Annotated in this window: 49 protein-coding genes (1 of these 49 only partly in view); 31 read left to right on the forward strand and 18 right to left on the reverse strand. The window is 70.9% G+C overall.

Annotated elements, in window-relative coordinates; all coding sequences use genetic code 11:
- Positions 1-1,552 (reverse strand): DEAD/DEAH box helicase (locus GXW74_RS18580; protein ID WP_408903881.1); only part of this gene is annotated, 1,552 nt, incomplete at its 3' end.
- 239 nt (positions 1,553-1,791) lie between these two features.
- Between GXW74_RS18580 and GXW74_RS18585 the strand changes: the two genes are divergently transcribed.
- A complete protein-coding gene (locus GXW74_RS18585; RefSeq protein ID WP_211848040.1) occupies positions 1,792-2,490 on the forward strand; it encodes an alpha/beta fold hydrolase in 699 nt (232 codons plus the stop codon).
- Positions 2,491-2,542: 52 nt separating this feature from the next.
- On the opposite strand, the gene GXW74_RS18590 is transcribed toward GXW74_RS18585, so the two are convergent.
- A complete protein-coding gene (locus tag GXW74_RS18590) occupies positions 2,543-3,763 on the reverse strand; it encodes a YeeE/YedE family protein (RefSeq protein ID WP_211848041.1) in 1,221 nt (406 codons plus the stop codon).
- Positions 3,764-3,790: 27 nt separating this feature from the next.
- Entirely contained in the window at positions 3,791-4,744 is a 954-nt protein-coding gene (locus GXW74_RS18595; protein WP_211848042.1) for an ATP-grasp domain-containing protein, read from the reverse strand.
- A 210-nt stretch (positions 4,745-4,954) separates the two neighbouring features.
- Here GXW74_RS18595 and GXW74_RS18600 point away from each other — a divergent pair, with 210 nt between their 5' ends.
- The 6 genes from GXW74_RS18600 (at position 4,955) to parE (ending at position 11,536) form a co-directional block, all read left to right on the forward strand.
- The gene (locus GXW74_RS18600) at positions 4,955-5,344 is read left to right on the forward strand and encodes a PH domain-containing protein (protein ID WP_211848043.1); all 390 of its coding nucleotides are present in this window, start codon (positions 4,955-4,957) and stop codon (positions 5,342-5,344) included.
- A 195-nt stretch (positions 5,345-5,539) separates the two neighbouring features.
- On the forward strand, positions 5,540-7,126 hold the full coding sequence (locus GXW74_RS18605) for an MFS transporter (RefSeq protein ID WP_246523650.1): 1,587 nt from the start codon (positions 5,540-5,542) through the stop codon (positions 7,124-7,126).
- A gap of 61 nt (positions 7,127-7,187) precedes the next feature.
- The gene (dps, locus tag GXW74_RS18610; RefSeq protein ID WP_211848045.1) at positions 7,188-7,685 is read left to right on the forward strand and encodes a DNA starvation/stationary phase protection protein Dps; all 498 of its coding nucleotides are present in this window, start codon (positions 7,188-7,190) and stop codon (positions 7,683-7,685) included.
- A gap of 101 nt (positions 7,686-7,786) precedes the next feature.
- On the forward strand, positions 7,787-8,434 hold the full coding sequence (locus GXW74_RS18615; protein WP_211848046.1) for a putative adhesin: 648 nt from the start codon (positions 7,787-7,789) through the stop codon (positions 8,432-8,434).
- Between the two features lie 89 nt (positions 8,435-8,523).
- The gene (locus GXW74_RS18620; protein WP_211848047.1) at positions 8,524-9,339 is read left to right on the forward strand and encodes an SH3 domain-containing protein; all 816 of its coding nucleotides are present in this window, start codon (positions 8,524-8,526) and stop codon (positions 9,337-9,339) included.
- Between the two features lie 214 nt (positions 9,340-9,553).
- Positions 9,554-11,536 (forward strand): DNA topoisomerase IV subunit B, encoded by a 1,983-nt coding sequence (gene parE / locus GXW74_RS18625; RefSeq protein WP_211848048.1) that lies wholly within the window; start codon positions 9,554-9,556, stop codon positions 11,534-11,536.
- 82 nt (positions 11,537-11,618) lie between these two features.
- Here parE and GXW74_RS18630 read toward each other — a convergent pair whose 3' ends face one another.
- Positions 11,619-12,905 carry an NCS2 family permease gene (locus GXW74_RS18630; RefSeq protein WP_246523652.1) on the reverse strand — a complete coding sequence of 429 codons (1,287 nt, stop codon included), beginning with the start codon at positions 12,903-12,905 and terminating at the stop codon, positions 11,619-11,621.
- Between the two features lie 129 nt (positions 12,906-13,034).
- On the opposite strand from GXW74_RS18630, the gene GXW74_RS18635 reads away from it, so the two are divergent.
- Positions 13,035-14,189 carry an aminotransferase class V-fold PLP-dependent enzyme gene (locus tag GXW74_RS18635; RefSeq protein ID WP_211848049.1) on the forward strand — a complete coding sequence of 385 codons (1,155 nt, stop codon included), beginning with the start codon at positions 13,035-13,037 and terminating at the stop codon, positions 14,187-14,189.
- A 135-nt stretch (positions 14,190-14,324) separates the two neighbouring features.
- Here GXW74_RS18635 and GXW74_RS18640 read toward each other — a convergent pair whose 3' ends face one another.
- The 3 genes from GXW74_RS18640 to GXW74_RS18650 form a co-directional block, all read right to left on the reverse strand.
- Positions 14,325-14,855 carry a DUF6973 domain-containing protein gene (locus GXW74_RS18640; RefSeq protein ID WP_211848050.1) on the reverse strand — a complete coding sequence of 177 codons (531 nt, stop codon included), beginning with the start codon at positions 14,853-14,855 and terminating at the stop codon, positions 14,325-14,327.
- A 213-nt stretch (positions 14,856-15,068) separates the two neighbouring features.
- Positions 15,069-16,511: a type I glutamate--ammonia ligase gene (glnA, locus tag GXW74_RS18645; RefSeq protein WP_211848051.1), complete on the reverse strand. Its 1,443-nt coding sequence runs from the start codon at positions 16,509-16,511 to the stop codon at positions 15,069-15,071.
- A 208-nt stretch (positions 16,512-16,719) separates the two neighbouring features.
- Positions 16,720-17,058 carry a P-II family nitrogen regulator gene (locus tag GXW74_RS18650; RefSeq protein WP_211848052.1) on the reverse strand — a complete coding sequence of 113 codons (339 nt, stop codon included), beginning with the start codon at positions 17,056-17,058 and terminating at the stop codon, positions 16,720-16,722.
- Positions 17,059-17,413: 355 nt separating this feature from the next.
- Between GXW74_RS18650 and GXW74_RS18655 the strand changes: the two genes are divergently transcribed.
- Positions 17,414-18,607: an aminotransferase gene (locus tag GXW74_RS18655; protein WP_211848053.1), complete on the forward strand. Its 1,194-nt coding sequence runs from the start codon at positions 17,414-17,416 to the stop codon at positions 18,605-18,607.
- Between the two features lie 730 nt (positions 18,608-19,337).
- Entirely contained in the window at positions 19,338-19,628 is a 291-nt protein-coding gene (locus GXW74_RS18660; protein WP_211848054.1) for a hypothetical protein, read from the forward strand.
- 169 nt (positions 19,629-19,797) lie between these two features.
- On the opposite strand, the gene GXW74_RS18665 is transcribed toward GXW74_RS18660, so the two are convergent.
- Complete coding sequence (locus GXW74_RS18665) at positions 19,798-20,685, reverse strand: LysR family transcriptional regulator (protein WP_211848055.1); 888 nt, start codon at positions 20,683-20,685, stop codon at positions 19,798-19,800.
- A 108-nt stretch (positions 20,686-20,793) separates the two neighbouring features.
- On the opposite strand from GXW74_RS18665, the gene bla reads away from it, so the two are divergent.
- Entirely contained in the window at positions 20,794-21,675 is an 882-nt protein-coding gene (gene bla / locus GXW74_RS18670; protein WP_211848056.1) for a class A beta-lactamase, read from the forward strand.
- A 116-nt stretch (positions 21,676-21,791) separates the two neighbouring features.
- Here the strand turns inward: bla and GXW74_RS18675 are convergent, their stop codons facing one another.
- Both GXW74_RS18675 and GXW74_RS18680 read right to left on the reverse strand, forming a co-directional pair.
- Entirely contained in the window at positions 21,792-22,037 is a 246-nt protein-coding gene (locus GXW74_RS18675; RefSeq protein WP_211848057.1) for a DUF3297 family protein, read from the reverse strand.
- Between the two features lie 299 nt (positions 22,038-22,336).
- Complete coding sequence (locus GXW74_RS18680) at positions 22,337-23,596, reverse strand: Hsp70 family protein (protein ID WP_211848058.1); 1,260 nt, start codon at positions 23,594-23,596, stop codon at positions 22,337-22,339.
- A gap of 921 nt (positions 23,597-24,517) precedes the next feature.
- On the opposite strand from GXW74_RS18680, the gene GXW74_RS18685 reads away from it, so the two are divergent.
- On the forward strand, positions 24,518-25,921 hold the full coding sequence (locus tag GXW74_RS18685; protein WP_211848059.1) for a L,D-transpeptidase scaffold domain-containing protein: 1,404 nt from the start codon (positions 24,518-24,520) through the stop codon (positions 25,919-25,921).
- Between the two features lie 380 nt (positions 25,922-26,301).
- Here GXW74_RS18685 and pdxR read toward each other — a convergent pair whose 3' ends face one another.
- The gene (gene pdxR, locus GXW74_RS18690; protein ID WP_211848060.1) at positions 26,302-27,747 is read right to left on the reverse strand and encodes a MocR-like pyridoxine biosynthesis transcription factor PdxR; all 1,446 of its coding nucleotides are present in this window, start codon (positions 27,745-27,747) and stop codon (positions 26,302-26,304) included.
- A 75-nt stretch (positions 27,748-27,822) separates the two neighbouring features.
- On the opposite strand from pdxR, the gene GXW74_RS18695 reads away from it, so the two are divergent.
- Together GXW74_RS18695 and GXW74_RS18700 are read left to right on the forward strand one after the other, a co-directional pair.
- Positions 27,823-28,542, forward strand: a complete 720-nt coding sequence (locus GXW74_RS18695; protein ID WP_211848061.1) for a pyridoxamine 5'-phosphate oxidase family protein — start codon at positions 27,823-27,825, stop codon at positions 28,540-28,542.
- 214 nt (positions 28,543-28,756) lie between these two features.
- A complete protein-coding gene (locus GXW74_RS18700; RefSeq protein WP_211848062.1) occupies positions 28,757-29,488 on the forward strand; it encodes a hypothetical protein in 732 nt (243 codons plus the stop codon).
- A 195-nt stretch (positions 29,489-29,683) separates the two neighbouring features.
- Here GXW74_RS18700 and GXW74_RS18705 read toward each other — a convergent pair whose 3' ends face one another.
- Positions 29,684-31,831 carry a malate synthase G gene (locus tag GXW74_RS18705; RefSeq protein ID WP_211848063.1) on the reverse strand — a complete coding sequence of 716 codons (2,148 nt, stop codon included), beginning with the start codon at positions 31,829-31,831 and terminating at the stop codon, positions 29,684-29,686.
- A gap of 152 nt (positions 31,832-31,983) precedes the next feature.
- Between GXW74_RS18705 and GXW74_RS18710 the strand changes: the two genes are divergently transcribed.
- The 3 genes from GXW74_RS18710 (at position 31,984) to GXW74_RS18720 (ending at position 36,574) form a co-directional block, all read left to right on the forward strand.
- Positions 31,984-33,555 (forward strand): gamma-glutamyltransferase, encoded by a 1,572-nt coding sequence (locus tag GXW74_RS18710; protein WP_211848064.1) that lies wholly within the window; start codon positions 31,984-31,986, stop codon positions 33,553-33,555.
- An 86-nt stretch (positions 33,556-33,641) separates the two neighbouring features.
- The gene (locus GXW74_RS18715) at positions 33,642-36,104 is read left to right on the forward strand and encodes a methyl-accepting chemotaxis protein (RefSeq protein ID WP_211848065.1); all 2,463 of its coding nucleotides are present in this window, start codon (positions 33,642-33,644) and stop codon (positions 36,102-36,104) included.
- A gap of 122 nt (positions 36,105-36,226) precedes the next feature.
- Positions 36,227-36,574, forward strand: a complete 348-nt coding sequence (locus tag GXW74_RS18720) for a PilZ domain-containing protein (protein WP_211848066.1) — start codon at positions 36,227-36,229, stop codon at positions 36,572-36,574.
- Positions 36,575-36,728: 154 nt separating this feature from the next.
- Here the strand turns inward: GXW74_RS18720 and GXW74_RS18725 are convergent, their stop codons facing one another.
- A complete protein-coding gene (locus tag GXW74_RS18725; RefSeq protein ID WP_211848067.1) occupies positions 36,729-37,655 on the reverse strand; it encodes a polysaccharide deacetylase family protein in 927 nt (308 codons plus the stop codon).
- 75 nt (positions 37,656-37,730) lie between these two features.
- Here GXW74_RS18725 and rutA point away from each other — a divergent pair, with 75 nt between their 5' ends.
- The 5 genes from rutA (at position 37,731) to GXW74_RS18750 (ending at position 42,538) form a co-directional block, all read left to right on the forward strand.
- Positions 37,731-38,816 carry a pyrimidine utilization protein A gene (gene rutA, locus GXW74_RS18730; protein ID WP_211848068.1) on the forward strand — a complete coding sequence of 362 codons (1,086 nt, stop codon included), beginning with the start codon at positions 37,731-37,733 and terminating at the stop codon, positions 38,814-38,816.
- Positions 38,817-38,895: 79 nt separating this feature from the next.
- The gene (locus GXW74_RS18735) at positions 38,896-40,323 is read left to right on the forward strand and encodes an amidase (RefSeq protein WP_211848069.1); all 1,428 of its coding nucleotides are present in this window, start codon (positions 38,896-38,898) and stop codon (positions 40,321-40,323) included.
- Positions 40,324-40,334: 11 nt separating this feature from the next.
- On the forward strand, positions 40,335-40,643 hold the full coding sequence (locus tag GXW74_RS18740; protein WP_211848070.1) for a zinc ribbon domain-containing protein YjdM: 309 nt from the start codon (positions 40,335-40,337) through the stop codon (positions 40,641-40,643).
- Between the two features lie 13 nt (positions 40,644-40,656).
- Positions 40,657-41,532 (forward strand): fumarylacetoacetate hydrolase family protein, encoded by an 876-nt coding sequence (locus GXW74_RS18745; RefSeq protein WP_211848071.1) that lies wholly within the window; start codon positions 40,657-40,659, stop codon positions 41,530-41,532.
- A gap of 34 nt (positions 41,533-41,566) precedes the next feature.
- Positions 41,567-42,538 carry a tripartite tricarboxylate transporter substrate binding protein gene (locus GXW74_RS18750; RefSeq protein WP_211848072.1) on the forward strand — a complete coding sequence of 324 codons (972 nt, stop codon included), beginning with the start codon at positions 41,567-41,569 and terminating at the stop codon, positions 42,536-42,538.
- 141 nt (positions 42,539-42,679) lie between these two features.
- Here GXW74_RS18750 and GXW74_RS18755 read toward each other — a convergent pair whose 3' ends face one another.
- Complete coding sequence (locus GXW74_RS18755; RefSeq protein WP_211848073.1) at positions 42,680-44,290, reverse strand: ABC transporter substrate-binding protein; 1,611 nt, start codon at positions 44,288-44,290, stop codon at positions 42,680-42,682.
- 208 nt (positions 44,291-44,498) lie between these two features.
- Here GXW74_RS18755 and GXW74_RS18760 point away from each other — a divergent pair, with 208 nt between their 5' ends.
- Positions 44,499-45,686 carry a M20 family metallopeptidase gene (locus tag GXW74_RS18760; RefSeq protein ID WP_211848074.1) on the forward strand — a complete coding sequence of 396 codons (1,188 nt, stop codon included), beginning with the start codon at positions 44,499-44,501 and terminating at the stop codon, positions 45,684-45,686.
- 32 nt (positions 45,687-45,718) lie between these two features.
- Positions 45,719-46,291 (forward strand): TetR/AcrR family transcriptional regulator, encoded by a 573-nt coding sequence (locus GXW74_RS18765; protein ID WP_211848075.1) that lies wholly within the window; start codon positions 45,719-45,721, stop codon positions 46,289-46,291.
- Here GXW74_RS18765 and GXW74_RS18770 read toward each other — a convergent pair whose 3' ends face one another.
- Together GXW74_RS18770 and GXW74_RS18775 are read right to left on the reverse strand one after the other, a co-directional pair.
- Complete coding sequence (locus GXW74_RS18770) at positions 46,292-47,260, reverse strand: Bug family tripartite tricarboxylate transporter substrate binding protein (RefSeq protein ID WP_211848076.1); 969 nt, start codon at positions 47,258-47,260, stop codon at positions 46,292-46,294.
- A gap of 170 nt (positions 47,261-47,430) precedes the next feature.
- Entirely contained in the window at positions 47,431-48,399 is a 969-nt protein-coding gene (locus GXW74_RS18775; protein WP_211848077.1) for a Bug family tripartite tricarboxylate transporter substrate binding protein, read from the reverse strand.
- Between the two features lie 121 nt (positions 48,400-48,520).
- Between GXW74_RS18775 and GXW74_RS18780 the strand changes: the two genes are divergently transcribed.
- Positions 48,521-48,967 (forward strand): acyl-CoA thioesterase, encoded by a 447-nt coding sequence (locus tag GXW74_RS18780; protein WP_211848078.1) that lies wholly within the window; start codon positions 48,521-48,523, stop codon positions 48,965-48,967.
- 61 nt (positions 48,968-49,028) lie between these two features.
- Here GXW74_RS18780 and GXW74_RS18785 read toward each other — a convergent pair whose 3' ends face one another.
- The gene (locus GXW74_RS18785; protein ID WP_211848079.1) at positions 49,029-49,532 is read right to left on the reverse strand and encodes a YqhA family protein; all 504 of its coding nucleotides are present in this window, start codon (positions 49,530-49,532) and stop codon (positions 49,029-49,031) included.
- A 3-nt stretch (positions 49,533-49,535) separates the two neighbouring features.
- Complete coding sequence (gene denD, locus GXW74_RS18790; protein WP_211848080.1) at positions 49,536-50,519, reverse strand: D-erythronate dehydrogenase; 984 nt, start codon at positions 50,517-50,519, stop codon at positions 49,536-49,538.
- Positions 50,520-50,585: 66 nt separating this feature from the next.
- Here denD and GXW74_RS18795 point away from each other — a divergent pair, with 66 nt between their 5' ends.
- The 6 genes from GXW74_RS18795 to GXW74_RS18820 form a co-directional block, all read left to right on the forward strand.
- On the forward strand, positions 50,586-51,761 hold the full coding sequence (locus GXW74_RS18795; RefSeq protein ID WP_211848081.1) for a diaminopropionate ammonia-lyase: 1,176 nt from the start codon (positions 50,586-50,588) through the stop codon (positions 51,759-51,761).
- Positions 51,762-51,834: 73 nt separating this feature from the next.
- Complete coding sequence (gene ugpB, locus GXW74_RS18800; RefSeq protein WP_211848082.1) at positions 51,835-53,184, forward strand: sn-glycerol-3-phosphate ABC transporter substrate-binding protein UgpB; 1,350 nt, start codon at positions 51,835-51,837, stop codon at positions 53,182-53,184.
- Between the two features lie 28 nt (positions 53,185-53,212).
- A complete protein-coding gene (gene ugpA / locus GXW74_RS18805) occupies positions 53,213-54,094 on the forward strand; it encodes a sn-glycerol-3-phosphate ABC transporter permease UgpA (RefSeq protein WP_211848083.1) in 882 nt (293 codons plus the stop codon).
- Positions 54,094-54,990 carry a sn-glycerol-3-phosphate ABC transporter permease UgpE gene (gene ugpE, locus GXW74_RS18810; protein ID WP_456306988.1) on the forward strand — a complete coding sequence of 299 codons (897 nt, stop codon included), beginning with the start codon at positions 54,094-54,096 and terminating at the stop codon, positions 54,988-54,990. The genes ugpA and ugpE overlap by 1 nt, the downstream gene beginning before the upstream one ends.
- A gap of 4 nt (positions 54,991-54,994) precedes the next feature.
- Complete coding sequence (gene ugpC, locus GXW74_RS18815) at positions 54,995-56,062, forward strand: sn-glycerol-3-phosphate ABC transporter ATP-binding protein UgpC (protein WP_211848084.1); 1,068 nt, start codon at positions 54,995-54,997, stop codon at positions 56,060-56,062.
- A gap of 68 nt (positions 56,063-56,130) precedes the next feature.
- A protein-coding gene (locus tag GXW74_RS18820; RefSeq protein ID WP_211848085.1) for a Bug family tripartite tricarboxylate transporter substrate binding protein crosses the window boundary here: on the forward strand, positions 56,131-56,424 show its 5' portion. The gene runs 684 nt beyond the window's last position; only the first 294 of its 978 coding nucleotides appear in the window; its start codon is at positions 56,131-56,133; its stop codon lies beyond the right edge, outside the window.

Consider the following 56,424-nt stretch of genomic DNA (forward strand, 5'->3'; position numbering starts at 1 on the left):
CGCGGTCGCGCGGCGGTCCCTCGCGGCGTGCGGCACCCTCGCGCCGTCCGCCCTCGCGCCGATCGCCGCCACGGCCGCGGGCCGGCGCGGCGGCACGGCCACGGCCACGACCCTTCGGCGCGTTGCGCGCCTCCTCGATCTCCTCCTCGGAGACCGGGTCGAGGCCTTCCACCGCCATGCGCGGGATGGGCTTGCCGGTCAGCTTCTCGATCGCCGCGACGTTCTTGGCGTCATCGGCGGTCGCGATGGTGTAGGCGTGGCCTTCGCGCCCCGCGCGGCCGGTGCGGCCGATGCGGTGGACATAGTCCTCGTCGCGGAAGGGCACGTCGAAGTTGAAGACGTGGCTCAGCCCGCCGATGTCGATGCCGCGCGCCGCGACATCGGAGCAGACCAGAAGCTGCAGCTCGCCCGCCTTGAAGGCATTCAGCGTCGCGAAGCGGGTGGACTGGTCCATGTCCCCGTGCAGCGCGCCGACGCTGAAGCGGTGCTTCTTCAGCGACTTGTAGAGGATGTCGACGTCGATCTTCCGGTTGCAGAAGATCAGCGCGTTCTGCACCTGCTCGACACGGATCAGGCGGCGCAGCGCCTCCCGCTTGTCGTGCGGCTGCACGAAGGCGATGCCGGTGGTGATCGTCGTCGCGACCGAAGCCGGCGGGGCGACGGTGATCTCCTTCGGGTTGGACAGGAAGGCATCGGCGAGGCGGCGGATCTCCGGCGCCATGGTGGCGCTGAAGAACAGCGTCTGCCGCATCTTCGGGATCAGCGAGACGATGCGCTCGACATCGGGGATGAACCCCATGTCCAGCATGCGGTCCGCCTCGTCGATCACCAGCAGCTTGCAATCCGCCATCAGGATGCGGCCGCGGTCGAACAGGTCGAGCAGCCGGCCCGGCGTCGCGATCAGCACGTCGACGCCCTTCTCGAGCACGTCGCGCTGGTCGCTCATGCTCTCGCCCCCGATCAGCAGGGCGTGATTGAGCTTGAGGTACTTGCCGTACTTCTCGAAGTTCTCGGCCACCTGCAGCGCGAGCTCGCGCGTCGGCTCCAGGATCAGGCTGCGCGGCATGCGCGCCTTGGCCCGGCTGCCGGTCAGGATGTCGAGCATCGGCAGCACGAAGGAGGCCGTCTTGCCGGTGCCGGTCTGCGCGCAGCCGAGCACGTCGCGCCCCATCAGCACATAGGGGATCGCCTGTTCCTGGATCGGCGTCGGGTGGAGGTAGCCGGATTCGGAAACGGCGCGGAGCAGTTCGTCCGACAGGCCGAGGTCGGCGAAGGTGGTGCGCTGGGGCTCCGGTTCCTCCTCCTCCTCGGTGTATTCGGGGACCTCTTCCTCGACGGCGTCTTCGGAGTCGACGGCGGCGCCGGTTTCGCGGGCCGTGTCGTCGGCGACGGCGGGAGGCATGTCATCGACCGCGGCGGGGGCCGCTTCGTCGGCCGCGGCCGGGGCCGCTTCGGTGGCGGCCGCGGGAGCCGCTTCATCCCCGGTGACGGCGATGGCCGCTTCGGGGGCAGGGCCGGGTTGAGCCGGCGCGTCGGTCGCCTGGGCGGCCATAGCGAGAAGATCGTTCAAAGTCGCTCTTTTCCATGGGCCCGGCATACCGGGCCGCCAGAGGGGTTGCGGTGGGCGGCCGAACCCCGGAGGGGCGCGCATTCCGGGGCCGGCGATCCGGCCCGCCAATCCACGAGCGCGGCGGATATGCGCCGGTTTCGCACGAAGATCAAGGTTTTCCGCCCTTCCCGGCCCGCGCCGGGCGCATGGACGGCCTGCCCGTGCCGGATTACAGGCGGCGGATGACGCATCGCCCGATCCTTCTGCTCCTGCCCGGCCTGCTCTGCGACGCGCGTCTCTGGCGCGACCAGGCCGCGGCCCTCGCGCCGCTGACCCGCACGGTCGTCGCGGACCTGACGCTGGACGACCGCGTCGGGGCCATGGCCGAGCGCGCCCTCGCCGCGGTGGAGGGTCCCTTCGCCCTGGCCGGCCTGTCGATGGGCGGCTACGTCGCGCTCGAGATCATGCGCCGCGCGCCGGAGCGGGTGACGCGGCTCTGTCTGCTCGACACCTCGGCGCGCGCCGACACGGCGGAGCAGTCGCGCCGGCGGCGCGGGCTGATCTCGCTGTCGCGGTCGGGCCAGTTCCGTGGCGTGACGCCCCGGCTGCTGCCGCAGCTCATTCACCCCTCGCGGCTGGATGGCCCGCTCGCGACCGAGGTGATGGAGATGGCGGAGCGGGTCGGCAAGGAGGCCTTCCTGCGCCAGCAGGAGGCGATCATGCACCGGCCCGATTCGCTGCCCGACCTCGCGCGCATCGCGGTGCCGACCCTGGTCGGCGTGGGGGCCGAGGACGCGCTGACCCCGCCCGCCCTGGCCCAGGAGATGGCCGCCGCCATCCCCGGCGCCCGGCTGCGGCATTTCGCCGATGCCGGCCACCTGCCGACGATGGAGACCCCCGAGGCGGTCAACGCCGCGATGGCCGCCTGGCTCACGGCGTGAGCATCGCGGCGGGGCACGCCCCGCCGTCCTCGCCCGACGGGCCGGCTGCGCGTCAGCAGGCCCCGCGCGGCGTCCGCTCCACCGCCAGGCCGAACCGGGGCCGCAGCCGCGTCCCGGCCGCGCTGCCGAGGAAGGCCGCGGGCAGCCACACCCAGGCATGCAGGCTGGCCGAGGCGATGCCGCTGAAATAGGCGCCGATGTTGCAGCCGAAGGCGAGCCGTGCGCCGTAGCCCATCAGCAGCCCGCCGATCACCGCGGCCGCCAGCGAACGCGCCGGGATGCGCCATTCCGGCCGGATCTTCCCCGCCAGCGACGCCGCGAGGAAGGCCCCGACCACGATGCCGATGTCCATCACCGAGGTGATGTCGGCCAGCACGCTGCCCTCCAGCGCCGCCTGCTGCGCCGGGCTCGACCAGTAGGACCAGAAGGCCACGTCCATGCCTGCCGCATCCGCCACCTTCGACCCCCACAGCGCGAAGGCCGAGGTGATGCCCCAGGGCCGCCCGGCGATGGCGAGCGTCGCGAAATTGAGCACCGCCAGCCCCAGCGCGCCGGCCATCAGCGGCCAAGGCCCGCGCAGCAGCCGCGCCCAGCCGCGCCGCGGCGGCTCGGCGGCGCGTTCCAGCGCGCCGTGGCGGCGCCGCTCCAGCACCACCGTCAGCCCGGCGATGGCGGCGAAGACCGCGAGGTGCCCGGTCAGCGCCGGCCACAAACCGAAGGTCGCGATCAGGGAGACCGGCCCGGCATTGGCGAGCGAGACCCAGAAGGGCAGGTGCGCCGCGCCGGCCACGGAACCGACGATGAAGAAGGCCAGCACCACGGCCATGCGGACCGACCCGCCGCCGAGCGCGAAGAGCGTGCCCGAGGCGCAGCCGCCGCCGAGTTGCATCCCCAGCCCGAACAGGAAGGCGCCCACCACGATGTGCAGCCCGACCGGCGAGACGAAGCCCGCGACCGGCTGCCCGAACAGGCTGCCTGCCGCCAGGGCCGGAAAGAACAGCACCACGGCGAAGGCGAGCATCGCCATCTGCGCCCGCAGCCCGGCCCCGCGACGGTCCGCGGCGAAGACGCGCCAGGCCGCGGTGAAGCCGAAGGAGGCGTGGTAGAGCACGAGGCCGAGCGCCGCCCCGAGCAGGAACAGCACGGCGAGCCTGCCGCCGGCGGCCTGCTGCACGGCGAAGGTGCCGGCGAGGAGCAGCGCGAGCGCCACGGCCAGCGTGGGGGAAGGCGCGGCAAGGCGCGGAGCCTGCAGCGGGGCGGCGATATCCGACATGGCGTGTCTTCGCTGGGGTTGGGGGGGTTACGCCGCCGCCGCCGCGCGCGGCAGCAGCGAGGCCAGGTATCGCGCCACGGCCAGGCTCGCCGAGACGCCGGCGCGCCTCTCGGCCTCGGCATTGTAGTTCGTGTTGGTGTTGACGTCGTAGGCGAAGGTCTCCCCGGCGGCGTCGGTGATGAACTCGATCGCGCCGACGCCGATGCCGTTGGTGGTCAGGAAGGCTTCCAGGCGCGCGATCAGCGGATGGGCGAAGCCCTCGACGATGCGGAACTTCTCGCCCGGCGCGACGGCGGGGCAGGCGGCGCCCTCGGGCATCGCGCAGGCATCCGCGGGGCAGAGCTCGAAGCCCTCGGAGGTGTCCACGCGCACGGCGTAGAGGAACCTGCCGCCGATGAATTCGGCGCGGGTGATGAAGGGCTCGGGCGCGGCCACGTAGCGCTGCACCAGCCAGATGCCGTCGCGCGGAGTGGCGTAGGGGTCCTCGCTGGCTGCGATGAGCGCGATCGCCTCCTCCAATGCGGCGGCGCTCCTGACGAGTTGCACGCCGAGCCCCTTGCCGGCGCGGTTGTGCTTGAGGATGAGCGGGTAGCCGATGCGCGCCGCGGCCTCGCGGATATGCTGCTCCCCCACCACCGCCACGGTCGGCGGCGTCGGGATGCCCCAGGCGGCAAGCGCCTCGTACTGCGCGACCTTCGAGACCTCGAGCTGCAGCGCGCGGCGCCCGTTCACCACCGTCCGGCCATGCCGCTCCAGCCATTCGATCACCGCCGCGGCGTATTCCGGCGCGTAGTGGTGGCCGCGCGTGTGGGAGGAGGCGCTCATGCGGTTGTAGAAGACGCCCTCCGGCGGCGCCTTCGTGAGGTCGAGCAGGCCGCGGTCGAGGAACCATTCCTCATGGGGCGCGCGGATGGCGCCGAAGGCGGCGCGCAACGGCGCCAGCCAGGCATCGTTCTCGTGGATGACGTGGATCTTGGGCATGCGGGCCGGTTCCGGGGATGGGTCTTAGAGCGAAAGAGAAATAGCTTCCATGGAAGCGCCGCAAGTGCTCATTCAAAGAAAGATTTTTCTTTCTTCGTGAGGAATTGATCGGGATTTCCTGCCTCGCGCGGCCCCACGCCGCGCCAAGCCCTTCCCCGTTGCCCCGCAGCGCGGCGCGCCCTATCCACACGGGGTCTCAGGGGAAGCCGCATGTCGGAATCGATCATCCTGGAAGCGCGGGAGACGAAGCGCTCCTACGGGCCGCTCTGGCTCGTCCTCTCGACGCTGATGCTGGGCCTGCCCTTCCTCGGGCGGCAGCGCATCACCGTCACCAATGAGAGGATCACCGTCACCTCGGGCTTCTGGACCAAGGTGCGCGACGACATCGAGATCTTCCGCATCCGCGACGTGGTGGTGAAGCAGAGCCTGTGGCATCGCCTGGTCGGCATCGGCGACATCGTGATCAAGTCGATGGAAGGCCGTACGGAGGAATCACACGCGCTGCGCGGCGTCGCCGACCCGGTCGGCGTCAGCGAGAAGATCCGCACGCTGTGGAACCAGACGGCGCGGCCGAAGGGGCCGGCGACGACGCTCGATTGAGAGCGGGGGAAGGAGACCTTCCCCCGCACCCCCATCCCTTCCTTTTGTCCCTTGGGAACCGACTTCGGCGGTCGGTCTCCAGGAACCGAAAAAGGTTGGGCGGTTCGGGGGGAAGTTCCCTTCCCCCCGACCTTCACCGGGCAGGCGAGCGATCCACCCTTCCCGATGCATTGCCGCCTCTGCCACCTTGGGGCGATGTCCCTCGCCTTCGCGCCCCTTCGCCACCCCGCGTTCCGCCTGCTGTGGTGGGCGAACCTCGCCGCCAATATCGGCCTCTGGGTGCAGAACACCGGGGCGGGCTGGATGATGACCGGCCTCGACCCTTCCCCGGTGATGGTGAGCCTGGTGCAGGCGGCGTCGATGCTGCCGGTCTTCCTGCTTGCCCTGCCGGCCGGGGCGGCGGCGGACATCATCGACCGGCGGCAGTACCTGATCGCCGCGCAGGCCTGGGTGCTGACGGTGGCCTCGGCGCTGGCCGTGCTGACCTGGGCCGGGTGGCTCGGCCCCTGGGGGTTGCTGTTCTTCACCTTCTGCATCGGCATGGGGAATGCGCTGAACTTCCCCGCCTGGGCCGCCACCACGCCGGAGCTCGTGCCGCGCGAGGACCTGGTGCAGGCCATCGCGCTCAACGGCATCGGCTTCAACCTCTCGCGCGCCGTGGGACCGGCGATCGGCGGCTTCGTGATCGGCCTGGCGGGGACGGAGGCGGCCTTCGCGCTCAACGCCTTCTGCTTCCTGGTGCTGCTGCTCTCGCTGCTGTTCTGGAAGCGCGAGGCGCCGGCCAGCCCGCTGCCGCCCGAGCATTTCCTCGGCGCCATGCGCGCCGGGCTGCGCTTCGTCGCGGCCAGCCCGGCGATGCGCGCGGCCATCCTGCGCGCCTGCGTGTTCTTCTTCTTCACCGCGGCGGTCTGGGGGCTGCTGCCGCTGGTGGTGCGCCAGCGCCTCGGCCTCGGGCCCGAATCCTACGGGCTGATGCTCGGCGTGATGGGCGCCGGCGCGGTGGGGACGGGCTTCGCCTTGCCCTTGCTGCGCACGCGCCTGCCGACGCGCGGGAGCATGGTGCTGGCCTTCTCGCTGGTCTCCTCGGTGGCGCTGGCATTGCTCGGCGTGTCGGGGCACTGGCTGCCGGCGGCGGTCGCGATGCTGCTGTTCGGCGCCGGCTGGCTGGCGGCAGCGAGCACGCTGCAGGCCGCGGCGCAGTTCGCGACCCCGGCCTGGGTGCGGGCGCGCGCGATCGGCATCTACCAGCTCTGCTTCTTCGGCGCGATGACCGCCGGGGCGGTGCTCTGGGGCTGGGCCGGGACGCAGTTCGGCGTCGAGCTCGCGCTGCTGCTCGCCGCCGCCGCCAGCGGGGTCTGCGCCTTCGCGGTGCGCGGCTGGCGGCTCGATCTTGCGCCGGTGCGCGAGGCGCCCGCCGTGCCCATGCCGCGGCCGGAGGCGCCGGCGCCGGAACTCGGCCCCGTGCTGGCCGGCGACAATGGCCGCGTGCTGGAAGTGGTGCGCTACACGGTGGACCCGACCGACCGCGAAGACTTCCTCGCCGTGATGCGGGAAGCGCGGCGCGTGCGGCTGCGCAGCGGAGCGGTCGGCTGGGTGCTGCTCGATGACGTGGCGCATCCCGAACGCTGGATCGAACTCTGGTCGGTCGAATCCTGGACCGAGCACCTGCGTGAGGCCGGCCGGCTCGACCCGGCGGACCGCGCGGTGCTCGCCCGCGCTGCGGCCTTCCAGATCGGCGGCGGCCCGCCGGAGGCGGCACGCTACCTCGCCGTGGAACCATGAAAGGTTACCTGTCCGGCGCTCGACCCCATATGGATCCGGAACGAGACAGAGGAGCATGCTCATGGCCAAGACCAAGACCGGCCGCCTGCACACCACCCGCAACGACCTCGGCGCCAATGTGCGGGAGGTGTCGGTCGGGCTGCTGAATGCCACGCTCGCCGACACGATCGACCTGACCAATGGGGTGCGCATGGCGCACTGGACGGTGCGCGGGCCGCATTTCGCGGCGCTGCATGCGCTGTTCGAGACGTTCTACGACCAGCTCGGCGAGGCCACGGACGACATCGCCGAACGCATCAACCAGCTCGGCGGCACGCCGGACGGGACGACGCAGCTCGTCGGCGCGAAGAGCCGGCTCGAAGCCTATCCCGCCGAGCTGCGCGATGGCATGGACCACGTGAAGGCGCTGGCCGGGCGCTATGCCGCGCTCGCCAAGACGGTGCGCGCCGGCATCGACACCACCGGCGAGGCCGGGGACGCCGACAGCGCCGACCTGCTGACGGGGCTGTCCCGCACGCTCGACAAGGCGCTGTGGATGCTGGAGGCGCATCTCGACTGACCGGGGCCGCGCCGCGGGGGCGGAGAGGGTGCGCAAGACAATGGTAGATGCCGCCGCCTTGACGTGCTCTGCTCCGGCCCGTCTGCGCAACGGAGGTGTGAGTGGGCAGCCTCGGATCCGTCTTCGGCAAGTGGCGGCGGAACCTCCGCGGCAACATCCACAAGCAGCCAAGCATGCAGTGGTCCTCCGGCGGCACGCCGGTGAATGCGACCACCAATTTCTATATCGTCGGTGACCTGACCTCGGCCACGGAGTGCTACATCACCGGCCATGGCGGCGCCGACGACGACGACTACTTCTTCGACAACAAGTCCTTCCGGGTGCCGGGGGGCGTGACGGTCAATTTCTACCAGCCGCACGGCTACATCCTGGCCGCCGGGACGCAGGAGTTGCGCCACCACAAGCCGGTGGCGCATCCGACCGCGACCGATCTCGTCTACACGGGCGGCGACGAGTGCGTGAACTACATCCTGTCCAAGGACCAGGGGCGCCACCTCAGCGGCGATACCGACTACGCGGCGCAATGGGAAATGGACTACGCCGGCACCCAGGCGGTGGCGGGCGACATGGGCATCGTCATGGTGACGGTGCGCAACCGCTGGTTCCACGCCGGCGTCACGCTGAAGGCCTGCATCGAGGAAGTGACGCGGGCCGCCCCCGGCATCACGACCTTCAACTGCCTGTTCTGTCGCGTCGACGAGAATTCGGGCGACGAGGCGTGGGACATCGAAGGTTTCTGGAGCACGTGACCCGACTCCCGCCTCTGTCACGGATCCTGGCCGGGCCGCTGGCGTTCGCTCTCCTGGCCTCCGGCTGCGCCGCCCCCGGCTGGAGCGGCATGGACCTGGCCGATGGCTGCCGCAACCAGCTCGGCAGCTTCAACGGCGCCGGCGACGCCCTGCTCGCGGCGGACACCGCCGCCGATGCCGGGCCGATCTCGGCGACCGGGTCCGGTGCCACCTGGCAGCGCCCCAGGACAACGACCAATTTCGGCCGCGGCGCGCCGGCGACCGGCATCGAGGGAACGCTCGCGCAGGAGAACGCCGATCTCGACGCGCTGCAGATCGCGTTCGACGCGCTGCTCTACTGCCGCTGGATCGAGGCGCGGACCATCCGTGCCGAGCTCGCCGCCAACCGCGTGCCGCGGCCCACGGCGGAGTCCCGCATGGCGGCGTTGCGGGCACGGCTGCAGCGCGACCTCGCGCGCGCCCAGGCGGTGCTCGACGGCCTCGAACGCCGAGCCACGCAGCGGGAACCCGCGCTGGAGGCCGCCGCCCCCGGCAGCCGCGCCGCGGCGCAGCGCGCGCGGGCGGACACCGGCGCGACCCGGCGCGTGGTGGCGGCCGCGACCGTCCCGCTCCGCCTGCGGCCCGAGGCCGGGGCGCCGGAGATCGGCCGCGTCGCCGCCGGCCAGGCGGTGACGGTGCGCCCGGCGCAGTCCGGCTTCGCGCTGGTGGAAGGGCAGGGGGGCCTGCGGGGCTACGCGCCGACCGGCGCCTTCCAGATCGCCGAGCGCACCGCTCCCGTCGTGTCCGGCGGTGGCGGGCAGGTGCGCGTGCTGGTGGCGAGCAACATCGCCAAGCGCGACAATTTCGCCGAGAGCCTGGCGCTGGCGCGGGAGGCTGCGGTTTCCGGCTTCGAACTGGCGAGTTGAGAGGGGCGCCGCCCCTCTCAAACGCTCCCCGCCAAAGGCCGCAGGGCCTTTGGAAACCGTGACGTGAGTCACCGCGGGTCCAGGGGACCGCAGTCCCCTGGTGGGGGAGTTCGAGGGGGCGACGCCCCCTCGGCCGGTTTGACGCCCGACTCGCCCCCTGCGTTGTTTCCCGCCGCTTCCGCCGGTATTCTCAGCGGCCATAGGGGAACAAGATATGAACGACCTGTTCGGCCGTGGCGGCGCGCGAAGGGGCGCCGCCGGGCAGAGCGACGGCTATTCCGCCAAGGACATCGAGGTGCTGGAGGGGCTGGAGCCCGTCCGCCGTCGCCCCGGCATGTATATCGGCGGCACCGACGAGAACGCCCTCCATCACCTGGCCGCCGAGATCATCGACAACGCCATGGACGAGGCGGTGGCGGGCCATGCCGACCGCATCGAGGTGACGCTGGAGGCCGGCAACTGGATCGCCGTGCGCGACAATGGCCGCGGCATCCCGGTCGATCCGCACCCGAAATTCCCGAAGCTCTCGGCGCTCGAGGTCATCCTCACGACGCTGCATTCCGGCGGAAAGTTCTCCGGCAAGGCCTACGACACCTCGGGCGGCCTGCATGGCGTGGGCAGTTCGGTCGTCAATGCGCTCGCCGAGCGGCTGGAGGTCGAGGTCGCACGCGACCGCACCCTGTTCACCCAGGCCTATGAGCGCGGCAAGCCGGTCACCAGGCTGAAGAATGCCGGCGCGGTGCAGAACCGCCGCGGCACGCTGATCCGCTTCAGGCCCGACCCCGAGATCTTCGGCGCGCAGGAATTCAAGGCGGCGCGGCTGTACCGGCTGTGCCGGTCCAAGGCCTATCTCTTCCGCGGGGTCGAGATCCGCTGGTCCTGCGACCCGTCGGTGATCAGGGACGAGACGCCGGCGAGCGCGGTGCTGCATTTCCCCGGCGGCCTGCAGGACTTCCTGGCCTCCGCGATCGAGGGCCAGCCGACCGTCGTGCCCGCCCCCTGGGCCGGCGAGGCGGACTTCCCCGAGGCTGCCGGCCGCGTCGAATGGGCGGCGACCTGGGTGGAGCGCGGCGAGGGCTTCCTCAACACCTACGCCAACACCATCCCCACGCCGCAGGGCGGCACGCATGAAGCAGGCTTCCGCGCCGCGCTGGTGAAGGGCCTGCGCGCCTATGGCGAGCTCAAGAAGGAGAAGCGCGCGGCGAGCGTCACCGCCGAGGATCTGCTCGGCGGCCTCGCCGGCATGCTCAGCGTCTTCGTCCGCGAGCCGCAGTTCCAGGGGCAGACCAAGGACAAGCTGACCAGCCCCGAGGCGTCGCGCCTGGTCGAGACCGCCCTGCGCGACCATTTCGACCATTGGCTCGCGGGCGACACGGCGACGGCCGACAATCTGCTCGCCTTCGCCATCGAGCGCGCGGAGGAACGGCTGCGCCGCCGCGCCGAGAAGGACACGCCGCGCAAATCCGCGACGCGCAAGCTGCGCCTGCCCGGCAAGCTCGCCGACTGCGCGCGGGAGAGCGCGGAGGGCACGGAGCTGTTCCTGGTCGAGGGCGATTCCGCCGGCGGCTCCGCCAAGCAGGCGCGCGACCGCGAGACCCAGGCCGTACTGCCGCTGCGCGGCAAGATCCTGAACGTCGCCAGCGCGTCCACGGAGAAGCTGCGGCAGAACCAGGAACTGAAGGACCTGATCGAGGCGCTGGGCTGCGGCGTCGGGGAGAAGTTCGACATCGCGCGGCTGCGCTACGGCCGCGTCGTCATCATGACCGATGCCGATGTGGACGGCGCGCATATCGCCGCGCTGCTGATGACCTTCTTCTACCGGGAGCTGCCGGCGCTGGTGAAGGAAGGCCGTGTCTTCCTCGCGCAGCCGCCGCTCTATCGCCTGCAGGCCGGTGGCGTCTCGGTCTATGCGATGGACGACGCGGACCGGGAGCGGGTGCTGAAGGCGCGCTTCAAGGCCAACCAGAAGGTCGAGGTCAGCCGCTTCAAGGGCCTCGGCGAGATGCCGCCCGCCTCGCTCAAGGAAACCACCATGGACCCGAGGAAGCGCACGCTTCTGCGCGTGGTCCTGCCCGCCGAGGACCGCGCGCGCACCTCGGAGCTGGTGGAGGCGCTGATGGGCCGCAAGCCGGAGCTGCGCTTCCGCTTCATCCAGGACAACGCGGCGTCGGTGGAGGCCGAGGCGCTCGACGCCTGAGACCGGCCAGCCATTCGGCAGACCTGGTATCGGGGGCCTGTGTTTCGCGCGCGGCCGCCCCACCGGCCCCGCGCGCGGGGATTCAGATCAGCGCGAACTTCACCGCCGAGAGCGCCGCGATCAGCCACACCGCCCCATGCACCTCGCCCGGGCGCCCGGCCAGCGTCTTGCCCCCCGCATAGGCGATGAAGCCGAGCCCGATCCCGGTCGCGATCGAGAAGGTGAAGGGCATCGCCAGCGCGGTGACGATCGCCGGCATGTATTCGGTCGCGTCCTCCCAGTTCAGCTCCTGCAGCGCCTTGGCCATCAGGCAGGCGACGAAGACCAGCGCCGGCGCCGTGGCGAAGGCCGGGATCGAGGTCGCGAGCGGGGCGAGGAACAGCGCCAGCAGGAACAGCACGCCGACCGTCACCGCGGTCAGCCCGGTGCGCCCACCCGCCTGGATGCCCGCCGCGCTCTCGATGTAGCTGACGGTCGTGGAGGTCCCGAGCACCGCGCCCGACATCGCGCCGGTGGAATCCGCGATCAGCGCGCGGCCGAGGTTCGGCACCGTGCCGTCCTTGTTCATCAGCCCCGCGCGATGGACCGTGCCGATCAGCGTGCCGGTGTTGTCGAGCAGATCGACCAGGAAGAAGGTGAAGACGATCCCGGCGATGCCGAGCCCGAGCGCGCCGGGGATGTCGAGCTGCAGGAAGGTCGGCGCCAGGGAAGGCGGCAGGCTCGCGATCCCCTGGAAGCTGGTCAGCCCGAAGGGAATGCCCGCCGCCGCGGTGGCGATGATGCCGATGACGATGGCCCCGGGCACGCCGCGCGCCGACAGCCCCGCGATCACCAGGAAGCCGGCGCAGGCGATCAGCGTCGAGGTCTGCGCGATCGGCCCGAGTGTCACCAGCGTTGCCGGATGTGCCGCCACCAGGCCCATGTTCTTCAGCCCGATCAGCCCGAGAAAGAAGCCGATCCCCGCGGCGATGCCGAACTTCAGCGAGACCGGGATGCCGTTCACCAGCCATTCCCGGACCTTCAGCACCGAGACGGCGAAGAACAGCAGCCCCGAGACGAACACCGCGCCGAGCGCCACCTGCCAGGGCACCCCCATGCCCTGGACGACCGCGAAGGCGAAATAGGCGTTCAGCCCCATCCCCGGCGCCAGCGCGATGGGGAAGTTCGCGATCAGTCCCATCAGCATCGACCCGATCGCCGCGGCAAGGCAGGTGGCGACGAAGGCGGCGCCCGGGTCGATCCCCGCCGCCGCCATGATCGAGGGGTTCACGACGATGATGTAGGCCATGGTCAGGAAGGTGGAGAGGCCGGCGAGCATCTCCGTGCGCGGATCCGTCCCGCGCGCGGTGAGCGAGAAGAAGCGGTCCAAGGTCGGGTCCTCCGGGGCTGGGCCGGAGGACGATAGCGGGCGCCGCGCGAGTCGCGCGCGCGGCCGCACCCCCTTTCGCCGCGGCGATTTCGCCCTAGGCTGCGCGCCGAGCCCCACAGGAGACCCGCCATGCTGCCGTCCCAGCGCGCCCTGTTCGACATCCCGCGCGACGTTGCCTACCTCAACGCGGCCGCCTGGTCTCCGCTGCCGCTCGCGGTGCAGGAAGCCGGGCGGCTCGGCGTCGCGCGCAAGGGACGGCCCTGGGAGATCGACCCCGCGCTGCCGGCTCGCGTCATCGAACGCAGCCGCGCTGCCGCCGCCGCGCTGATCGGCGCCGCGGCCGAGGATGTCGCGGTGATCCCTTCCGTCTCCTACGGCGTCGCCGTGGCGGGGAAGATCTTCGCCCCGCCCGCGGGCAGTCGCGTCCTGGTCTTCGAGGACGACCATTCCTCCCCGGTGCTCGAATGGATGCAGCGCGCCCCGTCGCAGGGCTTCACGGTGGACACGGTGAGGCGCCCGGCCGACGGCGACTGGACCGCGGCGGTCGAGGAGGCGGTCGCGCGCCCCGGCGCGCCGGTCTCGATCGCCTCCGTCTCCAACCTGCACTGGTCGGATGGCGCGGTGCTCGACATGGACCGCATCGCGGCGGCACTGAGGGCGAAGGGCGCGGCGCTGCTGATCGATGCGACGCATGGCGCGGGGATGATGGATCTCGACGTGGCGCGCATCGATCCCGACTTCCTGATCTTCCCGACCTACAAATGGGTGCTCGGCCCCTATGGCCGCGCCTTCATCTACATCGCGAAGCGCCACCAGGATGGCGTGCCGCTGGAACAGACCGGCTTCGGGCGGCGCGGCGTGCAGAACGATCGCGTGCCGTATCTCGCCGATCTCTCCTACGCGCCGACCGCGCGTCGCTTCGACATGGGCGAGCGCGACCATTTCGTCGGTCTTGAGATGGCCGCGGCGGGCATGGAACTGATGGCGTCCTGGGGCCATGCCGCGATCGCCGAACGCTGCGCCATGCTGACCGCGCGGCTCGAGGATGGGCTCGCCGCCGCCGGCGCGATCCTGCCGCGACGGGACCTGCGGGCGCCGCATGTCCTCTGCGTTGCCTTCCCCGGCGGCATGCCGGCCGGCCTGATCGAACGCCTCGCCGCACGTGGCGCCTATGCCGCGCCGCGCCTCGGGCGGCTGCGGATCAGCCCGCATGTCTACAATGACGAGGAGGATGTGGACCGCTTCGTCGCGGCGTTCCGCGCGGAACTGCGGCAGGCGGCCTGAGAGGGGCGCTGCCCCTCTCGGACTCTCCCCGCCAAAGGCCAAAGGGCCTTCGGAAACCGTGACTCGAGTCACCGCGGGTCCAGGGGACCGCAGTCCCCTGGCGGGGGAGTTCGAGGGGGCGGCGCCCCCTCGGGATCACCGCCCGAAGGTCAGCGACTTCGTCGGCACCAGCACGTTGCCGTTGGCCTTGTCCACCACGCGCAGCCGCCCCTGCAGGAAGGCGTTCATCGTCGCCTCCTGCAGGTCTCCGTCGGAGGCGGTCTTGCTGCGCACGCCGATCTCGATCCCGATCGCGTTGTTGAAGAGATCCATCCGGGACGCCGGCGAGCCCCATTCCGCGTTCATCTCGTGGGTGGTCAGCACCAGCAGCGCATCCTCGTAGCCGAGGTCGCGGCCGAGCATGGCGGAGAGGTAGCAGTGCCGCAGCGCATCCGCCGGCCCCGCGTTGCGGGATGCGCTGGCGGTCTCCTCGGCCTCCTCCTCGTCCATCTCGGCGGTGAAGGCGTAGGAGACGTTGCGCGACCAGCGCAGCGCCTCCTTCCTTGCCGCCAGCAGCTTCGGCAGCGAGGTGGCGTTCAGCACGATGGCGCCGGCCTCGTGGGCATTGGTGCCGGCGTGGCGCAGCAGGCCGTTCGCGGCCTCGATCAGATCATCCATGAAGGACATGTCGTAGCTCTCCCGATGCGTCGTCCCGCCCGGGGAAGACGACACTGCGCGGCCAAGGCGGCCGATCGGTGACTAGGGCAGGCTCGGAGCCTCTGCCACGAAGACCTTCACGGCTGCGTGTCGAGCTGCGACCTGCGTCACATCCGCCTCGCGGAAAAGGAAAGGGCCCCGCGCGATGCGCGGAGCCCCCGTTTTCGTCCGGTCCTTGAAGGATCAGACCGAGTAGTACATCTCGAACTCGACCGGATGCGGGGTGTGCTCGAACTTGTACACCTCGGTCCACTTCAGCTCGATGTAGGATTCGATCTGGTCCTTCGAGAAGACGTCGCCGGCGAGCAGGAACTCGTGGTCGGCGGCGAGGGACTGCAGCGCCTCGCGCAGCGAGCCGCACACCGTCGGGATGCCCTTCAGCTCCTCCGGCGGCAGGTCGTAGAGGTCCTTGTCCATGGCGTCGCCCGGATGGATCTTGTTCTTGATGCCATCGAGGCCGGCCATGAGCATGGCGGCGAAGGCCAGGTACGGGTTCGCGCCCGGATCCGGGAAGCGCACCTCGACGCGCTTCGCCTTCGGGGACGTCGCGTAGGGGATGCGGCAGGAGGCGGAGCGGTTGCGCGCCGAGTAGGCGAGCAGCACCGGAGCCTCGAAGCCCGGGATCAGCCGCTTGTAGGAATTGGTCAGCGGGTTGGTGAAGGCGTTCAGCGCCTTGGCGTGCTTGATGATGCCGCCGATGTAGTAGAGCGCCGTCTCGGACAGGTCGGCGTAGCCGTTGCCGGCGAACACCGGCTTGCCGGCCTTCCAGATCGACTGGTGCACGTGCATGCCCGAGCCGTTGTCGCCATAGACCGGCTTCGGCATGAAGGTCGCCGTCTTGCCGTAGCTGTGGGCGACATTGTGCACGCAGTACTTGTAGATCTGCATGAAGTCGGCCTGCTGCACCAGCGGGCCGAACTTGGTGCCGAGCTCGTGCTGCGACTGCGCCACCTCATGGTGGTGCTTCTCGATCGGCAGGCCCATCTCGCCCATGGTCGAGAGCATCTCGGCGCGGAGATCCTGCTCGCTGTCCACCGGCGGGACGGGGAAGTAGCCGCCCTTCACCACGGGGCGGTGGCCCATGTTGCCTTCCGGATAGTCCTTCAGGCTGGCCTTCGGGCCCTCGATGCTGTCGAGCTCGAAGATGCCGTAGGTGCCGCCGGTGCCGAACTTCACGCTGTCGAACACGAAGAACTCGGCCTCGGGGCCGAAGTAGGCGGTGTCACCGATGCCGGTGGACTTCAGGTATTCCTCGGCCTTCTTCGCCGTGCCGCGGGGGTCGCGGTTGTAGCGCTGGCCGGTGGACGGCTCGTAGATGTCGCAGAACAGGATCATCTGCGGCTTGGCCGAGAAGGGATCCATCACCGCCGTCGTCGCGTCCGGCATCAGGATCATGTCGGACTCGTTGATCGCCTTCCAGCCGGCGATGGACGAGCCGTCGAACATGATGCCTTCCTCGAAGATCTCGGGCTCGATCGTCGAGACGTGCTGGGCGGTGTGCTGCCACTTGCCGCGCGGGTCCGTGAAGCGGAAGTCCACGTACTCGACGCTGTGCTCCTTGATCATCTCCATCACCTTGGAGACGGCGGAGCCACCTCCGGCGGCGGCGGCGGGCTTCTTGGCCATGATGTGCGGTCCTGTTCCCTGACTGCGAATTCCCCGAAACCTCGATCTCGCGCCGCGGCTTCGGTGCCCCGCGGCGCGACCCGGCACCGGGGGGCGGCCCTGGTCGGGCCAACCCCCGGCTGTTCCGGCCCGGCGGGCGCCGAGGGCGCCCCTGCCGGACCCCGTCCGCCCTTCCGCCGATGAGAAGGGCGGGCGGAAAACCCCCCGCCTAGACGGCGTCCTCGCCGCGTTCGCCGGTGCGGATGCGGATCACCTCGCCGATGTCGGAGACGAAGATCTTGCCATCGCCGATGCGCCCGGTGCGCGCGGCGGCCTGGATGGCCTCCACGGCGCGGTCGAGCATGTCATCGCTGCAGACGACCTCGATCTTCACCTTCGGCAGGAAATCCACGACGTATTCGGCGCCGCGATAGAGTTCCGTATGCCCCTTCTGGCGGCCGAATCCCTTCGCCTCGATCACGGTCAGACCCTGCAGCCCGATCTCGTGCAGCGCGTCCTTCACCTCGTCGAGCTTGAACGGCTTGATGATGGCCTCGATCTTCTTCATCGGCTCCTGTCCAGCGGCCCTCGCGCCTCGCGGCGCTGCGGCCTTCCCCCCGGTTTCCTTGCCCGGTCCGTTGTTGCCCGTGTTCGGCGCGCGCGGAAAGAGGTCGCCCCACGCTGCGCGGGTATTGCACGCAGCATGCCGGGGCAGCAATCACGGGAGGGACGGGAAAATCCGAATGACAGACAGGTGGTTGGCGAAAATTTAAGCAAAATGCCCAGGAAATATGCCTGCAAATTAAGCGATCATGACAGCAAACGGGTTGCCGGTCCTTCCAACCGGCCTCATAACCCGCTCCCGCGATATCGGTCAGCGATGCCAGGCCGAACCACTCCAGCAGGACAACGGGCCACGGCCGATGCAGCCGCAGAACGCTCTCCTCTCCGCCACCGGCACCACGATCTTCACCGTCATGTCGGCGCTGGCCAACCAGCACCAGGCGATCAATCTCGGCCAGGGCTTCCCGGACTATGACGGGCCGGAGGACGTGGTCCGCGCCGCCGCGGAGGCGCTGCTCGACGGCCGCAACCAATATCCGCCCATGACCGGCGTGCCCGAGCTGCGCAGCGCCGTCGCCGCGCACAACAAGCGCTTCTACGGGCTCGATGTCGATGCGAATGCCGAGGTGGTCGTCACCTCCGGCGCCACCGAGGCGATCACCGCCTGCCTCATGGCCGTGCTCAACCCCGGCGATGAATGCGTGCTGATCGAGCCGCTGTACGACACCTACCTGCCGGTGGTGAAGCTGCTCGGCGCCGTGCCGAAGCTGGTGCGCCTCTCCCCGCCGAACTGGGAGCTGCCGCGCGCCGAGCTCGCCGCCGCCTTCGGGCCGAAGACCAAGGCGATCCTGTTCAACACGCCGATGAACCCGACCGGCAAGGTGTTCACCGCGGCCGAGCTCGCCTTCATCGCCGACCTGGTCGCCCGCCACGACTGCTACGCGATCTGCGACGAGGTCTATGAGCACCTGACCTTCGACGGCTGGAAGCACATCCCGCTGATGACGCTGCCAGGGATGCGCGAGCGCTGCATGCGCATCGGCAGCGCCGGCAAGACGTTTTCGCTCACCGGCTGGAAGGTCGGCTACATCACCTGCGACAAGGCCCTCGCGCCGAACATCGCCAAGGCGCACCAGAACCTGACCTTCACCACGCCGCCCAACCTGCAGCGCGCGGTCGCGGTGGGGCTGGCGAAGGACGATGCCTATTTCGCCGGGTTGTCGTCCCACCTGCAGCAGAAGCGCGACCGGCTCGCCTCCGGCCTCGCGCGCCTGGGCTTCGGCGTGCTGCAGACGCAGGGTACCTACTTCATCACCACCGACGTCCGGCCGCTGGGCTGGAACGGGGACGACGTCTCCTTCTGCCGCACCCTGACCGAGGAGGCGAAGGTCACCGCCATTCCCGTGACCGCCTTCTACGCCAGCGAGGGAGCGCCCAACCACTATGCGCGCTTCGCCTTCTGCAAGGGCGACGCGCTGCTGGACGAGGCGCTCGCCCGGATGGAGGCCTGGCTGGTGTCGCGCGGCACGGCGCCGCGCGCCGCGGCCGGCTGAGCCGCGGCGCCGCTCGGCGCTGGCGCGCGCCTGGAGCGGCTGCCGTGCGCCTCGGCTCACGGCAACCACTCCAACCTCCTGTTTCCGCGGGCATCGTCACCCGATCGGGTGATTCCGGCCGATCGGGGTCTGCTCTCATACCAACGGCCGCTATTCGCGACCGCTGGCATCGGCCGCTTCGTGCCCCCGGGCGCCGGGCGCAAGCCTCCGGTCTGCCTGGCGTCGCCGGAGCGCCGGCGGGCCGGATTCCGGATCCCCGGTCACCTCGCAAGGCAAGGTGACCGGGTGCCCGTCGCGGCTTCGGCACGAGTCAAGAACTCGTGCCGCTCGTATCATGCGGCCGGGGCCGGTTGCCGGGACGGGGCCGCTGCAACCCTGGGTCATGCGCTGGGGGGCCGTCGCGCCGCGACCCCGGATGGTTGACCATCGGCTGTGCTGCCGCGGCGGTAGCGGCGGCCGCCGGGGTACCCGCAGAAGCTGATCGCCCCACCGCGCAGCGCGATCGCCGGGCGGCCGAATCGTGATGACGCTCCTGTGTCCTTCGCGCCGTGAAAGCGGCGGAAATTCGTTAATTTTGCGTTAATCCAATACTTGTGGGGGTGGTGGCGGAATGCCCGCAATCCGTGGTGGGTGATGCCATAGGGATCATTTTTGAGATTTTTTAACTGATTGCAAACGGGAGAACTGCTGTGATTAGCTACGCCCGGTGATTGCATCGGGGGTAGGCATCATGTCGGATACGGGAACCTTCGACCGGCGGAGTATCGAGGCGATCTACCGCCGGGGCGGGACGCCGGAGGGGGGACTCGCGATCGCGCTCGGCGTGATCGCCATCCTCATCGGCCTCAGCGCCATCGGGGCCGGGGCCTGGCTCGCCTACGGCAACGTGGTCTGGCTGTTCGCGCTGCCGGGTGGCCTGCCGGCAGCCGAGGCGCAGACCATCAGCGTCTACCTCGTCGCCTGCGGCGCCCTGACGACTCTCCTGGGCGCCCTCAGCATCTACAAGTCGCAGGACATGTGAGGAGCGCGCCGGTCGCTTGGGGGAGCGGCCGGACGCGACATGTGAGCCCTGCGGCTTGACGAAGGGCCGGGCGCGACGGCGCCCGGCCCTTGACGTTCGCACGGCCGGCCGGGCGACCGCCCGCGAAGCCGGGACTCCGATGCCAAGCCGGCCGAAAGCCTGGCCGGTATCAGATGGACCCTCCGGCGTCGGTCTTCGCCTGCGCCACCAGCCAGGCGCGGAAGGCCGCCATGGCTTCGGTCTCCGTGCGCGACCGCAATCGCGTCAGCCAATATGCGCCGAGCGTCACCTCCTCGGCGAAGGGCCGCACCAGCCGGCCTTCGCGCAGGTCTCGCCCGAACATCCGTGCCGGCAGCAGCGCGACCCCGGCCCCCTGTGCCGCGGCCTCGGCCATGGTCAGCGAGGAATCGAAGACGAAGCCGCGGATGTTCGGCGCCGGCAGGCCGGCGGCGGCGAACCAGCGTTCCCATTCGTCGGTGCGGTAGGACCGCAGCAGTGTCTCCCCCATCAGGTCCGAGGGCTGCCGCAGCCGGTGTGCAAGATGGGCTGCACAGAGCGGCGACAGCGGGGCGGCGAAGAGCCGCGTCGCCTCGGTGCCGTGCCAGGCGCCGTCGCCGAAGCGGATGGCGCCGTCCAGCCCTTCGCCGGCCAGGTCCACGCGGTTGTTGTTGGTCATCAGCCGCAGGTCCACGAAGGGATGCGCGGCACGGAATTCCGGCAGCCGCGGCAGCAGCCAGCCGGTGACGAAGGTGCCGACGGCGCCGAGCGTCAGCACCTCCTGCAGTCTGCCGCCGCGGAAGCGATCCAGCGTGCCGGCGATGCGCCGGAAGGCATCGGTCAGCACGGGAAGGAGCGCCTCCCCTTCCTCGGTGAGCGCCAGCCCGCGCGGGAGCCGCCGGAACAGCGTGACTCCCAAGATTTCCTCAAGGCCCTTCACCTGCTGGCTGACCGCGGCCTGGGTCACGCGCAGCTCCAGCCCGGCGCGCGTCAGGCTCAGATGCCTTGCCGCGGCTTCGAAAGCGCGCAGGGCATTGAGGGGAAGGTGCGGCAGCGTCATTTGGAACCGATCAGTTCTTCTTGGGATTCTTGCAAGGATTAGTCGTTTGTCGCCGCTGCCACGGGCGGGCCAGTGTCGCGCCGCCAACAGCCAGAAGGGAGACACGGCATGATCGGCAGGCGGGCATGGATCGGCGGCACGGCGGCGATGGCATTCGGCGGCAGCACCCTGGCGCGCGCCCGGGCGGAGGGCGGCTTCGCCGATCTGCCGCGCATCTTCGCGCGGATCGAGTCATCCGTCGGCGGCCGGCTCGGCATCGCCGTGCTGGACACCGCCGACGGGCGCCATGCCGGCCGGCGCGAGGCGGAACGCTTCCCCATGGCCAGCACCTTCAAGGTCCTTGCCGCCGGCGCCATCCTGGCCCGCGTCGATGCCGGCCAGGACAGCCTCGCGCGGCGCATCCAGGTCACCAGGGCCGACCTTGTCGAGTGGTCACCGGTCACGGAGCGCCGCCTGGGCGGCGCGGGCATGACGCTCGCCGAGCTGTGTGAGGCGGCCATGACCACCAGCGACAACGCGGCGGCGAACCTGCTGCTGCGCGTTCTCGGCGGACCCGGCGGGCTGACGGCCTATCTCCGCGGCCTCGGCGACGAGGTGACCGGGCTCGACCGCATCGAGCCTGCGCTGAACGACGTGCCGCCGGACGATCCAAGGGACACCACCACGCCGGCCGCGATGCTCGCCACGCTGCGGCGCCTGACATTGGGCGACGCCCTCTCCCCGGCTTCCCGCCAGCAACTGGTGGCGTGGCTGCGTGCCAACCGGACCGGCGGTTCGCGGCTGCGTGCCCGGCTGCCGGCGGGCTGGCAGGCGGGCGATCGCACCGGCACCGCGCCGCGCGGCACGAGCAACGTCGTCGGTCTGCTCTGGCCGCCGGTCGGCGCGGCGCCGCTGGTGGTGACGGCCTACCTCACCGGCAGCCCGGCGCCCGCCGCCGCGCGCGACATGGCCCTCGCCGAGGTCGGCGCGGCCATCGTCGCGGCGAGGTAGCGGCGGTTCGGGATTGCCGCCGCGGGCGGCGCTGGCCAGGGCGCGGCCGGCACCGCCGTTCTCGGCGGCCTCGGATCATCGGAAGCCGGTCGTTGTCGCCGGCCGGCCGGCACCCCCTACCTGGCGTCGTCGCGCAGATAGGGCTCCACCGTCCCGGTCAGCTTCAGCGTCAGCGGCCGCCCGCGGCGATCCACGGCCTTGCCCATGCTGACCCGCACCCAGCCTTCGGAGACGCAGTACTCCTCCACATTCGTCTTCTCCTGCCCGCGGAAGCGAATGCCGACGCCGCGCTGCAGCAGCTCCTCGTTGAAATAGGGGCTGGACGGGTCGGTGGAGAGACGGTCGGGAAGGGTCTCGGTCATGGTCCTGTGTCTCAAGCGCGGATCGGTCGGCGTGCCGGCCCTGTTGTCGTCCGGGGCGCCCCGCCTGGGGCAGATCGCGATCGGGTGGAAGCACCTGATCGGGTGAGGATGCTCGCGAAGACGAATGGCCGCAGCGGTTGCCGCAAGCCGGGGCGAGAGCGAACCGCTCTAGGCCAGGCAGGCCCGAATGCCAATGGGCTTCGGCACGCAGCCTTCCGCCCGCCGGTTTCCGGGCCGGGCGAGTGAACCCTGCCGTTGGATCCGGCCGGCGCGAAACGGGGTCTGCGACGCCCCGGGCATCATGCCGTCGCTGTCGCCTCCTCCCGTGCCATCAGCGCGAGCCCCTCGGCGACCGATACGAACTCGCCCCCCGCGACGACGCGCCGCAGCCCGAAGCGGTCCTCGAACAGCCGGCGCACCGCGGGCACCAGGGAGGTGCCGCCGGTGAGGAAGACGCGGTCCACCGCGCCCGGCTCCATGCCGGCATCCTCGAGCGCGGCATCCACCGCCGTGCCGATCCGGGCAAGTTCCGGCGCGATCCAGCCCTCGAATTCCCTCCGCCCGATCTCCGCCGACACGGCGAACCCCCCATGGCGGAACTCCAGCCTCGCGCGTTCCGCCCGCGACAGCGCCGCCTTCACGCCGGAGACGGCGCGGTAGAGCGCGTAGCCGGCTTCCTCCTCGACCAGGCGGATCAACTGGTGCAGCTTCTCCGGGTGCTCGGCGGTGCGCGCCACCTCGGCGATGTCGCGCAGGGTCCGCGGCGCCCGCATCATCGAAAGCTGGTTCCAGCGCGCGAAGCTGGTGAACCAGGCCGGCGGCACCGGCAGCATCTCCCCGCCCATCACGCTGTAGCCGGTTCCCTTGCCGAGCAGCGGCGAGACCACGTGGTCGATGATCCGGTAGTCGAAGGCATCGCCGGCGATGCCGACGCCCCCATGGCCGAGCGCCGCCACCCGCCGCGGCGGTCCTGGTTCGAAGCGCAGGACCGAGAAGTCGCTGGTGCCGCCGCCGAAATCCGCCACCAGCACGGTCGCCGCGCGGTCGAGGTCCTGCGCGAAGCGATGCCCCGCGGCCGCGGGCTCGAGCCCGACCTCCACATTGGGGAAGCCGGCCGCGGCGAAGGCGGCGCGCAGCCGGCGTTCGCCCAGCCCGTCATCCTGCCGCTCGCCGACGAAGCGAACGGGCCTGCCGACGGTGATCCGCGCACCGGCGAGCTCCGCCCGGAAGGGGGCCAGAAGCTCGTTCAGGAACAGGCCGACCAGCGCCTCGAGCGTCCAGCTCCGGCCGAGGATGCGCGTCTCGATGAAGCTGTTCTGCGCCAGGTAGCTCTTCATGGACATGATCAGTCGGCTCTCGAAGGGCTCCTCGAGATAGGCGTCGATTGCCGCCGGCCCCGCGGCGTGCCGCGCCCGCCCGCGATCGCCGGTCCAGAAGCACAGGACGGAACGGAAGACCTCGCCCGTCGCGTGGCTCAGCGTCTGCGCGCGCCCGTCGGCGTGCACCATCGCGACCACGCTGTTCGTCGTACCGAAATCGATGCCGATGGCGGGGGGCATGGGGAGGGTCCGCGGAAGGGGGCGCGCCTTGAAGCTGGTTCGGGACGTCCTGGCAAGCCGGCTCGCCCGGCCGCCCGATGCGCGCGGACGGGAGGGCCTCCGCCTCTCCGGTCCTTCCGGCGGAAGGGCCGAAAGGCCTCCCGGAACCATGGCCCCGGGGCGAGGACGGGATCAGGCGTCGCCTCTGTGGCCGGCAAGCGGCCGGTGCCGGACGTGGAAAAGCGCCGCACGACGCTTTTCCAAACAGATACGCAGCTCCGATATCCGCCTTGCGCCAGTGCCGGACACCCGGATGGCTCGGCGGGCCTCCGGAGCGCGATTGTGGACCTCTGGCCGCCGGTGAAGCGAGAAGCGCAACGCGGAGAGCAAGGAAGTTCGGTGCGGCGGCTCCCGGACGCCGAGAGGAGCCCCGAAGGCGTCCTCGGCCGCCTCTTCAGGCGCTACGCCAAGTCTCCGGCTTCTGAGGAAGCCGTGCTCCGGCTCGCCCCATGGTCCAGACGGCACTTACGCGAGGCAAGCAGCCTCGGGTGCCGCGCAGCGTCGCTTCGTCGTACCGAACACGCACCCAGCCTTCCCGCGCATCGGCGCGAGCCTGGATTGACAGCCGGACGCGCCTTGCGGCGCGCTGCTGACTAGCCGCGTGCTGGCGGGACCGGAGCCGGAGCCGGCGGGGCTGCCTGGACCGGCGGCGGCGGGGGGGGCTGCTGCTGGGCGCACGCCGCGACGAGTGCCGCGGGAACCACCACGGCGATCATGGCCGACTTGCGGAATCGCCTGAGGCTAGCCACCAGCTTGGAACCGACAAGCATCTGATTCTCCATAGTTGGATGGCCCGTGGACAGAACGGGATTGAAGAGCAATTCTTGGCAAGGAGTCAAACTACCAGTTGCGTGAATCCGAAAAGGTCGAGGAGTGGCACCTGTGCGCGCGCCGCGGGACAAGGTCGATCCTGATCGCGAAGGGCAGCCGACCTCCCCCGCGGTTTCCCGGCGCACCGCCATCGGGGGCAGCGCGGTCGTTCTTGCCGCAGCGTGTGCGCTCGCTGCGTGCGGTACGGTTCCGGGGCCCGAAGCCGCTTCCGGCCTGGCGTCGCATGGCGACCCCGGGCTCGGCGACCTGAGCGACGGTGCGCCCGATCTGGTCGTCGCCGGTGAACGGCTGAATGCAAGGTTGCTGCGGCGCTTCTACGCCCGTCGTGGCTTCCGGCCCGTATGGGCGACCCGGCAGGCACAGGCGAACTCATTGGTGAACGCGGTGCTGCGCGCCGGCGATCACGGGCTGGACCCCGAGCTGTTTCACGCCAGCCTGCTGCGGCGAAGGGGGACGTTTCCACCGCGTCGCCGCGAGTTCCTGCTGTCGGACGCCTTCCTGTCGTATGCCGAGGCGCTGGCCTTCGGCGCCGTGCCGGTTGAGCGGCGACGAGACGGCGAAACCCTGACGCCCGAGCCGACCGATGTGGCCGCTGCGCTCGATGAAGCGATCGACAGCCCCGATCCGGCAGCAGTGATCGAGGCGCTGGCGCCGACGACGCCGAGCTACCGGGCGCTGCGCCAGGCCTTGCAGCGGTACCGCTCGGGCGCCGCGGCCGGCGGCGATGCCGCGGCGAACCGCTTGCGCGCGACCGAGGTGAGCCTTGAGCGCCAACGCTGGCTGCCGCGGTCGCTGCCGGCGGACCGCGTATGGGTCAACGTTGCCGACCAGCGGCTGGTGCTCTATCGCGCCGATCGGCCGGTCTTCTCGACGCGCGTCGTCGTTGGCGATGATGCCGAGCGCAATCAGAGCCCCGAGTTCCGCGCCATGATCGAGGCCAGTTTCTTCAACCCGCCGTGGGTCATCCCGAGGGACATCGTCGCCGCGGAGATCCTGCCAAGGATCAGTCGCGACCCGAACTACCTGGCGCGCAACAACATGGTCCTGCGGGCCAATGGCGAGGTGGAGCAGCGGCCGGGACCGGAGGCGGGGCTCGGCGTGATCATGTTCGACATGCCGAACCGGTTCGACGTCTATCTGCACGACACCCCGGACAAGCATGTCTTCAGCCGCGACAACCGCCGCATCAGCCATGGATGCATCCGAGTGGAGAAGCCGCGCGAACTTGCCGCCCTGCTGATGCGGCAACCGATCGACACGATCAATCAGGGGATCGCGACGGGCACCACCACCCGAAACAAGCTGCCGACGCCAGTGCCGGTGTTCGTGATCTACCAGACCGCGTTCGTGGAGACCGATGGAACGCTGCAATCCCGTCCGGACTTCTACAACCGCGACGCCGACATCTGGCAGAAGCTGCGGAGGCGCTCTCAGGGGCAAACTGCGACGGCGTAGGCGGGTCCTCCGCCCGACATCGCGCCCGACATCGCTCCGGGCCTGTCCGGCGGCCCCTTGGGGGTGATGGGCCCAACCGCAAGGACACCGGTCGCTCAGCGCGGCCCGCCATCGTCACCGGATGCGGGCTCCGCCGCCGACCGGGAACGTCGGTCTGCCTTCGGCCAGGATCGGACCCACGACCGCAGAGGGCCAATGGCCGCCCTGGGGCGGCGGCAGCGGCAACGCATTCAGTTCTCGCCTTGGCAGCGCCGGGAAGACCCCGATGTCTCGCCACGCCCCCCGGCCGGCGCGGTCCCGCCGTGATCCGTGCCGGATGCCTGTTTCCAAGGGCCTTTCGGCCTGTGGCGGCCTGGGCCGGGGGCAGGGCCCCTCCGGCTTCAACCCGGCCCGACCCCGTGCTGCCGGCAGCAGGCGAGCACCGCCGCCCCCAGCCGTCCGGCCGCCTGCTTCAGCGCGCCGGCCTCATGTCCCGAATACCCGATGACGAATCCGTCCGGCCCCTCGGGTGCCAACCGCGTCTCCGACAGCAGCCATCCTTCGACCTGCGCTTCCGCCTGGATCCGCCGCGCCGATCCCGGCGGCAGGCCCTCCGGCAGGGTGACGAGCAGGTGCAGCCCGTGATCCGGCACGGCAATCCGCAGCCGTCCGCCCGAAGCCTGGTCGAGCGCCCCGGCCACCAGGTCCCGCGCTGCGCGGTAGCGGCTGCGCATGCGGCGCAGATGCGCGGCGAAGTCGCCGCATGCCATCACGTCTGCCAGCGCGCCGCCCATCAGCCCGGAGGGAAACCGGTCCGACACCGCCCGCGCCGCCACCACGCGCGCCATCAGTGCCGCCGGCACCACCACGAAGCCGATACGCAGCCCGGGAAACAGCGTCTTGGAGAAGGTGCCGAGATAGATCACCCGCCCTTCGCCATCGATCCCGGCCAATGCCGTCAGCGGCGCCCCGGCGAAGCGGAACTCGCTGTCGTAGTCGTCCTCCATCACCCAGGCGCCGGCCTCCCGCGCCCAGTCGAGCAGGGCGAGCCGTCGCGCCATGCTCATCGTCACCCCGGTCGGGAACTGGTGGGACGGCGTGACATACGCGATGCGCGCTTCCGGGGCCCGTGCTCGCCCCGCCGCGACGTCGATGCCCGCCGCATCCACCGGCACCGGCACCAGCCGCGCGCCGAGCGCTTCCAGCGTGCGCCGCGCGGCGGGATAGCCCGGATCCTCCATCCACACGGCGTCGCCAGGCCGCAGCAGCACTTCGGCGCAGAGCCGCAACCCCTGCTGCGTGCCGCTGGTGACGAGGATCCGGCTCGGGTCGCAGGCGAGCCCGCGGTTCGCGGCGAGGTGCTCGGCGATCGCCCGCCGCAGCGCCTCGTTTCCCCGCGGGTCGCCATAGCCGAGATCGGCCGGGTCGGCGCGCACCACCCGGTCCCGCAGCGCGCGGCCGAAGCGCCGCAGCAGGATCGGGTCCGCCGTGGTGCAGCCCACCGCGAAGGGGCCGCGCCCCGAGGTCGGCACCGGCGCCGGCACCGGATCGGGCGCGGCGGGCCCGCGCGGCACCTGCGCCGCGACATAGGTGCCGTCGCCGACCCGCGCCTCGGCCAGGCCGTCGCTCAACAGCAGCTCATAGGCGACGACCACGGCGTTGCGCCGCACGCCGAGCTGCGCCGCCAGCGCGCGGCTTGACGGCAGGCGCAGCCCTGCCGCCAGCCGTCCGTCCAGGATCGCCGCGCGCAGCCCGGCATGGACGCGGCTCGACTGGCTGCCGCCGCCGCCCTCGATCCGCAGCGGCAGGTCCAGCGCGGCGGCGTGGGTTTCGCGATTGGTCGGCATCGGATGGTCCGGATTGGCCCTCGTGCCGACCAATTTGCGCGTGCGAGAACGCCCGCGTCAATCGAGGGCCTGCCAATGTCCGTCACCACCGAAGCCCCAGCCTACCCAGTGGACAAGGTCAACCGGGTCAAGCGCCGCCACGACCGCGGCCACTACGACCACGAGACCGTGCACCGCATCCTCGATTCCGCGGCGCTGTGCCACGTCTCCTACGTCATCGACGGCCAGCCCTACTGCACGCCGACCCTGTTCTGGCGGGAGGAGACACGGCTCTACTGGCACGGCAGCAGCGCCAGCCGGATGCTGCGCAACCTCTCCGACGGCGAGCCCGCCTGCCTGACGGTGACGCATCTCGACAGCCTCGTGATGGCGCGCTGCGGCTTCAACCACTCGGCCGACTACCGCTCCGCCATGTGCTTCGGCCGGGCGCGGCTGGTCACCGAGCCGGAGGAGAAGCTGCGCGCCCTGACCATGATGGTCGACCGCTTCTTCCCGGGCCGCACCGCGGGGCTGCGCGAAAGCTCGAAGCAGGAGGTCAAGGCGACCGCCGTGGTGTGGATGGAGATCGAGCGCGCCTCGGCCAAGATCCGCGCCAAGGGGCTCGCCGATGATGAGGAGGACTACGCCCTGCCGATCTACGCCGAACGCGTGCCGCTGCGCACCTTCCTGGGCGAGCCGGAACCGTGCGAGCGGCTGCTGCCGGGGGTGGAACGCGGTGCGGACCTCAAAGCGTACCAGGCGGGACGGTTGCTGGAGGAGGCGCTGCTCGAAGCCTACGCGGCAGCCTATGCCTGACGACGCGACCGGGAGGGCGCCGCCCTCCCGGACCCACCCGCCAAACGCCGAAAGGCCTTTGGGAACCGTCACCGGCGATGGTGGGGGCGTCGCGAGGATGCGTGGGGCGGTGCCGTCCGGGCCGAAAGCCTTCAGGGCGCATCGCAGGATGCCGGCGGGGCGGCTTGCTGCGCGGTTCAGTGCCCGTTAAGGCCGACCCATGCGCTGCCGGATCGTGGTTGCTTCCGTTCTTCTGCTCCTGTCGGGACAGGACACGGCGGCACGGGAGCAGTTCCGGCATTTCGGCGAGATCCACGTGCGCGCGGCACGGCTCGCGACGCTGGCGCCGCTCTGCGGGCTGCGCGATGCCGGCTGGGCCGATCGGCTCCAGCGCGGCGTCTCCGCGACTCGGCATGACGTGCTGCCGGAAGGGCAGCGCGAAGGGCTCGTCTCCGCTGCCTTCGCCATGACCCTCGGCACCCGCCTGTTCGAAACCTACGGCATGGCCATCTGCCGAGAGGCGGAGGACACCATGCGCTGGCGCGACGCCGATGACCTCGCACGGATGGAGGCCGGCGACGAACCACGCCTGCCGGCCTTGCCGGACGCGGTGGAGGCCCTGGGCTGGCAGGCCTTCGTCGCCACCATCGCCCTGCGCTGCGACGACCGCGATCGCCGCTGGGCCAGCGCCGCCTTTGCCGGGCTGCAGCGCGCCATCGCGATGGAACCGGGCCTCGGCGACGATCAGGCCGCGAGGCGCGGCATGGCCAGGCACCTGGTGATGACCGCGCGCGGCATGGCCAATCACGTCCATGCGACGCCCGGGCTGCGCCCTTGCCGCGCCCTCTGGCACAGCGGCGCCCGTGCGGCCCTCGCCGCGTCCGACGAGGCGGCTTCCGATTGGCGTCGCCTCTGCACTGGCCGCGGGCCTCACGCATCCTGCCGGGCGGGTGAAGATCGGTCTTGAGCGGTCTTCCGGCGCCGCGGCTCGCGACCGTCGGCGCAGCCGCCCGGGGTCGCGGGCCGCTTCGCCCGGCCAGCCGTGGCCGCCCGGTCGTGATCGGCTCCCGGGGCCACCCCAGCCCCGCGGTCCGGCGCGCCGCGGGCGGCGCAGCCTTCGCTGCCGCTCCGCCGTGCCGCGGTCAGGCGGCGCGCGGGGCTCTCACCCCGCCGCCTTGGCCTCCCGCCGCCGCCGGGTCAGCACGAACTCGGTGTAGCCGTTCGGCTGCTTCGCGCCTTCGAACACCAGGTCGCAGGCCGCCTTGAAGGCCGGCCCGTCGAAGCCCGGCGCCATCGGGACATAGGCCGGGTCGCCGGCATTCTGCCGGTCCACCACCGCGGCCATGCGCTTCATCGTCTCCATCACCTGCTCCGAGGTCACCACCTCGTGGCGCAGCCAGTTGGCGATGTGCTGGCTGCTGATGCGCAGCGTCGCGCGATCCTCCATCAGCCCGACATCGTTGATGTCCGGCACCTTGGAGCAGCCCACGCCCTGGTCCACCCAGCGCACCACGTAGCCCAGGATGCCCTGCGCGTTGTTGTCGAGCTCCGCCTGCACATCGGCCGGCGACCAGTTGGTGTCGCGCGCGAGCGGCACGGTCAGGATGTCATCCAGCTTCGCGCGGCGGCCGCCCTTCGCCAGCTCCTCCTGCCGCGCCGCGACATCGACCTCGTGGTAGTGCAGCGCGTGCAGCGTCGCCGCGGTCGGCGAGGGCACCCAGGCGGTGTTCGCCCCCGCCTTCGGATGGCCGATCTTCTGTTCCAGCATCGCCGCCATCATGTCGGGCATCGCCCACATGCCCTTGCCGATCTGCGCGCGCCCGCGCAGCCCGCAGATGAGGCCGACATCCACGTTCCAGTCCTCATAGGCGGAGATCCACGCCGCCTTGCGCATGTCGTTCTTGCGCACGACCGCGCCCGCTTCCATCGAGGTGTGGATCTCGTCGCCCGTGCGGTCGAGGAAGCCGGTGTTGATGAACACCACCCGGTCCTTCGCCGCGGCGATGCAGGCCTTGAGGTTGACGGTGGTGCGCCGCTCCTCGTCCATGATGCCCATCTTGAGCGTCGCGCGCTTGAGGCCGAGCGCATCCTCCACGCGGGCGAACAACGCGTCCGCCCAGGCCACTTCCTCCGGCCCGTGCATCTTCGGCTTGACGATGTAGACCGACCCGGCGCGCGAGTTCATCCGCTTGCCGCGGATGTCGTGCAGCGCGATCGCGACCGTGCACATGGCGTCGAGGATGGTTTCCGGGACCTCCTCGCCGTCCAGCGTGACGGCATCGGTCATCATGTGGTGGCCGACATTGCGCACCAGCATCACCGACCGGCCATGCAGCGTCATCGCCCCGCCGGAAGGCTTCTGGAAGATCCGGTCGGCGTTCAGCCGCCGCACCATCGTCTTCCCGTCCTTCTCGAACTCGGCCGCCAGGTCGCCCTTCATCAGGCCGAGCCAGTTGCGATAGACCCCGACCTTGTCCTCGGCGTCCACCGCGGCGACGGAATCCTCGCAGTCCTGGATGGTGGTCAGCGCCGCTTCCATCACCACGTCGCAGATTCCCGCCGCGTCCGTCCTGCCGATCGGATGCGCGCGGTCGAACTTCACCTCGATGTGCAGCCCGTTGCTGACGAAGAGCACCGCGGTCGGCGCGTGCGCCTCGCCCAGGAAGCCGACGCACTGCCCGGGCCGCGCCAGCCCGACCTTGCCGCCATCCTTCAGCGTCACTTCCAGCGCGCCCGCCTCGAGCCGGTAGGCGGTCGCATCGGCATGGCTGCCGGTGGCGAGCGGTACCGCGCGGTCGAGCACCGCGCGCGCCTTCGCGATCACCTTCGCCCCGCGCGCCGGGTCGTAGCCCTTCGCGCGCGGCCCCTCCTGCGGGATGGCGTCGGTGCCGTAGAGCGCGTCATACAGCGACCCCCAGCGCGCATTCGCCGCATTCAGCGCGTAGCGCGCGTTGGAAACCGGCACCACGAGCTGCGGCCCGGCCAGCGAGGCGATCTCCGCATCCACGTCCGTCGTGCCGACCTTCACTTCCGCCGGCTCGGGCAGGAGGTAGCCGATTTCCTTGAGGAACGCCGTGTAGGCCGCGAGGTCCACCGGCTTGGCCGGATGCGCGCGATGCCACGCGTCGATCTTCGCCTGCAGGTCGTCGCGCTTCCTCAGCAGGGCGGCATTGGCCGGCGCCATCTCGCGCAGGATCCGCTCCATCGCCTCCCAGAAGCGCGCGGGCTCGACGCCGGTGCCGGGCAGGGCCTCGGACTCCATGAACGCCTTGAGCACCGGGGCGACGACGAGACCCTTCGTTGCGGCCATGACAAGCTCTCCTGAACCCGCAGCAAATCTCAACGATTGCCGATTTCCGGGGCGCTTCCTAGGCGCAAAGCCGCCCCGGGGCAAACGGGGGTTGCCCCCCGCCGCCCCCGGCGCGAGGCTGCCGGTTCTCTGTCACCGGTAAGGACTCGATCATGGCCTGGACGCCGCCCCCGCATGTCTCCCAGCACTGGCAGGTGACCAAGCCGGGGGCGACGGGTCGCCGGGGCATGGTGGCGTCCCAGGCCCGTTCGGCCGCCGAGGCCGGCATCGCCATCCTCGATGAAGGCGGCACCGCGGCCGATGCCGCCGTCGCCGCCGCCTTCGCGCTTGCCGTCGTCGAACCCTGGAATTCCGGCATCGGCGGCATCGGCTTCGCCCAGGTGATGGCCCCGGGCGGTCCCGCCCAGACCTTCGACTTCGGCCCGGTCTCCCCGCATGGCCTCGACCCCTCGGCCTATCCGCTGACCGGCACGATGAAGGCCGACCTCTTCACCTGGCCCGAGGTGGTGGGCGATCGCAACATCCATGGGCCGCTCTCCTTCGTCATCCCATCCTCGGTCGCGGGCTATGCCGAATTGCACGCCCGCCACGGCAAGCTGCCGCTCTCCGTGGTGATGGCGCCGGCCATCGCGCTGGCGAAGCGCGGCCTGGCGCAGGACTGGTTCACCACGCTGAAGATCGCCAACAGTGCCGCAGTCCTGCGCCTCTATGAGGAAAGCGCGCGCATCTACCTGCCGAATGGCCTGCCGCCCGTGCCGCCCTATCAGGGCAGCCCCGGCTTCTTCCGCCAGGGCAAGCTCGCCGAGACGCTGGAGCGCCTGGCCCATGCCGGCCTGCGCGACTTCTACGAGGGCGAGGTCGCCGGCGAACTGCTCGCCGACTTCCGCGACATGGGCTCGCCGATCAGCGCCTCCGACCTGGTGGGCTGCCGGACGGTGATCAAGCCGGCGCTGGAGGCCGAATGGCGCGGCAGGCGCCTGCTCCTCGCCAATGGCCTGACCGCGGCGCCGACCCTGCTGCGCGTGCTGGACGGGATGCGCGATGCGGACTTCTCCGGCGCCACGCCGTCCGCCGGCTGGTATGCGCAGCTCGCCCGCACGATGCGCGCGGCCTATGCGGAGCGTCTCGCCGGCCTCGGCGACACCGAGCCGCAGGGCGCCGATTCCTGCACCACGCACCTGACCGTCTGCGACAAGGACGGAATGATGGTGGCGATGACGACGACGCTGCTGTCGAGCATGGGCAGCCGCGTCGTGCTGCCGCGCTCCGGCGTGCTGATGAACAACGGCGTCATGTGGTTCGACCCGCGGCCGGACAGCGCCAACGCCATCGCGCCGAACAGGCGACCGCTGTGCAACATGTGCCCGGTACTGGCGGCGGAGGGCGACACGCCCGTCATCGCCACCGGCGCCTCCGGCGGACGGCGCATCATGGCCGCGGTCTTCCAGCTGCTGTCCTTCGTCGCCGATTTCGGCATGGCGCCGGAGGCCGCGGGGCATCATCCGCGGCTCGACGTCTCGGGGCCGGAAGGTGTGACAGCCGACCGCCGGCTCGGCGCCGAAACCATCGCCGCCCTGGCGAGAGACGCCGAGGTGACGGAGGTGGAGCACGCCGTGCTGCCGGTGAACTTCGCCTGCCCGAACCTGATCCGCATCGGCGCCGACGGCACGCGACAGGGCATCAGCGACGCGATGAGCCCCTGGAGCGCCGCGCTCGCGCAATGAACGGCCGGCGCCGTGCGCGCAACACGCTTCCTTAAGCGCGCGGCGCCATTTTCCCGCTCGGTTCCGAATGGGAGAATCCGACTGTCATGCGTGTGAATGAGCCTGTCATCGACCAGGAGATCGAGGTCCCGTCGGACGAGGTGCTGGTCTCACGGACCGATACGGGTGGGCGCATCGTCTTCAGCAACGCGGCCTTCACGCGCATCAGCGGGTTCGAGGAGAAGGAACTCCTCGGCGCGCCGCACAACATCATCCGCCACCCCGACATGCCGCGGCAGGCCTTCGCCGACCTCTGGGCCACCATCAAGGCCGGGCGGCCCTGGGACGGGCTGGTCAAGAACCGCGCCAAGTCCGGCGCCTACTACTGGGTGCGCGCCAACGTCACGCCGGTGCAGGAAGGCGGCAAGGTCACCGGCTTCATTTCCATCCGCAGCCGTCCGACGAAGGCGGAGACCGCGGCCGCCGATGCGGCCTATGCGGCCATTCGCGCCGGGACCGGCCGGACCATCGGGCTGCGCGACGGCGAGCTGGTGCGCCGCGGCTGGCGCGCGCGTATCGCGGACTGGCGGGACAGCGTCGCGGTCCGCATCGGTGCCGCGGTCGCCGCCGCCGTCGTCGCGACGGTCGCGGTCGGCGCCACGTCGCTGAGCGGCATGCGGGACAGCAACGCGGCGCTGCAGGCGATGCATGAGCAGCGCATGGTGCCGGCCGCGCGCCTGGCCGAGGCGCTCGACCGGCTGCGCGACGGCGCGACGCATCTCGCCATGCTGCCGACCGACCTGCGCGGCGGCCGGCCGGCCGCCGCGCGCGTAGCGATGATCCGGGGCTATGCCACCGACGCCGCGGCGGCGTGGGACGCCCATGCGGCGATCCCGCGCGGCGCCGAGGAAGCCGCCGCGGCCGCGCGCTTCGTGGCCGCGCGCGATGCCTGGCTGCGCGAGGGCCTGGCGCCCGCGCTGCGCCTCGCCGAGGCCGGCGACGCGGGGGGGCTGGAGGCATTGCTGCATGACCGTGCCGCGCCGCTGTTCAGGCCCGTGATCGAGGCGCTGCGCGCCGTCATCGCACAGCAGGTCGAGGCGGCGGAACGCGCCTATGCCGAGGCGCAGGAGGATTTCGCCTGGCATGCATGGGAATCGGCCGTGGTGGCGCTGCTCGGGCTGATCGCCGCGACGCTCTGCGCCTGGCTCGCCCTGCGTGCGCTGCGCCGACCGCTGCGGGAACTCGAGGCGCATTTCGTCGCCATCGCCTCGCAGGACTACGGCCGGACGATCGTGACGCCGCCGGCGCGCGAGTTCCGCCGCCTCTCCTCCCTGCTGCGCGCCCTGCGCGCGCGGCTCGCCTTCGGCGAGGCGGAGCGCATCGAGCGCGACCGCCAGGCCGCCGAGGAGCGGCGCCGCGCGATCGGCGACCTCGCCGCATCGGTCGAACGCGAGTCCCGCGGCGCGGTCGAGACGGTCGCCGCGCGCACCAGCAGCATCGCCGCCGAGACCGAGGCGATGGCCGACATCGCGGCGCGGCTGTCCGAGCGCGCCGCCGGCATGGCGGGCGTCTCCTCCGAGGCGCGCGACGCGGTCGAGGCGGTGGCGGCGGCGAGCGAGGAACTCGCCGCGTCGATCCGCGAGATCACGACGCAGGCGCTGCGCACGGGGGAGATCACGCGCCGCGCCGTCGCCGGCGGAGGCGCCGCCGAGCAGGCGATCCACCACCTGAGCGAGACGGTCGGCCGCATCGGCGAGGTGGTGCATTTGATCCGCGCCGTCGCCGGCCAGACCAACCTGCTGGCACTGAACGCGACGATCGAGGCCGCGCGTGCGGGCGAGGCCGGCAAGGGCTTCGCCGTGGTGGCGGGGGAGGTGAAGAACCTTGCCGGCCAGACCGCCCGCTCGACCGAGGAGATCAGCCGCCAGATCGCCGAGATCCAGGGCAGTACCGAAGCCGCCGTCGAGGCCGTGGCCGGCATCGGAAGCATGATCGGCGAGATCGCCGAGGCCGCCGGCGCCATCGCCGCGGCGATGGAGCAGCAGGCCGTCGTCACCCAGGAGATCGCGCGCAACGTGGCGCAGAGCGGCCAGGCGGTGCGGCGCATGAGCGAGGAGGCCGACACCGTCTCCTCCGCGGCGCAGGATGCCGGCGCGCGGGCGGGCAGCGTCAGCGACGCCACCGCCGCGGTGAACACGGATGTCGCGGCGCTGCAGGACAAGCTCGTCACCGTGGTGCGCGATTCCATCGCGGAGGCCGACCGCCGGCTGTCCGAGCGCGTGGTGGTGAACGCCGTCTGCCGGGTCGAGTTGCCCGGCGGCACGCAGGAAGGGCGCCTCGCCAGCGTCTCGGCGCATGATGCGCTGGTCGCCGGCGTCTCCGGCGTGCGGGAGGGACAGGCCCTGGCGCTGATCCTGCCTGGTCAGGACGGGTTGCGGGTCCGTGGCATGGTCCATGCGCTGAGCCTGAACGGCATCCAGATCGAGATCGATGCGGCGGATGCCGGCTCGGTCTGGCAGGCGGCGGTCGCCGCGCTGCGGCGCACCACCGCCGCGCGGGAAGCCGCGTGATGCGCCGCTGAACGCGCGAGACCGTGTTCGCGGAATCGACGAAGTGCGCGCAGCGGGAACCGCTTCGATGCTATCATTCCGTCCGCGCCTCAATAAATGGAGGGCCGGATTGGAGGGAGGGCATGTCCGCGAACGACACGCCGGCATCCGCGGATTTCGAGACCATCGCCGCTGCCCTCGATGAGCGGCGCGACGGGCCGCGATTCCCATTGCGTGAGGACTGCCTCGTCGCGATCGGCCCGCATGTGCAGGAGGCCTTCGTGCGCGATGTCTCGGCCGGTGGCGCGATGCTGCACGGGGTGCGCGGCGTGATCGCCGGCGACCTGGTGCGCATCCGGCTGCAGCGCCTGCCGGAGCGGCCGATCCTCGCCCGCATCCGCGGCATCAGCCTGATCGGCGTGCATCTCTCGATCGAGGGCGACCAGGAGCGGGCGGTGTGGCGCGAAGCGCTGAAGGATGTGCTCGGCTGACGCGGACCGTTCCCCGGAGGTCGGGGGGGAGGAGAACCTCCCCCGATCCACATCCCTTCCTTGTCCTCTGGGAACTGACCTCGGAGGCCAGTCTCCGGGTGCCAAGGAAGGTCGGGGGGGAACTTCCCTTCCCCCCCCCCGGCCTTTGTTCTACTCAGAAACCGCTTGAAACGTTCGGCGCCGCCATCCCCGCCTGCTGCGCGCACCACCTCGCCACCTCCTCGTGCGTGCCGAACCACACGCCCGGCGTGCCTTTCATGTATTGCACCAGCCGGTCCAGCAGGGCGATGCGGCTGCGGTGCCCGATGACGTGCGGGTGCATGGTCAGCAGGAACAGCCCTCCTTCGGCGAGTGCGCCTTCGAATTCCGCACGGAAGATCTCCTCGACCGCCGAAGGCGGCGTATAGGGCCTCAGCGCCGAGAAACGCACCATGTTGAAGTACACGGCGTCGTCCCGGATCCATTCCGGCGGCAGCTCCACGATGCCGGTCGCTTCGCCCTGGACTTCCAGCTCATAGGGATCGTCGTCGGCCATCAGCGAGGAATCGTAGAGCAGGCCGAGTTCCCGGATGATGTCCATGGTATCCACGGAGAAGTCCCAGGACGCCGTGCGGATGCCAACGGGCCGCCGGCCGGCGATCTTCTCCAGCGTGTCGGCGGAGCGGAGCGTCAGGTCCCGCTCGACGCCGGGCGGAAGCTGGGTGTTGGCCTCGTGGATCCAGGAATGGATGCCGATCTCGTTGCCCTCGGCGGCGACCGCGCGCACCTCCTCCGGGTGCAGCAGCGCCGAGACGGCGGGATAGAAGAAGGAGGCGCGCACGCCGTGGCGGTCGAGCAGCGCGCGGATGCGCTTCACGCCCTGCCGGTTGCCGTACTGCCCCTGGCTGATGCGCATCGGGCTTTCGTCCGCGTCGCGCAGCGGGATGGTCTCGTGGTCCGCGTCGAAGGAGAGCGCGACGGCGCAGCGCGCGCCGCCCGGCCAGGATGCCGGCGCCAGCGACCGCCCGGCGCGCGCGCGCCCGACGATGCGCCGCCATTCCGGCTCGCTCCAGTCCCAGGGCTTTGCCTTGCCGTCGCTCATCGGTGATCTCCCCGCAACCGTCGGTGGCACGGTACTTGCGGTATCCGCGCGGTCAACAGGCCCCGGGGGACCGAGATGGACATCGGCGTCTTCATCCCGATCAACAACAATGGCTGGCTGATCTCCGCCACCTCGCCGCAATACATGCCGAGCTTCGAGCTCAACAAGGCGGTGGTGCAGAAGGCGGAGGGCTACGGCTTCGACTTCGCCCTCTCGATGATCAAGCTGCACGGCTTCGGGGGGAAGACGGAGTTCTGGGACCACGGGCTCGAAAGCTTCACGCTGATGGCGGGCCTCGCCTCTGTCACGAGCCGCATCAAGCTCTTCGCCTCCACCGCCGTGCTGACCCTGCCGCCGGCGATGGTCGCGCGCATGACGAGCACGATCGACAGCATCTCCGGCGGCCGCTTCGGCGTGAACATCGTCTCGGGCTGGCACAAGGTCGAATACAGCCAGATGGGGCTGTGGCCGGGTGACCACCATTTCGGCAGGCGCTACGACTACAGCACGGAATATGTGCGCATCCTGCGCGAGCTGTGGGAGACCGGGATCTCCGACTTCAAGGGCGAGTATTTCCAGATGGACCGGTGCATGCTGAGTCCCCGCCCGAAATCGCCGATCAAGGTGGTCGCCGCCGGCCAGTCCGACCGCGGCATGGAATTCGCGGCCGAGCTCTGCGACTACAATTTCTGCCTCGGCGAGGGCGTGAACGAGCCGACCAGGGCGGCCTCCGTCCCCGCCCGCGTGCTCGAGGCCGGGAAGAGGACCGGCCGCGATCTCGGCGCCTACATGCTCTACATGGTGATCGCCGAGGAGACCGACGCCGCGGCGATGGCGAAATGGGACCTCTACAACCAGGGCGCCGACAAGGAGGCGCTGGCCCATCTGCTCGGCAAGGCGGCGGAGGACACGACGGCGGCGGACACATCGATGGCCGCGGCGGTGCTGCGTTCGCCCTCGCCGATCAACTTCAACATGGGCACGCTGGTGGGCTCCTACGCGAATGTCGCGAAGATGCTCGACGAGGTCGCCTCGATGCCCGGGGTGAAGGGCATCATGCTGACCTTCGACGATTTCCTCGAAGGGCTCGACAAGTTCGGCGCGCATATCCAGCCGCTGATGGCGTGCCGCAAGGACCGGCTGCCCCTGGCTGCGGAATGATCGGCGACTCCGCCTGACTTGAACGGCGCGGGCCGGGGGGACATGGTGCCCCCATGTGCACCTTCGTCCCGCGCTCGGCATGAGCGACACCGACCCCGCCCAGATGTCCGCCGAGACGCTGCTCGGCCTCTACGCCCGCCGTGCCCTCTCGCCGGTCGAGGCGCTGAAGGCCGTGATGGAGCGCGTCGCCCGCCACAATCCCTGGGTCAACGCCTTCGCGGCGATGAACCCGCGCGCCCTGCAGGCCGCCGGCGAAAGCGAGGCACGCTGGGCCGCCGGGCGCCCGATCGGGCCGCTGGACGGGGTGCCGGCCACGGTGAAGGACCTGCTGAACCTCGCGGGCTTCCCGACGCGGCGCGGCAGCCGCGTGACCGACACCACGCCCGCCACCGAGGACGCGCCCGCGGTCATGGGGCTCAAGGAATCGGGCGCCGTCATCCTCGGCAAGACGACGACGACCGAATTCGGCTGGAAGTCCCCCGGCGATTGCCCGCTCCACGGCATCACGCGCAACCCGTGGAATCCGCGGCGCACCGTGGGCGGGTCCTCCTCCGGCGCCGGCGCGGCCGGTGCCGCCTGCTTCGGCCCGCTGCACATCGGCACGGATGCCGGCGGGTCGATCCGCATCCCGGCCGCCTTCTGCGGCCTGGTCGGCGTGAAGCCCAGCTTCGGGCGCATCCCGCAATGGCCGCTCGGGGCCTTCGGCCATGTGGCGGTGGCGGGGCCGATGACGCGCACGGTGCGCGACGCGGCGCTGATGTTCTCGGCCATGGCGCGCTTCGACCTGCGCGACCCCTATTGCCTGCCGGAGGAAGCGCGCGACTGGCGGCAGGGGATCGAGGACGGCGTCGCCGGCCTGCGCGTCGCCGTCGTGCGCCGCATGGGCTTCGAGCCGCCGCTCGATGCCGATGGCGAGGCCGTCCTCGCCGGCGCTGCGCAGATGCTCGCCGAGCAGGGCGCCATCGTCGAGGAGGCCGACCCCGGCCTGCCCGACACGCGCGCGATCTTCGGGCGCGTCTGGGGCGTCGCGCTGTCCCGCGTCGTCGCCACCATCCCGGAGGAGAAGCGCGAACTGCTCGATGCCGGCATGCTCGAAGTGGCGCAGAAGGAAGGCGGCATGTCGGCGGTGGACTACCTGGCCGCGGAAGCCATGCGCCTGGAAGCCGCCCACGCCATGGCGCGCTTCCACCAGAGCTACGACCTGGTGCTGACCGCCTGCACGCCGACCGCCGCCTTCGCCGCCGACCAGCCGACGATCAGGCCGACCGAGGCGCTGTGGCGCGACTGGGCGCCCTGGACCTTCGCCTTCAACCTGACGCGCCAGCCGGCGATCTCCGTGCCGGTGGCGCTGGATGGCGAAGGCATGCCGCGCGCGGTCCAGGTGGTGGCCGCGCTCTATCGCGACGACCTCGCCTTCCGTGGCGCGCGGGCGCTGGAGCGCGCGGCGACGCTGCCCCTGGCCGAGCCGGCCGAGGCCGGCCTGATGACCGCGGCACAGCAGTGCTGAAGGGGCCCGACATGACCAACGACAGCGACGACTACGTCTATGACGAAGCGACCGGCGAATGGCGCCCTGCCTCGGAGGTGGCTGCCGCCGCCGCCGCGGCCAGCCAGCGCGTGGTGCGCGATTCCGCCGGCAATGCACTGGCCGACGGCGATTCGGTCACCGTCATCAAGGACCTGAAGGTGAAGGGCGCCGGCCAGACGCTGAAGCAGGGCACGGTGATCCGGTCGATCCGCCTGACGGGGAATGACGAGGAGATCGACTGCCGCTACGAAGGCATCAAGGGTCTCGTGCTGCGCACGGAGTTCGTGCGCAAGCGCTGAAGGGGGAAGCGGCATGCGGCTGGTGACGTTCAGGGACGGCAAGGGCACGCGCATCGGCACGCTGGACGAGGCGGGGAAGGTGCTCGACCTCGCCGCCGCGGATGCCGCCATGCCGCGCGACATGCTGGCGCTGATCGCCGCCGGCCCCTCCGCGCTCGCCGCCGCGCGCGCCGCGGAGGACAAGGCCCCGGTCGCCGAGGGCGCGACCATCCTCGCCCCCATTCCCCGCCCGGCGAAGAACATCTTCTGCGTCGGCAAGAACTACCACGAGCACGCGAAGGAATTCGCCTCCTCCGGCTTCGACGCGACGGCGAAGGAGGTGGTGCCGGAAGCGCCGGTCGTCTTCAGCAAGCCGCCCACCAGCGTGATCGGCCCGCACGACCCGATCCCGTCCTTCCTCGATACGTCGAACAGCACGGACTACGAGGGCGAGATCGCCGTCGTCATCGGCACCCGCGGCCGCGGCATCCGCGAAGCCGACGCCTATGCCCATGTCTTCGGCTACACCATCGTCAACGACGTCACCGCGCGGACGCTGCAGCACCGGCACCGCCAGTGGATCCTCGGCAAGGGGATCGACGGCTTCTGCCCGATGGGCCCCGCGATCGTCACGGCGGATGCCGCCGGCACGCCGCCGCGGCTCGCCATCTCCACCTGGGTCAACGGCGAGCTGCGGCAGCGCGCCACCATCGACGACCTGATCTTCGCCGTCCCCACCCTGATCGCGACCATCAGCGCGGCGATCACGCTCGAGCCCGGCGACATCATCGCGACGGGCACGCCGGCCGGCGTCGGCATCGGCTTCACCCCGCCGCGATTCCTGAAGCCGGGCGACAAGGTGCGCATCGAGGTGCCGGGGATCGGTGTGCTGGAGAACCCCGTCGCGTGACCTGAACCAAGACCATCCTGGGGAGGAAGCAAGAATGAAGCGTCGCGTCCTGATCGGCTCCGCCGCCGCTGCCGCCTTCGCGCGCCAGGCGACGGCGCAGGAGGCCTTCCCGTCGCGCCCCGTGACCATCGTCGTGGCCTTCCCGCCCGGCGGGCAGGCGGATGTGGTGGGCCGCCCGGTGGCCGCGGCGCTGGAACGCATCTGGCGGGTCGCCGTGCCGATCCAGAACCGCGGCGGCGCCGCCGGCGCCATCGGCAATGCCGCCGTCGCCCGCGCCACGCCGGATGGCTACACGCTGCTGATGGCGCTCTCCTCCATGGCGCTGCTGCCGGAGGCCGCGCGCGTGAACGGGCGCGAGCCGACCTACACGCCGGACATGCTCGCGCCGATCACCCTGTTCGCCGCCGACCCGACCCTGCTCGTCGTGCCCGCCGCCAGCCCGATTAGCACCGTCGAGGAGTTCATTGCCGAGGTGAAGCGGCGGCCGGGGCAGGTCTCCTATTCCTCGGCCGGCAACTACTCCGCGCTGCATGTGCCGATGGCGCAGCTCGCCCAGGCTGCCGGGCTCGACATGCTGCACGTGCCGTTCCAGGGCGGCGGGCCGGCGCTGACGGCGCTGCTCGCCGGGCAGGTGCAGTGCATGGCGTCGGGCCCGGGGCCGGTGGCACCGCATATCCGCAACGGCACGCTGCGCCCGCTCGCCACCTGGGGCCGCACGCGGCTCGCCGGCTTCGAGGAGGTGCCGACGCTGATCGAGAAGGGCTTCCCGGATTGCGAGTTCTACATCTGGGTCGGGCTCTTCGCGCCTGTTGCGACGCCGGCGGCGGTCATCGCGCGCATCCGCGACGCGTCGCGCCAGGTGGCCGGGGATCCCGAGTTTCGTCGCGCCATGGCGGCGAGCGGCAATACGCTCGACCATCGGGACGGGGAGGCGTTCCTCCGCTTCTACACGGAGGACGCGGCGCGCCTGGTGCGGGTGGTGCGGGCGCTGGGGAAGATCGAGTGAAGGGCGGGGGGAGAAGGGAACTTCTCCCCCCGGGACCCCCCTCAACCTTCCTTGTCACTTGGGGACTGACCTCCGATGTCAGTTCCCAAGTGACAAGGAAGGGAGGGGGTTCGGGGGAGGTTCCCCTCCCCCGACCTTCCTTCAGGCACCCCAGTTCCGCCGCGAGAAATCCATCACGAAGGACTTCGATGCCCGCCACGGAAGGTCGCGCCGCTTCCCCGTGAAGTTCGCCGTCTGGAACAGCACGGTGTAGGCGGGGTCTTCCCGTTCGGTCAGCGTCAGCATCCGCCGGAAGGCGGCCCGGCGCTTGCCGAGATCGGTTTCCACCTGAAGCGCATCGAGCAGGCGCGGCGCTTCCTCGTTCTGCCACTGCCCGGCGGCCCAGGTCTGCCCGCCCGGCCCGTAGACCGACATCGGCGCGACCGGGTCGTTGAACACCGCGGTGTTGGAATTGTCGCACAGCCCGCGCCCCGGGAAGCGCCCGAGGATCTGCCCCCAGTTCTCCTTCATCTCGATCTGCACGTTGAGCCCGACCTGGCGCCAGCCTTCCACCAGGATCTGCGAGCTCGCGACCTGCCCGGTGTAGTAGTTGTTCAGGAGCTGATAGGGGATCGGCTCGCCGCGGTAGTCGGCCTCGCGCAGCAGGCGGCGCGCTTCGGCGGGGTCGAAGCGCGGCGCTTCCCAGTCGCGGATCATCATCTCGCCGTAAACCTCCCACTGGAGGCCACGCGGCACGGTGGTGCGCCCGCCCCACAGGCTGTCCACGATCGCCTGGCGATCGATGCCGTGCGACATGGCGCGGCGCACCAGCGGGTTGGCCAGCACCGGATGCGTCTTGTCCCAGACGATCAGGCGGATGTTGTTGATCGGCCCGCCGACGACCTCGTGCCGGGCGCTGCGCTCGACGCCGCCGATCTGGTCCGGCGGCAGGTCGCAGATGAAGTCGTAGTCGCCGGCGAGCAGCCCGTTCACCCGCGCCGCGACATCGGGCACTTCCACCAGGCGGATCGACTTCAGCGGCGGCCGCCCGCCCCAATGGGCGTCATGCGCCTCCAGCAGCAGGTCGCGGCCGGGCCGGTGCTCGACGATGCGATAGGGCCCCGTGCCGACCGGCCTGCGTGCCCAGTCGAGCCAGCTCGGCGCCGCGTCGAAGGCGGCGCGGGAGAAGATGGCGCCGGAGGTGCGCGTCAGCCGCCCTTCCAGCGTCACGTCCGGCACCGAGTTCACGAAGCGGACGGTGCGCGCATCGACCACCTCCATCTTCTCGAAGCCCGGGAAATGCGCGCGGGAGATGGCGACCGCCTCCGGCGGCGGCGTCTTGCCGCCCTGGCCGGCGGTGGTGGAGACGAACAGCCCGCGGCTGTCGGCGGCAAGCCCCGTCCACATGCGTTCGCGCGAGAAGGTGAAGGCGACGTCCTCGGCCGTCATGGTGCGGCCGTCATGCATCACCACGCCCTCGCGCAGCGTCAGCTCCAGCGTCTTCGCGTCGATCCGCCGCCAGGCGGTGGCGAGCACCGGCTCGGCGCGCTCCGTCACCTGCCAGTCGATGCCGATCAGCGGCTCGGAGAAGGAGGGCATGATGCGGAAGCCGACATTGGACTGCTCGCGCATCGGCTCCAGCGTGCCGGAGGTGCTGATGACCTGCACCGCGATCGTCACGCCCGGCCGGGTGTCGCCCTGGGCGAGAGCGATGCGCGGCAATGTGCCGGCCGCCGCGAGGCCGGCGAGGAGGTTTCTGCGATTCAGCGTCATGGCGTTCTGCTCCGTTGCGTGCAAACGGGCCAGGACGCTAGGCGCGCCCCGTGACAGGCCGCGGACGTTCCGGTGAACCCTGCGGGTCGCCGCTGGATGTGCCTTGCGGTTGTCCGTGGGGGCGGGGGCCCGCAACCCCCCGCCCTTGCATCGGCGCCCGCCAGGGTTTCAATGGCGCCGGACCGACACGCAGAGAGGATTCACCCGCATGACCGCCGACGGACCGGAAGCGAAGATCACCGCCTGGCTCGCCAGCCAGAAGGAGGCGATGCTCGCCGAACTGGCCGAGATGGTGAACACCGACGGCGGCTCCTACGACAAGGCCGGCGTCGATCGCACCGGCCAGCAGGTGAAGCGCTTCCTCGACTCCCACGGCATCGCGACCGAGGTCCTGCCGCAGCAGAAGCACGGCGACTGCATCCGCGGCATCGTCGATGGCGGCCATGCCCTCGGCACCGGCAACCAGCGCAGCAACATCGTGCTGATGGGCCACCGCGACACCGTCTTCCCGAAGGGTGAGCCCGAACGCCGCCCCTTCCGCATCGAGAACGGCATCGCCACCGGCCCCGGCGTCGCCGACATGAAGGCCGGCATCGTGATGAACATGTTCGTCCTTGCCGCCTTCAGGAAGTTCGGCGGCGCCCCGGGACCGCTGGTCGGCCTCTTCACCGGCGACGAGGAGATCGGCAGCCCCGAAGGCCGCCCGGTCATCGAGGCCGAGGCGAAGAATGCCCGCGTCGTCTTCAACAGCGAGCCCGGCCGCGCCTCCGGCAACGTCGTGAAGGCGCGCAAGGGCGGCGTCTTCTCCGTCGTCGACATCGAGGGCAAGGCCGCGCATTCGGGCGGCAATTTCGAAGCCGGCATCAGCGCGATCGGGGAAGCGGCGCACAAGATCGTCGCCATCCACGCGCTGACCGACCTCAAGCGCGGCATCACGCTGAATGTCGGCCTGATCCAGGGCGGGCAGAGCGTGAACACCACCGCGCCGAACTGCCAGTTCCAGATCGACCTGCGCTATGTCGAGCCCGCCGACCGCGACGAGATCATGGGCAAGATCCACGATATCGTCGCCCGCGCCTACGTCCCGGGCACCAGGGCGGTGCTGACCGTCAAGGGCGAGTTCCTGCCGCTCAACCCGACGCCGGCCTCGGACCGCGTCTTCGCCGTCTACCAGAAGGCGGCGGCGGATAGCGGGCTCAAGGTGGAAGGCGAGTTCACCGGCGGCTGCGCGGATTCCGGCTTCACCGCGGCGCTCGGCGTGCCGACGCTCTGCGCCGTGGGACCGGTCGGCGGCAAGGCCCACAGCCCGGAAGAGTACCTGGAGGTGGAGAGCTTCGTGCCGCGGGCCCAGGCGATGGCGCGCGCCATCCTGAGGCTGGAGCAGACCGGCCTCTGACCCCACATGCGGCGGGTGAGGAGCCCGCCGCCATGCCGGAAGCCGACCCCGCATCCGCCCAGCGCATCCTGGACGCCGCCCTGATGGAGGCGGAGGCCTCGGGGTGGTACGACCTTCGCCTCCACGCCGTCGCCGCGCGCGCCGGCGTACCCCTCGCGGCGGTTCTGCAACACTACCGCGATGCCGACGCCATCGCCGACGCCTGGTTCGCCCGGGCGCTGGCCGCGATGCTGGAGGGCGACCCGCCCGATTCCGGGGACCCGGCCTCGGCGCGGATGGAGACGGTGCTGATGCGCTGGTTCGCCGCCCATGGCGCGCACCGCGCCGTCGCCGGCGCCATGCTGCGCGCCAAGCTGCACCCGTCGCATCCGCACCACTGGGTGCCGATGGTCTTCAGCCTGTCGCGGCTGATCCACTGGGCGCTCGACGCCGCGCGGCTGGATGCGCGCGGCCTGCCGCGCCAGGCGGAGGAGGTGGGGCTGACCCTGCTGTTCCTCCGCACGCTGCCCGTCTGGCAGCACGACAACTCGGCCGTGCTGGAGCGCACCCGCGGCTTCCTGCGCCGCAACCTCGGCTGGCTCGACCGCCTGCCGAGGCGGCACTGATCACCCGCGCCAGGGCCGCACCTGCCACAGGCGCTTCAGGCTGTCGTCCACGCCCTGCGCGAAGGCGCGGTATTCCGCGCCGACCAGTGGCCGCAGGGGCATGAACTGCCGCTCCGCCTCGCGCCGGAAGCCTTCGTCGTTCAACGCGGCACGGAAGGCGGCTTCGAGCCGCGCGACGATCGGCGCGGGCATGCCCGGCGGGCCGACGATGCCGCGCGACGCGCCGCCGACGATGTCGAAGCCGGCCTCGCGGAAGGTCGGCACGTCGTTCGCTTCCGGCTGGCGGCGCGCCGCGCCCTGCGCCAGGATGCGCAGCTTTCCTTCCCGCTTCAGTTGCAGCGCGTCGTTCACGTTCAGCACCGCCAGGTCCATGTTCCCGCCGAGCAGCTGGGGGATGAGCGGGGCGGCGCCGGCGAAGGGCACCTGCACCATGGGCGGCACGTTCGCGGCGGACTCGAAGGCCAGCATGAAGAGGTGGTCGTCGCTGCCGATGCCGGTGGTGCCGTAGGTGACCTGGCCCGGCCGCGCCCGTGCCGCGGCGACCACGTCCGCGACGGTGCGGAAGGGGCTCTCGGCGCGCACATAGAAGCAGTTCGCATCCTCGACGATGTTGCAGAGGAAGGTGAAGTCCATCGCGCGGTAGCGCACCTGGCGCTCCAGCGGGATCGCGTTGTGCGCCGGGATGGTGGTGGCGCCGAGCACGTAGCCGTCGGCCGGCGAGTTGAAGGTCGCCTCCAGCCCGATCTGCCCGGCGGCGCCGGTGCGGTTCACCACCACCGGCCGGAAGCCGGGGATCTGGACGGCGATCAGGGGCATGACGAGGCGGGTCATCACGTCCACCCCGCCGCCGGCCGGGAAGGGCACGATGACCTCCACCGGCTTGTCTGCGGGCCAGGCGGGTTGCGCCCATGACGGTGCCGGCACGGCAAGGGTTCCGGCCCCGGCAAGCAGGGCGCGACGCGTGGTCATGTCTGTTGTCCTCCCAGGTCTCGTTGCGGGGAGGCTAGAGCAGATCCCGATCAGGTGGAATCGCCTGATCGGGCAAAGATGCTCGCGAGAACAAAGGGCTGGAGCGGTTGCCGTGAGCCAGGGCGAACGGAAACCGCTCCAGGCGGCGCCGGTTCGCTGCCGCAAGGATTTCAGCGCCGCCACGGCCTGCGGGCGAACATGGCGCGCACAACCTCGCCTTCCGCCAGCACCATGTCGCGATAGGCCGCGCCCACCAGCGGCCGCAGCGGCAGGGAGACGCGCTCCGCGTCGCGCGTGAAGGCCGGGTCGGCGAAGGCCGCGGCGAATGCCGCCTCCATCGCGCGCGCGGCCTCGGGCGGGAAGCCCGGCGGGCCGACGATGCCGCGGGCGGAGCCGATCACCACGTCGAAGCCCTGCTCGCGGAAGGTCGGCACCTCCGCCGCGGCCGACCAGCGCTGCGGGGAAGCCTGGCCGAGGCAGCGGATCTTGCCCTCCCGCATCAGCACGATGCCCTCGCTCATGTTGAAGGAGGCGACGTTCACCGCTCCGGAGAGCAGGTCCCGCTGCACCTGCGCCGTGCCGTTGAACGGCGCGTGAAGGGCGCGCACCTCCGCCTTCTCCTCGAGGCCGAGCAGCACCAGGTGGTCGTCGGAGCCGACCCCCGCGGCGCTGCCGACCGAGACGCTTTCCGGGCTGCGCTTCAGCGCCGCCACCAGGTCGCCGAGGTTGCGCAGCGGCGAACCGGCCAGCACCCACAGCCCGCAGGCATCGTCCACGATATTGGCGATGTAGGTGAATTCCTCCGCCTTCCAGCGCACCGGCCGTTCCAGCGGTAGGGTCGAGACGTTGAGGCTGCCGATGGCGCCGATGGTATGCCCGTCCGGCGCCGCGTTGAAGATCGCCTCCATGCCGAGCTGCCCGGAGGCGCCGGGGCGGTTGCTGACGACGAAGCGCGCGCCGGGCAGAAGCGGCGCGACCTGGTGCGTGGCGAAGCGCGCCACCGCGTCGACGCCGCCGCCGGGCGGGAAGGGGACGATGACCTCGATCGGCCGGTCCGCCGGCCAGGCCGCATGGGCGTGGCGGAGGACAGGCAACGAAAGGCCGAGCCCGGCGAGGGGCAGGTGGCGGCGCGCGATCATGGCGTTTCCCCGTATTCGTATCCGGGGAGCCTCGCGCCCCGCGGGGCGCGGATCAAGCGGCGGCTTTCCCCGCGCCGCGGGCCGCCGCACAATCGGCGACCACACGGGCAGGAACCAGGGCATGGACGCGACACTGCGCGACCGCTTCGACGTCGAGGGACAATGGGCGCTCTGGCGCGAGCACACGATCCGCTGGGCGGAATGCGACATCTACGCGCACGTCAATCACGCCGCCTACCTGACGCTGTTCGAGGACATGCGCATCGAATGGTGGCTCGGCGCCGGCGGCACCTTCGCCCCGGACGCGCCGGGCCCGGTGGTGGGCTCGCTGGAGGTGAAGTACCACCGCCCCGGCCATTTCCGCGACGGCGTGCTGCTGACCGCGCGGACGGCATCCTTCCGCCGTTCCTCCTTCGTGCACCAGTACGCGATGTGGCGCGATGGGCTGCTGTGCTCGGCGCGCGCGCTCTGCGTCGTCATCGACAACGCCACGGGAAGGAAGGCCGAGATCACCGAGCCGATGCGCCGCCTGATGGCCGACCGCGACGGTGCGGTGGCCGAGGTCTGACGCCGGTCGGCCTATCCGCCGACCGGCGTCAGGGCCTTGCCTTCGCGCGCGGCCGCCGCGTTCAGCCCTTCGGCGCCTTGGCGGCGAACCAGTCCGCCACCGCCATCAGGAGGTAGCCGAGCAGGAAGACCAGGTTGATGACGACGAGCCAATAGAGCTGCGTCTCGCTGACCGTCTCCTCCAGCTTCATCAGCGCCTTCAGCATGGTCACGGCGGAGATCGCGGCCATCGAGGCGAACAGCTTCTTCTTCAGCCCGCCGAAATCCACCGTGGTCAGCCAGGCCGGCCAGTCCCGCGTGCCGCCGGGGTCGATGCGGGAGACGATGTTCTCGTAGCCGGAGAAGATGACGATGACGACCAGCCCGGCCATCAGCGTCAGGTCGACCATGGACAGCACCTTCACGATCGCCTGGTGCTCCGAGAAGGTCATGGCGTTGGTGACGGCCGAATGCAGTTCGCGCAGGAAGGCCGCGAGCAGCGTGAACAGCGCGAGCACCAGCCCGAGATAGAAGGGCACCAGCGCCCAGCGGCTGACGACGATGAGGCGCTCGATCAGCCGCTCCATGGCTCAGAGCCCGCGATCGGCGCGGGTGGCCGCGAGGTCGTCCTCGATGAAGGCGCGCACCAGGTCCTCGAGCGACTCCTGCTCGGCGAAGCCGAGGCGCCGCGCGCGCTTGGCCTCGAAGGCGGCCGGCCAGCCGACGACGATGTCGAACACCTCCCTGTCGAAGGCGAAACCGACCTTGTCGCGGGCCTCGCGGCCGGCGACGGCCTCCAGCGCCGCGAGCAGCTTGGCCACCGTCGCGCTGCGCCCCGGCGGATTGATGCCGCGATCTGTGCCGAGGCCGGCGGTGTCCATCGTCGCCGCGTGCAGGAACCACTCCATGCTGCTGCGCGGGGAGCAGATCCACACCGCGAATTCCGGCGGCACCGGGCAGTCGGTGGCAAGCCCGAGCAGCGGCTCCCGGATGATGGCCGAGACGAAGGAGGACGCGGCCTTGTTCGGCCGCCCCGGCCGCACCATCACCGTCGGCAGGCGGATGCTGACGGCATCGAGGAAGCCCCTGCGCGTCGCGTCCTGCAGCAGCAGCTCGCCGATCGCCTTCTGCGCGCCATAGGAATTGGTCGGCACCTGGCGGCCGTCATCGGGCACCACCGCCTCCTGCCCGCCGCCGAAGGAGGCGACGGAGGAAGTGAAGATCACCCGCGGCTTCGTCCCCAGTGCGCGGCAGGCCTGCAGCACCGCCAGCGTGCCATGCAGGTTCACCTTCATGCCGAGGTCGAAATCGGCCTCCGCCGCGGCGCTGACCACGGCGGCGAGATGGAAGACCAGCTCCGTCCCCGCCGGGATGGCCGCCGCCACCGCCGCCGGGTCGGCCACGTCGCCGCCCAGGCACTGCACCGGGAAGGGGGCGGCGAGCGGCGCCGGGGCTGCGAGGTCGAACAGCGTCAGGCCCGTGATGGACCTGCCGCCCAGCGCCCCGTCCCTGGCCAGCCGTGCCGCCAGCTTGCGGCCCAGGAACCCGCCGCCGCCCAGGATGGTGATCTTCATGCCGCGCCCTCTCCGGTCCTCGTCCCGGTTTGGCGCGGGGCGCGCGCCGGCGCAATATGGGCCACCATGATCCCGACCCGTCCGTTCCGATTCCTTATCAACCGCCAGCACGGCACCCCGGGGATCGTCGTCCTGCCCGACGGCGCCTTCCGCCGCGCGAAGGCGGAGATCGCCTCCTGGCCAGGCTATGCGCCGACCCCGCTGGTGGACCTGCCGGACGCCGCCGCCGCCGCCCGGGTGGGCGCGGTCCGCTACAAGGATGAGGGCGGGCGCTTCGGCCTTGGTTCCTTCAAGGCGTTGGGCGGCGCCTATGCGGTCATGCGCCTGCTCCAGGGCGAACTGGCCAGGCGCGGCGTCGCCAATGCCGCCACCGCCGCCGAGCTGATGGACGGCACCTACAAGGAGGCCACCCGCGCCATCACCGTCTGCTGCGCGACCGACGGCAACCATGGCCGCTCCGTCGCCTGGGGCGCCCAGCGCTTCGGCGCGGGCTGCGTCATCTTCGTCCATGAGCATGTCAGCCAGGGCCGCCGCGACGCCATCGCGAAATGGGGTGCCGAGATCCGGGTCGTCCCCGGCAACTACGACGACGCGGTGCGGGAAGCGCAGAAGCAGGCCGACGCGAACACGTGGTTCGTCGTCTCCGACACCTCCTATGCCGGCTACACCGAGGTTCCGCGCGACGTGATGCAGGGCTACCGCGTCATGGCCGACGAGGCCGCGGACCAGCTCGGCCAGGCGCCCACCCATGTCTTCGTCCAGGGCGGCGTGGGCGGCGTGGCCGCCGCGGTGTCCACGCAGATGCGCGCGCGCTTCGGCAGCGGCGTGAAGATCGTCGTCGCCGAGCCCGAGAAGGCCGCCTGCCTGCTCGCCAGCGCCGAGGCCGGGCAGCCGACCACCATCGGGGGCGAGCTCGACACGCTGATGGCCGGCCTCGCCTGCGGGGAACCCTCGCTGCTCGCCTGGCAGGAGCTGGAGCGCGGCGCCTACGCCTTCATGGCCGTGCCGGACGAGAGCGCGGTGGACTGCATGAAGGCGCTCGCCGCCCGCACGCCGCCGGTGGTGGCGGGCGAAAGCGCGGTGGCGGGCCTCGCCGCCCTGCTGCTGGCGGCGCAGGAACCCTTCGCGCGCGCAGCATTGGGACTGGAGGAAGCCAGCCGGATCCTGCTCTTCGGCACCGAAGGCGCCACGGATCCGCAGGTTTATGCGCGCCTCGTCGGACATGTCCCTTCATCAGACTGACATCGCTCTGTAATCTCTCTGCAAAGGCGTCCGGTTAAGCCGCCGCGTCGCCACAACGGGAGAGGACGACCCGATGCACCGTCGTACATTGCTGACCGGGGCGATGTCCCTTGGCGTCGCCGCGCCCGCGCTGGGCCAGTCCCAGCCCATCGAGATCCAGTTCTGGCACGGCCTCGCCAATCCCCTCGGCGGGCTGCTGGAAAAGCGCGCCACCGACTTCAACGCGACCCAGACCCGCTTCAAGGTCGTGCCGACCTTCCGCGGCTCCTACCCGGAGACGATGGTCGCCGCGATCGCCGCCTTCCGTGCCGGCAATGCGCCGCACATCGTCCAGATGTTCGAGGTCGGCACCGGCACCATGATGGCCGCCGGCCGCGCGGTGAAGCCGGTGCACGAGCTGCTGGCCGAGACCGGCATCGAGATCGACTTCAACGACTACCTGCCCGGCGTGCGCGGCTACTACAGCCTGTCGGACGGGCGGATGATGTCGATGCCCTTCAACAGCTCGACCACCGTCGTCTGGTACAACAAGGACGCTTTCCGCCGTGCCGGCGTCGATCCCGACAAGTTCCCGGAAACCTGGCAGGGTGTCGCCGAGATCCTGCCCAAGCTGAAGGCCGGCGGCGGCACCGCCGTGCCGATGAGCACCGCCTGGCTCACCTGGGCGCAGATCGAGAACTTCTCCGCCATCCACGACATCCCCCTCGCCACCCTGGCGAACGGCTTCGGCGGGCTCGGCACGGAACTGCGCATCAACAACCCGCTGGTGCAGCGCCACATGGCCGCGCTGGTGGATTGGCAGCGTGACGGGATGTTCCGCTACGGCGGCCGCAACAACGCCGGCGAGCCCGCCTTCCCGAACGGGGAGGCGGCGATCATGTTCACCTCCTCCGGCTTCCGCGCCCGGGTGCAGCGGGAAGCGCGCTTCAACTGGGGCGTGGCGATGCTGCCCTACTACCAGGGCACGCCGAACGCGCCGATCAACAGCATCATCGGCGGCGCCAGCCTCTGGGTGATGAACAAGGGTCCGGCCGCCGGCGGCGGGCGTTCCCGCGACGAGTTCCAGGGCGTCGCCGAGTTCTTCAAGTACCTCAGCAACCCCGAGGTGGACGCGCAGTGGCACATGGACACGGGCTATGTCCCGGTGCGCCGCGCCTCCTACGCCCTCGCGCGCGACCGCGGCTTCTACCGCGACAATCCCGGCGCGGACGTGCCGATCGAGCAGCTCCTGCGCGGCGGCGGCACGCTGACCGACAACAGCCGCGGCATCCGCCTGGGCGGCTTCGTCGAGATCCGCACCATCATGGAGGAAGAGCTCGAGCGCTCCTTCCAGGGCCAGCAGACGGCCCAGCAGGCGCTGGTGAACGCGACCAACCGCGGCAACCAGGTGCTGCGCAACTTCGAGCGCGCCAACCGCGGCTGATGACAGGCGCGGCGCCGCGGAGGCTTGATTGAGAAAGAAGGTCATCTTCCGCGGCGCCGCGCTGCCCTATCTGCTGCTGATGCCGCAGATGGCGGTGACGCTGGTCTTCTTCTTCTGGCCGGCCGGCATGGCGGTCTGGCAATCGACGCTGCGCCAGGACGCCTTCGGCCTGCGCACCGAATTCGTCGCCTTCGAGAACTTCCTCGACCTCTTCCACGACCCGATCTACCTCAACGCCGCCTGGAACACCGTCATCTTCGCCTCCTCGGTCGCGGCGCTGGCGCTCGGCGCGGCCTTGTTCCTCGCGGTCCAGGCCGACAAGCAGATCCGCGGCGCGGGCGTCTACAAGACCCTGCTCATCTGGCCCTATGCGGTCGCTCCCGCGCTCGCCGCGGTGCTGTGGCTGTTCATCTTCCACCCCTCGATCGGCCTCGTCGGCCGCGGCTTCGGTGCGCTCGGCATCGAATGGGACTACCGGGTGAATGGCGGGCAGGCGATGGCGATGGTGATCATCGCCGCGGCGTGGAAGCAGGTTTCCTACAACTTCATCTTCTTCCTCGCCGGGCTGCAGTCGATCCCGAGTTCGGTGCTGGAAGCCGCGGCGATCGACGGGGCACGGCCGATGCGCCGCTTCTGGACGGTGGTCTTCCCGCTGCTCTCGCCCACCGCCTTCTTCCTGCTGGTGGTGAACCTGGTCTACGCCTTCTTCGACACCTTCGGCATCATCCACGCGCTGACGCGCGGCGGGCCCGGCAATGCGACCGAGACGCTGATCTACAAGGTCTATGTCGATGGCGTGCAGAACCTCAACCTCGGTTCCTCCGCCGCGCAGAGCGTGATCCTGATGATCATCGTCATCGCCCTGACGGCCATCCAGTTCCGCTTCATCGAACGCCGGGTCCACTACTGATGTCGGGTGCGGCCATCGACGTCGAGGCGCTTGCCGCCGCTTCCCGCCGCCGCCGCGCGCGCGAGCGGATGCTGACGCATCTCGCCCTGGTCCTCGGGGTTGCCGTCTTCGCCCTGCCGATCTGGATCACCATCGTCGGGTCCACGCACGACACCGACACGATCGGCCGCGGCGACGTGCCGCTGCTGCCGGGCGGCGAGGCCCTTCACAACTATACGACCGCCTGGTTCCAGGGCGGCGGCGGGCGCAACACCTTCGCCGTGCCGGCCAGCACCATGCTGCTCAACAGCCTGGTCATGGCGCTGCTGATCGCCTGCGGGAAGATCGCCATCTCGCTGCTCTCGGCCTTCGCGGTGGTGTTCTTCTCCTTCCCGCTGCGCATGGTCTTCTTCTGGATGATCTTCATCACCCTGATGCTGCCGGTCGAGGTGCGCATCATCCCGACCTTCCAGGTGATGACCGATCTCTCGCTGATCGACAGCATGACCGGCCTGACCCTGCCGCTCATCGCCTCGGCCACCGCCACGCTGCTGTTCCGCCAGTTCTTCCTCACCATCCCCGACGAGTATGTCGAGGCCGCCAAGGTGGACGGCGCCGGTCCGCTGCGTTTCCTCAAGGACGTGGTGCTGCCGCTCTCGGTGACCAATATCGCCGCGCTCTTCGTCATCCTCTTCATCTATGGCTGGAACCAGTATCTCTGGCCGCTGCTGATGGTGTCGAACCGCGACCTCGAGACCATCATCGTCGGCCTGACCAAGATGATCGGCATCGGCGACACGCAGAACGAGTGGAACCTCATCATGGCCACCGCGGTCTTCGCCCTGCTGCCGCCGGTCGCCGTCGTGGTGCTGTTGCAGCGCTGGTTCATCAAGGGCCTGACCGAGACGGAGAAGTAGCCGCGTGGCGAGCCTCGACATCCAGGGTGTGACCAAGGCCTTCGGCGCGACCAACGTACTGCACGGCATCGACCTCGCGGTCGCGGACGGCGAGATGGTGGTGATCGTCGGCGCCTCCGGCTGCGGCAAGTCCACCCTGCTGCGCATCGTCGCGGGGCTGGAGACGCCGAGCTCCGGCCGGGTGCTGATCGAGGGCCGCGACGTCACCCCGCTGGAGCCCGCCGACCGCGACATCGCCATGGTGTTCCAGACCTACGCGCTCTATCCGCACATGTCGGTCTTCGACAACATGGCCTACGGCCTCAAGATTCGCGGCCTGCCCAAGGCGGAGATCCGTGCCCGCGTCGAGGAAGCCGCCGCCCTGCTGTCGATCGGCCAACTGCTCGACCGCAAGCCGCGCCAGTTGTCGGGCGGTCAGCGCCAGCGCGTCGCCATGGGCCGCGCCATCGTGCGCCACCCCAAGCTGTTCCTCTTCGACGAGCCGCTGTCGAACCTCGACGCCAAGCTGCGCGTGCAGATGCGTGCCGAGATCCGCCGGCTGCAGAAGCGTCTGTCGGTCACCTCGCTTTTCGTCACCCACGACCAGGTGGAGGCGATGACGCTCGGCGATCGGCTGGTGGTGATGCACGAAGGGCGCGCGGCCCAGGTCGGCACGCCGATGGAGGTCTGGTCGCGCCCGGCCGACACCTACGTCGCCTCCTTCATCGGCAGCCCGGCGATGAACTTCCTGCCCGCCACGCTGACCGAGGGTGGCGCCGCGGCGCGGCTCGGCGGCGGCGCGGTGTGGCGCTTCGCCGACGGCGCGCGGCCGGGCGGGGAAGGGCGCGCCGTCACGCTGGGCATCCGCCCGGAACACCTGCTGCCCGACGGCGCGGACGGCCTGCCGCTTGGCGTCGAGCTCGCCGAGCCGCTCGGCTCGGAGACTGTCGTGCATGGCCGGCTGCCGGACGGCACCGCGCTGACCGCGCGCCTGCCGGGCGGTGTCCCCGGGGAGGGTCTGCGCGTCGCGCCCGATCTCGCCGCCCTGCATGTCTTCGACGGGGAAGGCGGAAAGCGCCTCGATCCAGCCTGAGCACCCATTGACGCGTCCGGCGCCGGCCTCCCAGATACGCGGCAAGAACACGGGAGGAATAGGCAGCCATGAATCGTCGTCACGTCCTCGGCATTGGAGCCGCCGGCGCTCTCGCGCCCTTCGCCGTGCGCGCCCAGGCGCCGGTCTGGCCGACCCAGCCGGGCCGCATCGTCGTGCCCTTCGCCGCCGGCGGGCCCACCGACATCCCCGCCCGCCTGCTCGCGGACGAGATGTCGAAGTTCCTGCCGCATCGCCTCGTGGTCGAGAACCGCACCGGCTCCGGCGTGCTGATCGGCACCGACGTGGTCGCCAAGGCGCCGAAGGATGGGCATACCATCCTCTACACCACGGTCGGCCACGCC

This window comes from Neoroseomonas eburnea (assembly GCF_018129005.1).
Lineage (GTDB): Bacteria > Pseudomonadota > Alphaproteobacteria > Acetobacterales > Acetobacteraceae > Neoroseomonas > Neoroseomonas eburnea.

What these genes read in the sequence shown, in the direction of transcription:
- GXW74_RS18600 (WP_211848043.1), top strand. Translation starts at nt 4,955, where the DNA reads ATGTCGGAATCGATCATCCTGGAAGCGCGGGAGACGAAGCGCTCCTAC.
- ugpB (WP_211848082.1), top strand. Translation starts at nt 51,835, where the DNA reads ATGCACCGTCGTACATTGCTGACCGGGGCGATGTCCCTTGGCGTCGCC.
- GXW74_RS18795 (WP_211848081.1), top strand. Translation starts at nt 50,586, where the DNA reads ATGATCCCGACCCGTCCGTTCCGATTCCTTATCAACCGCCAGCACGGC.
- GXW74_RS18590 (WP_211848041.1), bottom strand. Translation starts at nt 3,763, where the DNA reads ATGTCGGATATCGCCGCCCCGCTGCAGGCTCCGCGCCTTGCCGCGCCT.
- GXW74_RS18635 (WP_211848049.1), top strand. Translation starts at nt 13,035, where the DNA reads ATGCTGCCGTCCCAGCGCGCCCTGTTCGACATCCCGCGCGACGTTGCC.
- GXW74_RS18765 (WP_211848075.1), top strand. Translation starts at nt 45,719, where the DNA reads ATGCCGGAAGCCGACCCCGCATCCGCCCAGCGCATCCTGGACGCCGCC.
- GXW74_RS18785 (WP_211848079.1), bottom strand. Translation starts at nt 49,532, where the DNA reads ATGGAGCGGCTGATCGAGCGCCTCATCGTCGTCAGCCGCTGGGCGCTG.
- GXW74_RS18660 (WP_211848054.1), top strand. Translation starts at nt 19,338, where the DNA reads ATGTCGGATACGGGAACCTTCGACCGGCGGAGTATCGAGGCGATCTAC.
- GXW74_RS18735 (WP_211848069.1), top strand. Translation starts at nt 38,896, where the DNA reads ATGAGCGACACCGACCCCGCCCAGATGTCCGCCGAGACGCTGCTCGGC.
- GXW74_RS18680 (WP_211848058.1), bottom strand. Translation starts at nt 23,596, where the DNA reads ATGCCCCCCGCCATCGGCATCGATTTCGGTACGACGAACAGCGTGGTC.
- GXW74_RS18780 (WP_211848078.1), top strand. Translation starts at nt 48,521, where the DNA reads ATGGACGCGACACTGCGCGACCGCTTCGACGTCGAGGGACAATGGGCG.
- GXW74_RS18740 (WP_211848070.1), top strand. Translation starts at nt 40,335, where the DNA reads ATGACCAACGACAGCGACGACTACGTCTATGACGAAGCGACCGGCGAA.
- GXW74_RS18705 (WP_211848063.1), bottom strand. Translation starts at nt 31,831, where the DNA reads ATGGCCGCAACGAAGGGTCTCGTCGTCGCCCCGGTGCTCAAGGCGTTC.
- glnA (WP_211848051.1), bottom strand. Translation starts at nt 16,511, where the DNA reads ATGGCCAAGAAGCCCGCCGCCGCCGCCGGAGGTGGCTCCGCCGTCTCC.
- ugpE (WP_456306988.1), top strand. Translation starts at nt 54,094, where the DNA reads ATGTCGGGTGCGGCCATCGACGTCGAGGCGCTTGCCGCCGCTTCCCGC.
- GXW74_RS18720 (WP_211848066.1), top strand. Translation starts at nt 36,227, where the DNA reads ATGTCCGCGAACGACACGCCGGCATCCGCGGATTTCGAGACCATCGCC.
- denD (WP_211848080.1), bottom strand. Translation starts at nt 50,519, where the DNA reads ATGAAGATCACCATCCTGGGCGGCGGCGGGTTCCTGGGCCGCAAGCTG.
- GXW74_RS18640 (WP_211848050.1), bottom strand. Translation starts at nt 14,855, where the DNA reads ATGTCCTTCATGGATGATCTGATCGAGGCCGCGAACGGCCTGCTGCGC.
- GXW74_RS18725 (WP_211848067.1), bottom strand. Translation starts at nt 37,655, where the DNA reads ATGAGCGACGGCAAGGCAAAGCCCTGGGACTGGAGCGAGCCGGAATGG.
- GXW74_RS18770 (WP_211848076.1), bottom strand. Translation starts at nt 47,260, where the DNA reads ATGACCACGCGTCGCGCCCTGCTTGCCGGGGCCGGAACCCTTGCCGTG.
- parE (WP_211848048.1), top strand. Translation starts at nt 9,554, where the DNA reads ATGAACGACCTGTTCGGCCGTGGCGGCGCGCGAAGGGGCGCCGCCGGG.
- GXW74_RS18715 (WP_211848065.1), top strand. Translation starts at nt 33,642, where the DNA reads ATGCGTGTGAATGAGCCTGTCATCGACCAGGAGATCGAGGTCCCGTCG.
- GXW74_RS18585 (WP_211848040.1), top strand. Translation starts at nt 1,792, where the DNA reads ATGACGCATCGCCCGATCCTTCTGCTCCTGCCCGGCCTGCTCTGCGAC.
- pdxR (WP_211848060.1), bottom strand. Translation starts at nt 27,747, where the DNA reads ATGCCGACCAATCGCGAAACCCACGCCGCCGCGCTGGACCTGCCGCTG.
- GXW74_RS18775 (WP_211848077.1), bottom strand. Translation starts at nt 48,399, where the DNA reads ATGATCGCGCGCCGCCACCTGCCCCTCGCCGGGCTCGGCCTTTCGTTG.
- GXW74_RS18710 (WP_211848064.1), top strand. Translation starts at nt 31,984, where the DNA reads ATGGCCTGGACGCCGCCCCCGCATGTCTCCCAGCACTGGCAGGTGACC.
- rutA (WP_211848068.1), top strand. Translation starts at nt 37,731, where the DNA reads ATGGACATCGGCGTCTTCATCCCGATCAACAACAATGGCTGGCTGATC.
- GXW74_RS18665 (WP_211848055.1), bottom strand. Translation starts at nt 20,685, where the DNA reads ATGACGCTGCCGCACCTTCCCCTCAATGCCCTGCGCGCTTTCGAAGCC.
- GXW74_RS18750 (WP_211848072.1), top strand. Translation starts at nt 41,567, where the DNA reads ATGAAGCGTCGCGTCCTGATCGGCTCCGCCGCCGCTGCCGCCTTCGCG.
- GXW74_RS18620 (WP_211848047.1), top strand. Translation starts at nt 8,524, where the DNA reads ATGGACCTGGCCGATGGCTGCCGCAACCAGCTCGGCAGCTTCAACGGC.
- GXW74_RS18755 (WP_211848073.1), bottom strand. Translation starts at nt 44,290, where the DNA reads ATGACGCTGAATCGCAGAAACCTCCTCGCCGGCCTCGCGGCGGCCGGC.
- GXW74_RS18655 (WP_211848053.1), top strand. Translation starts at nt 17,414, where the DNA reads ATGCAGCCGCAGAACGCTCTCCTCTCCGCCACCGGCACCACGATCTTC.
- GXW74_RS18675 (WP_211848057.1), bottom strand. Translation starts at nt 22,037, where the DNA reads ATGACCGAGACCCTTCCCGACCGTCTCTCCACCGACCCGTCCAGCCCC.
- dps (WP_211848045.1), top strand. Translation starts at nt 7,188, where the DNA reads ATGGCCAAGACCAAGACCGGCCGCCTGCACACCACCCGCAACGACCTC.
- GXW74_RS18650 (WP_211848052.1), bottom strand. Translation starts at nt 17,058, where the DNA reads ATGAAGAAGATCGAGGCCATCATCAAGCCGTTCAAGCTCGACGAGGTG.
- GXW74_RS18605 (WP_246523650.1), top strand. Translation starts at nt 5,540, where the DNA reads ATGTCCCTCGCCTTCGCGCCCCTTCGCCACCCCGCGTTCCGCCTGCTG.
- GXW74_RS18760 (WP_211848074.1), top strand. Translation starts at nt 44,499, where the DNA reads ATGACCGCCGACGGACCGGAAGCGAAGATCACCGCCTGGCTCGCCAGC.
- GXW74_RS18745 (WP_211848071.1), top strand. Translation starts at nt 40,657, where the DNA reads ATGCGGCTGGTGACGTTCAGGGACGGCAAGGGCACGCGCATCGGCACG.
- GXW74_RS18695 (WP_211848061.1), top strand. Translation starts at nt 27,823, where the DNA reads ATGTCCGTCACCACCGAAGCCCCAGCCTACCCAGTGGACAAGGTCAAC.
- GXW74_RS18595 (WP_211848042.1), bottom strand. Translation starts at nt 4,744, where the DNA reads ATGCCCAAGATCCACGTCATCCACGAGAACGATGCCTGGCTGGCGCCG.
- bla (WP_211848056.1), top strand. Translation starts at nt 20,794, where the DNA reads ATGATCGGCAGGCGGGCATGGATCGGCGGCACGGCGGCGATGGCATTC.